This window comes from Pseudoalteromonas sp. S1650, from assembly GCF_005887195.1.
In the GTDB taxonomy this organism is placed as follows: Bacteria; Pseudomonadota; Gammaproteobacteria; order Enterobacterales; family Alteromonadaceae; genus Pseudoalteromonas; species Pseudoalteromonas simplex.
On the sequence record NZ_PNDF01000019.1, the window covers coordinates 57,672 to 115,342 of the forward strand.

Genomic DNA, 57,671 nt, shown 5'->3' on the forward strand with positions numbered 1-57,671 from the left:
TAAAGCGAAGATCCCATACATTTACTTTGGTATCGGGCACGATAAACATCATCATCAAACTACCGATACAACAGAACATATCAACTTTATTTTATTTGAAGCTGCGATGAAGAAAATAGCCCTATTTATTGAAAAGCTTCCAAGTTAGTTATTTGGGTAGCTCAGAGGTTAAAACAAACTGCCTTTTTTGCGCTTTACTAAGCTTTTTTACGCTTATTTCAAGTTTAGTTGCTTCACTACGGTTACCCACTTGCTGTTGATAGATAAGTGTTAAAGGCCCCTTGCCTTTGAGGTTTTTAGCCCCTTTTCCCGCTTGATGCTGCATAAATCGCTTTTCAACATTGGTGGTGATCCCCGTATACCAATGACCCAAACGTGTTTGCACTATGTACAAATGCCACAGACTCTCTGAATTATCATTGTTTTTTATAGGCTGCTGTAAACTTTCTGGGTTTGCTGTGGTCAAATTTGTGCCTCTTGATTGTTAATCGCATTTGTGTAAAAACAATTACTGAAAAGGGTTTTACCTTCAGTGACTAATCGGTATCATGCAGTGTATAAAAAATAAGGATTCAAACAAATAATGCAGTCGTTTAAAACTTTTTCTTTTTGGTTAGTACTTACCCTTACTTTAAGTGCTACAGCAGGGTGTTCAAGCTGGGTTTACCGAATCAACATTCCTCAAGGTAACTTCTTAGAGCAATCAGATGTAGATAAGCTACGTGTTAATATGACGCGCGAGCAAGTACTGTATGTACTAGGCAAGCCAGTCGCTGAAGACTCATTTGATAAAAATACCTGGCACTACCTTTACGTATTCAATCTTGGTCGTAGCAACGAGCAACGTAAATCACTCACTATTAACTTCGAAAACGATAAGCTTGTTTCGTTATCGGGTGACTATGAACAACCTAGCGAATTTAATACGCCGCTTGAACAAGAGTAATAGCAGCGCAAATTATTAAGGGTAGCCTAGGCTACCCTTTTTTATGCCTTATTAAGCGGACGCCCGCCTGTAATTTTATTAGCTCGGCCCTCTTCTTTGGCTTTTTCAGCACGGCGCCTGCGTGCATCCTTTGGATCAGCAATAAGAGGTCGATAAATCTCAATACGATCGCCATCTTTTACTTCTTGATTCAGTTTGCAAGTACGATTCCAAATCCCAAGCGTTAAATTATTTGCGTCTATTTCTGGGCACTTCTCGATAATGCCCGACTTAATCACCGCTTGCTCAGCGGTAGTACCTACAGGCACTTCGACCAGTAAACTGGTTGCTGTTGTTGGTAAGGCGAAAACCACTTCAACAGTGATCATGGGCGAACTCCATATACAGTTTTAGCGCGTTGAGTAAATGCATTAACCATATTCTTAGCGACTTCGTTAAATACTTTTCCGAAAGCCAGCTCAATAAGCTTACTAGCAAATTCAAACTCAAGATGCAGTTGCACTTTACAAGCTTTATCGTCCAGCGGTAAGAAATGCCATTTACCCTGTAGCTTTTTGAATGGGCCATCAACTAGGCGTAGCGCAACCGTTTGCTCATCAATAAAGGTATTTTCGGTAGTGAACCACTTTTTTAAACCTGCTTTCGATATTTCTAGACTAGCTGTCATACCACTGGCTTGTTGTGTAATGATTTTAGCATCAGAGCAATGTGGTAAAAACTCTGGATATGCATCTACATCATTCACTAAATCAAACATTTCTTTGCTGCTGTACATTACCAGCGCACTTTTTTCTATTTGCGGCATATTCACTCCCAACTTTGTCGGCGAATTTTAGCAAGCTTTGACTATTTACCCAAATATTAGTGACGCGAAAATTTCTGCAAAGCCTTAAAAAAGCGATGTAAAAACGCTGTTTTTACGTATAATATGAGCCACTATGGCTAAGAAAAAATCATCTAAATCGACAAGTAATACCATCGCGCTAAACAAAAAAGCGCGTCATGAGTATTTTTTACACGATAAGTTCGAAGCTGGGGTTGAACTACAGGGCTGGGAAGTAAAAAGTATCCGAGCTGGTAAAGTAAACATCTCTGAGACTTATATTCACATTAAAAACGGCGAAGCATTTTTACTTGGCAGTCAAATTCAGCCTCTCAACAGTGCTTCTACTCACGTAATTTGCGATCCTTTAAGGTATCGTAAGTTACTTTTAAATAAGCGTGAAATCGATCGTCTTATCGGTGCTACAGAACGCGAAGGTTTTTCATTAATCGCAACTGCAATGTACTGGAAAAAATGCTGGGTGAAGTTGGAGTTCCACCTTGCTAAAGGTAAAAAGATGCACGACAAACGTGAAGACGGAAAAAATAAAGATTGGGCGCGTGAAAAAGAACGCCTGATGAAACATAAAGCTTAATTTATGAAATGAGCCTAACCTTTTTGTTAGGCTCGTACCCCCTACCAGTCCTGACTCTTACCACTTAAGAACCTTAACACCTTAATAAACCCATACTTTTTTGCTATTTCATTCACCGCTATTTACATGGTATCAATCTTTGTCGTGATTAATTCACAACACTTTCACAATTATACAAGGATTGAAATATATGAAGAACACCCATCGCTTTATACAACGACCTCTCTACGCATTTACAGTTGCCGCATTAGCAGGCACCAGTTTTATGTCTGCTGCTGCAGAGTCAGACGGAGCTGAAAAGGTCGAGCGTATTGAAGTTACAGGTTCTCGCATCAAGCGCTCGGACATTGAGGGGCCATCACCGGTTCAATCAATCAGTCGTGCAGACATCGATAACATGGGCTACGATAACTTACAACAATTATTAGAACGTATGCCTGTTGCAGGTAATGGTACATTTTCTACTCGCGGTAATAACCAAGACTCCACAGCCAATGGTGCCGCAGCTGTTAGCCTTAGAGGTTTAGGCTCTGATGCTACATTAGTACTAATTAACGGACGCCGTGTATCTATCAGTGCTTTTGCAGAAAGCATTACCAATTCATTTGTTGATATCAACTCGATTCCAGTCTCTGCGATTGAACGTATTGATATTTTAAAAGATGGTGCATCTGCTATTTATGGTTCTGATGCAGTTGCAGGTGTAGTTAATATCATCTTAAAGAAAGATATTAATGGCCTAGAAGTGAACCTTGGTTATGGCGGTACTGATGGTCCTAACTACGAAGAAAAAACAGCAAGTTTAGTATGGGGTACTAGTACAGAGAAAAGCAGCGCATCAATTATTATTGATTACTTTAACAACACAGCACTCTCATCTGATGAAATGGGCCGCCTAGGCACAGCCAACCAAGAACCATACGGTGGTATGGATTTTCGCTCATCGCGTGGCTTTCCGGGCTACTTCTATGTAGATGGTGAAAAAACCATTGATCCAGCCTGCCCAGCAGAAAATGCAACCGCAAGTGGCAGCTGCTTATTTGACTACGGCCCGTATGGTTACGTAACCCCAGCATCTGAGCGTGTCGGTGCTATCTCACAATTTGAATATAACTTCGACAATGGTATTTCAGCTTTCTTAGAAGTTGCAGTACAACATAATACGTCGCAAGCAGCAGGTGCACCGACCCCGCTTGATGAAGATGCAGGCCTTACAGTACCTGCAAGCCATCCTAACAACCCGTTTGGCCAAGATATCGAAATTGGTCGCTACAGAACCGTAGATGCCGGCCCTCGCCAATGGGATATTGAATCTGATACGCTTCGCTTTGTTGCCGGTCTAAAAGGTGAAATAAATGACTGGAGCTGGGAAGCAGCTGTTCAAAAAGGTCGCAGTGAATCAATGCAAACAGGTAATAGAAGCCAAGGTTGGGTGCGCACTGATTTCCTACAACAAGAAATCGATGCAGGTAACTATAATCCATTTGGTGGCACCTATAATGACCAGGCAGTGATTGACCGTATCACCACAAGCTTAGTGCGCCGTGGTGAGTCTCATATGACCTCATTTGATGCAAATATTAGTGGTGAAGCATTCAGCTTTGGCGATGATGTAGTAATGATGGCTGCAGGTATTGAATACCGTGAAGAAGATGTGAGCGATATTCCAGACGACCAATTCCAGCGTGGTTTAATTTTTGGTACTGAGTCCGTATCAGCCGCTGCTGAACGCGACCAATACGCAGCTTACATTGAGTTTTCAATTCCGCTGGCTGATAACCTAGAGCTGCAACTAGCTGGTCGATACGATGACTACAGCGATTTTGGCTCAACTACAAACCCTAAAGTAGCTGTTCGCTGGGCACCAACTGATTCAATCACTGTTCGTGGTTCGTGGGCTCAAGGTTTCCGCGCGCCTTCACTAGCACAAATTGGTTTAGGTCCGTCGGAAGAAAGTCAATTCTTTGTAGATACTTACCGCTGTCAGGCAACAGGGCTTGACTGTAACGCTCTAGATTACAATATCCAATTTGCAGGTAACCCAAACCTTGAAGCTGAGGAGTCAGAGTCATGGAATGTTGGCTTTATCTGGGCACCAACCGCTGAATTTGGTTTTGGAATCGATGTATGGAGCATTACTCAAGATAATAAGATAGATGAGCAAGAGTTCGGCCCTATCTATGATGAAAACTGTAATGATCAAAACAGCACTGTCTGCGTGCGTTTAGCACCACAAAATGGTCAAAGCTTAGGTGTAATCCAAAAAGTTTATAGCACCTTTGAAAACGTCTCATCACAAGAAGTATCAGGTGTCGATGTATCGGCTAACTACACACATGCGATGAACGATTACGGCTTCTTAAAATTCAATTTAGAATGGGCTTACCAAAACGAATTTAAGAAAGATGGCCGCGATTACACTGGCGAATATCGTTATCCTGAAAACCGTTGGATTTTCTCAACAAATTGGGAAATGGGTGACTTCAACACGAATGTGAACGTTAGTTACACGGGCGAGTTTGAAGATACGCCAGATATCGACTTTGACGGTAATTTAGACTTTGATAGCAACACATCACGTATGGTTGATTCACAAACGCTGGTTGATTTACAAACAGCGTATAATTTCTCAGAGAAAATCAAACTTTCTGTGGGTGTGAATAACGTGTTTGATGAAGATCCTCCGTTTGCAATCGGTGATGGCGATGGCGACTTATATGGCTATGTATCAAGCGTACATAACCCTCGTGGTCGTTATTTCTATACTAAACTAACGATGCGTTTTAATTAATCTTGTTGTGCTTAAAAACAAAAACCCGCCAATTGGCGGGTTTTTTAATTCTTTAACTAAGGCCTAAATTATAGGTCGCCTTCGTTTTCAGAAAGGAACTTAGCAACACCTTCAGGGCTTGCGTCCATACCTTTTTTGCCTTCAGTCCAACCAGCTGGACATACTTCACCGTGCTCGCTGTGGAACGCTAGCGCGTCAACCATGCGGATCATTTCGTCGATGTTACGGCCTAGAGGAAGGTCGTTAACTACTTGGTGACGTACGTTACCTTCTTCGTCGATAAGGAAAGAACCACGGAAAGCAACACCTGCTTCTGGGTGCTCGACATCGTATGCTTGACAGATTTCGTGTTTAACGTCTGCAACTAGTGCATATTTAACTTGACCAATACCACCGTCAGCAACGGCAGTGTTACGCCATGCATTGTGTGAGAATTGTGAATCGATAGAAACACCAATTACTTCAACGCCACGCTTTTGGAACTCTTCAAAACGCTTGTCGAAAGCGATTAACTCTGAAGGACAAACGAAAGTGAAGTCTAACGGGTAAAAGAAGATAACTGCTTTTTTACCTTTGATAGTTTCTTTTAGGTTGAAGTTTTCAACGATTTCACCGTTACCAAGAACAGCTGCTGCAGTAAAGTCTGGTGCCTGACGGCCAACTAATACACCCATTTTTATCTCCAAATATTTGAGTTTATTTCCAATTGCCTAAGCAATACTCACATAGATATGGTTACTAAAACGCAAAAACCAAGTGTAAGTATTGATAAATTGCAAGATAGTGTAATGAGGTTACAGACAAATGAACAATCGAAAAAAGCGATATGCCTAATCGGAAAAATTGATTTATTAAAATATTACGTAACTCTTGAAGCAAACAATCGCAAAGAGCTGCAAAATCAGCAGCTAAAATCTGATAAAATATGCCGAGCTAAGCAACTAGGTAGAAAAATGAAAGTTTTGATCACAGGTTCAGCAGGTCGGGTTGGCCGTGCAATTTATATCAAGTTAATGAGCAATTATAATGTCGTTGGGATGGATAAAGCGCCCTGCTCTACAGCTGACTTTGTGGGTGATATTCGTGACCAACACTTAATTCAGCGAGCTCTTCAAGACATCGACGTGATAATCCATACAGCCGCTTTACATGCCCCTCATGTTGGCCTGCACTCTGACGACGATTTTTACACTATAAATGTGGAGGCGACAGAACAACTGGCACTGTTAGGTATAGAAGCAGGCGTAAAACAGTTTATTTTTACCAGCACCACAGCACTCTATGGTTCAGCTTCAACGCCATTAGGTCAAGCGGGTTGGGTAAACGAGGATATTATTCCAAAGCCAAAATCCATTTACCATAAAACTAAAATTGCCGCTGAAGCCAAGCTTGAAGCTATTTCAGTAAAGCACAAATTACCAATCACAGTATTACAGATGTCTCGCTGTTTTCCTGAACCTGCAGATACGATGGCGCTATTTCGTAATAGCCGTGGCATCGACGCTCGCGATGTTGCCAATGCTCATTTATGTGCAATCGAAAAAAAACTAAGTGGTTTTAATCGCTTTATTATTTCAGGCGTTACGCCTTATTCAAAAAAAGATTGCCAGCCGCTTTATAAGCAAGCAGATAAAGTCATTATTGAAAAAATCCCAGCATTAGCAGATGCATTCAAGGAGCGAGGCTGGCTATTACCAACGAGTTTAGACCGAGTATACGATTCAACTAGAGCGCAGCAGCAACTTGGCTGGCATCCCAAACATGATTTTAATAGTGTTTTAGCAATGCTTGATGATGAAAGCGCTGAAGTACTCCCTGTGCTTAAAAGTAACTAACAAAAAACCCAGCTTTTAGCTGGGTTTTCAAAATAGAATATTAGTTACGGTCGCTTAGTCCATGATATCTTCTGGCATATCACCACGAATTTGTTGCCAAATTTCACCTGTTTGATGACCATATTTACGCATCATTGAAATCGCACCGTCGTGTTCACGACGCTCTGCCAGTTCTGTTAAATCTTTATAAAATTGACGCGCTAATTCACGAGTTCGAGAATCAGAGAAGTAGTGGCAGCCAATTTTTGAGTAGAAACCTTTAAAGCCATTTAGGATAAGAACGTAAATGCGGTTATTACCCGCAACTGCTAATTCATGGTGAACTTTATAATCGTAATCAGCAAATGCTTGCGCACTGTCTTCTAGCTCTTCACTTTGCGATAAAATTTCAATTACACGCTCAGGAGCAAGCTTAATAGCCGCACGGGTATAAATTGCGCTGATATTTGTGCGTGCAGAAAGTAATTGATCTGTAAGCTCTGGCATTTTGTCTTCATCTAGTCGCGCTAGCGTTTCTAAAATGTTCAGGCCCGAGGTTTCCCAGAAGTTATTTACACGGGTAGGTTTACCGTGCTGAATCGTTAGCCAGCCATCACGGGCTAGACGCTGAAGTACTTCACGTAAGGTTGTACGTGTAACACCTATCAGCTCAGATAATTCACGCTCAGCTGGAAGAATTGAGCCAGGCGGAAAGTCACCATTCCAAATAGATTCAACAATGTATTCTTCAGCAAAACCTGCTGGGCTTTTCGCTTTAAAAATTCTCATTCACTTTCCACTTGAGTTAGCAACTACTTTTACCGCATTTGGTGTTCAACTCACTGATTGTACCAGATGATAAGCAACTAACAAGTAAACTAACTCGGCAGTACATAAAAATCTATAAGATCTAGTTAAATAAATGGCCTTTTGGATTAAAAGTACATCAAATAACAATACTATCGATATAATCAATTTCTATTTATTAACAATAATAACCAGCACTGATATAGGTATGGCCATGCAGCAGCGCGTTTTACCAGCTCTATTTAAAAATTTTTTAGGAACTTCACCAAAGTGGTACAAATACACCATTATTGCGTTTTTACTAATCAACCCGGTGTTATTTCAACTTAATCCTTATCTGGCAGGATGGGTATTAGTGTTAGAGTTTATTTTTACACTCGCCATGGCACTTAAATGTTACCCGCTACAACCGGGTGGTTTACTGGCAATTGAAGCCTTGTTTATCGGCATGACAACAGCAGGGCAAGTTGAACATGAGATCGTACAGAATATCGATGTGATCCTGTTACTTATCTTTATGGTTGCTGGTATCTATTTTATGAAAGACTTACTTTTATATATCTTTACAAAGCTGGTTGTTTCGGTACGAAGTAAAACCGTATTATCCCTGTCGTTTACGATAGCTGCCGCATTTTTATCTGCTTTTTTAGATGCGTTAACGGTGATGGCCGTTGTTATTGCCGTCGCGATGGGCTTTTACAGTATTTACCACAAGGTAGCATCAGGCAAAGACTCCAGCAGTGAGCATGATATTAATGACGATAACCAAGTACGTCCAGTCAATCGGCAAGAGCTTGAAGAGTTTCGTGCTTTTCTTCGTAATTTATTAATGCATGCATCCATAGGTACTGCCTTAGGTGGTGTATGTACTATGGTAGGCGAGCCACAGAACTTGATCATTGCAGAGCGTGCAGGCTGGTTATTTGGCGAATTTTTCTTCCGAATGTTGCCTATTACTTTACCCGTTATGATTGCAGGTATTGCCACTACTTTCTTACTCGAAAAAACCAAAACCTTTGGTTACGGCGCAAAACTCCCTGCCCCCATCCACACAATTTTATCGGATCATGCTAAAAAGCTAGAGAAAAAACGCACTACACGCGACAAAGTAAACCTAGCGATTCAAGCTTTCATTGCTGTTTGGTTGATCATAGGTTTAGCCCTTCACTTAGCCACTGTTGGTTTAATTGGTTTGTCTGTTATTATTTTCGCCACGGCCAGTGCCGGTATTATTGAAGAGCACCAATTAGGTAAAGCATTTGAAGAAGCCCTACCATTCACAGCGTTACTTTGCGTATTCTTCTCAATTGTTGCAGTTATTATCGACCAGCATTTATTTACACCTGTGATCGCATGGGTACTTACTTTCGAAGGTCAGCTGCAACTGGTGATGTTCTTCATTGCCAACGGTATTCTTTCGATGGTCAGCGATAACGTGTTCGTGGGTACTGTGTATATCAATGAAGTGGCTGCTGCGTTACAGGCAGGTCAAATTACCCGTGATCAATTTGACCTATTAGCTGTGGCAATCAACACAGGTACTAATTTACCAAGTGTTGCTACGCCTAATGGACAAGCTGCCTTCTTATTCTTGCTTACATCAACATTAGCCCCTGTGTTAAGACTATCTTATGGGCGCATGGTATACATGGCACTACCTTATACCATAGTGTTGACAATTGTTGGCTTGAGCATGACCTTATTCAGCCTTTCAGATATGACTGACTTGCTGTATCAATGGGGCTTAATCAATCACCATAGCGGTGCGTTACCTGGCTCATTAGGTGGTCATTAAAACGATTATTTAAAACAAAACATTTGCAACTAAAAAGCCCGCTTGATGCGGGCTTTTTTGATAGAGCTCTTTTTTGCTTAATTAGAGCTGTTTAATCAAGCACTTTCGCGTCGTTTGCTTTGTTGAGTAGGCTGCGACTTTGCGTTAAGAAATGCGCTGTCGCGTCCGAGAAGTATTCTTTTGCATCAGCAAATGCGGCAATCAATGATGCTTTATCCCCTGCTTTTAGCTTTTCTAGCGTGTCTGCAAAAGTATCTTGGTAGTTGGCAAGCAGTGCTTCTACATCGTCGAATTGTGCTAACATGATGTCAGAGTAAAGCTCTGGCGATTGGGCAAATAAGCGCCCGACCATCATTAACTCTAACTGATAAATGGGTGATGAGCAGCTGCGAAGCTCTGCAAGTGTATGGCTTTGCTTGGCAAGAAACTGGCCATATACAAAGGTTGTTAAGTGGCGCATAACCTGAATGATCTGCATTGCTTCATCGTGTTTTTTAGCATCCATTTCAACTACTTGGCAGCCCCAAACTTGTAGTTGTGCCATTAACCCTTTAGCCACTTCATGATCTCGCCCTTCACACACGACCACCGTTTGTTTTACCCAATGTGAAATATCTGGGCCAAACATGGGGTGTAAGCCAACTACAGGGCCGCTATGAGCCGCCATAAGTGCTTTTAAAGGTTTTTGCTTAACAGAGGTAATATCAACCAGCAAACAGTCATCATCAAGTGTCGGTAGCGCAGCGACAACTTGCTCAAGTGCATTAATTGGCACACTGACAAGAACCAATTTTGCCCCTTTTAATATCGTCTCACTTTGTGCTTGCTGTGCTTTATCTAAAATACGCACTTCATAACCTGAACGAGTAAATTGTTGAGCAAATAACTGGCCCATGGCACCTTCACCACCCACAATTACAATGGGTGATAATTGGGGTGCAACACAGGCAAGGCTACCTTGTTGGTTTTGATACGCTTCACGCATCATACGACGCAATATATCTTCAACTAACTCAGGGTTAACCCCTTGTGCGACAGCTTCTTGACGACGAGCTGCAAGTAACTCAGCCTCGCGATCTGGGGCATGTAATGGTGCACCGATTTGTTGCTTAATTGCGCCTATTTTTTCTGTAATCCCATTACGCTTTGCCAGTAATGCCACCAATTGCGCATCACATTCATCTATTCCTGCTCTTAAATCAGCTAGATCATTCACTGTTACCACGTTACTACACCTCAAACCCTATAAACGTAAATCTTTATATACAAAAAAGTAAAGCTTTTAATACAAATTATAGTAACAGGATAACAGCCAAAGCACAAAGCCCCAACGTTCTTGTAGCATAGCTTATAAAGGGATAAATAGGAGTAAGTAGAGAAGTTAGAAGGGAGTATTTCTCAGAGAGGTAAATTATTTTTGTGGTATAAAAACCAAAACGGGTTGCAACCTAAGGCTGCAACCCGTTTTATTTTGCGTTGTAAAACAGCGCGTATTAGTTAAGTTTTTCTCTAATACGTGCAGATTTACCAGAACGCTCACGTAGATAGTAAAGTTTCGCACGGCGAACTGCACCGCGACGTTTAACTGAGATACTATCGATAAGAGGGCTGTGCGTTTGGAATACACGCTCAACACCTTCACCGCTCGAGATTTTACGAACTGTGAATGCTGAGTGAAGACCACGATTACGCTTAGCGATTACAACACCTTCAAAGGCCTGTAGACGCTCTTTGTTACCTTCTTTTACACGTACCTGTACAACTACTGTATCACCAGCGCCGAATGCTGGTACGTCTGTTTTAAGCTGCTCTTCTTCAAGCGCTTTAATAATATTTTGGTTTACTTTTGCCATTATATTTCTCACTTTCCTAGGTGTAACTGTCTTCTAGCCACAAGCTTGTTGGTACTCTTGCTGAAATTCAGCTAGGAGTGCCGCTTGCTCCTCAGTCAGAGCTAGGTTATGCAACAAGTCAGGACGACGAAGCCAAGTTCTACCAAGTGATTGCTTTGTGCGCCACTTAGCGATTTCTTGGTGGTTTCCGCTGAGTAATACAGCAGGCACCTGTTTATCATCCAATGTCTCTGGCCGTGTATAGTGAGGACAATCAAGCAAGCCATTCGAAAATGAATCCTGCTCAGCTGACTGGTTATGACCTAACACCCCTGGTACTAATCGTGCTACTGCATCAATTAGCGTCATCGCGGGTAGCTCACCACCACTTAAAATAAAATCACCAATTGACCATTCTTCGTCAACGTATGATTCTATGATTCGCTCATCTATACCTTCATAGCGACCTGCAATTAAAATCAGCTTTTCTGATTGTGCAAGCTCGCTTGCACCTTGCTGATCTAATTTGCGCCCTTGCGGGGACATATAAATTACTTTTGCACCATCACCTGCCGCTTTTTTGGCGTCAAGGATAGCTTGTTTCAATGGTTCAACCATCATTAACATGCCAGGACCGCCCCCGTAAGGACGATCATCCACGGTTCTATGCTTATCAGTGGCATAGTCACGTGGGTTCCAACAGTTAAAGTCGATTAGACCATTTTTAACTGCGCGACCTGTTACCCCTTGGGTGGTAATCGCATCAAACATGTCCGGGAAAAGGCTTATCACCCCTACCCATAGCGAACTCGTTTGTGACATTAAAACCCTGGGTCCCAGTCTACGGTAATTTCTCTTGCATCATGTTTAACTTCTTTAATAACAGAATCTGTTAAGAAAGGAATTAAACGCTCTGCTTGGCCAAATGCATCTTTTTTGTTTGCTTTCACAACCAAAACGTCATTTGACCCTGTCTCCATTAGGTCATCAACAGTGCCTAAGTTATAACCTTTATCAGTTATAACAGACATGCCGATCAGATCTCGCCAATAGAATTCACCTTGCGGTAATTCTGGTAGCTGCGCTGCATCTACTGAGATTTCTGCATTGGTTAAAGCCATTGCTTCGTCTCGGTCGTTTACTTGCGCAACTTTAGCGATAAAGCCTTTGTTGTGGCGACGCCAGTCGACCACTTCTAAGGTCTGCCATTTACCTTGTTGCCCTATCAACCATGGGCTGAAATCGAAGATCCCTTCGGGATCATCAGTAAATGAATGCACCTTAAGCCAGCCCTTTATACCATACGGGGCACCGAGCTTTCCTACTGTAATATACGAGGTGTTCTCTTGACTCATGGTTACTCTTACGCCTATTAAGCCGCTTTACGAGCGTCTTTAACTAACTTAGCTACGCGATCTGAAAGAGATGCGCCTTGACCTACCCAGTGATCAACACGAGATAAATCTAAACGTACTTTTTCTTCCTGACCAGAAGCGATTGGGTTAAAGAAACCTACTTTCTCGATGAAGCGACCGTCACGCGAGAAACGGCTATCCGCAACCACAATTTGATAGAAAGGGCGTTTTTTAGCGCCACCACGTTGCAAACGAATAGTTACCATACCGTCCTCTACATTAGATTGACTGTTTTCATTAATAAGATTTACTCCCCAATACGGGAAGCTGGGGAATTGTACGAGTTTTTTGCAACATTGCAAGTAAGAACTGCTGCAAAATGTAAGTTTAGTTGATTAAACACTGATCTGGGCTTTAAATCTTACATGCAGCTAACAACTACGCATAAATTATCTACAAAAAAAGGAGCTATATGCTCCTTTTTATACATTTAATAGACAGTACTATTAAAATTTAGGGCCACCACCCATCATCCCTGGTGGTAACATGCCTTTCATGCCGCGCATCATTTTCTTCATGCCACCTTTGCCTTTCATCTTCTTCATCATCTTCTGCATTTGCGTAAATTGCTTAAGCAGTTTATTGATTTCTTGCACCTGAGTACCAGAACCTGCTGCAATACGTTTTTTACGCGAGCCTTTGATGATTTCAGGACGGGCACGCTCTTTTGGCGTCATAGAGTTGATGATGGCTTCCATTTGTACGAAAGTTTTATCACCCATCTGGCCTTTTACAGCGTCTGGTAGGTTTTGCATGCCTGGCAGCTTATCAAGCATCGACATCATACCGCCCATATTCTTCATCTGACGAAGTTGCTCAGCAAAGTCATCTAATGTGAAGCCATCACCTTTAAATACTTTTTCGGCAACTTTAGCTGCTTTCTCTTTATCTACTTTCATTTCGACTTCTTCGATTAATGAAAGTACATCACCCATACCTAGGATACGAGAAGCAATACGGTCAGGGTGGAATGGTTCAAGAGCATCAGTGCGTTCACCCACACCCATAAACTTAATTGGCTTACCGGTAATATGACGAATCGATAATGCAGCACCACCACGGGCATCACCATCGGTCTTGGTTAAGATCACACCACTTAGAGGAAGCGCCTCATCAAATGCTTTTGCAGTGTTTGCCGCATCTTGACCTGTCATCGCATCAACAACGAATAAGGTTTCGATTGGGTTAATCGCACTGTGAAGTGCTTTGATCTCGTCCATCATGTCGTTATCGACGTGTAAACGACCTGCGGTATCAACTAATACCACATCAATGAATTTCTTCTTCGCGTGCGAAATCGCATTGTTTGCGATATCAACCGGCTTTTGTGAAATGTCACTTGGGAAGAACTCAACACCCACTTCATCAGCCAGTGTTTCAAGCTGTTTGATTGCTGCCGGACGATAAACGTCGGCACTCACAACTAATACAGACTTCTTTTTACGCTCTTTTAAGAATTTAGCTAGTTTACCAACACTGGTCGTTTTACCAGCACCTTGTAAACCCGCCATCATCACTACCGCTGGCGGCTGTGCATTAAGGCTTAGCTCTTCGTTAGCTTCACCCATGGCTTTTTCAAGTTCTTCACGAACGATCTTAATAAAGACTTGGCCAGGGCTTAAGCTTTTTGTTACCTCAACACCTACGGCGCGTTCTTTAACTTGCTTAACGAATTCACGAACAACAGGTAATGCAACGTCCGCTTCCAAAAATGCCATGCGGACTTCGCGTAATGTATCTTTTATATTGTCTTCAGTTAGGCGTCCGCGGCCACTGATATTTTTTAAGGTTTTACCTAAGCGTTCTTGGAGATTCTCAAACATGTAAAGGTTCCGATAAAACGTGTTGCACCTGCAATGTACATAAATCAAACAAGTTTGGTGACAATACAGGCAATATTAAAATTTAATTCCTAGCAGTATACCGTAAATGGTGGTCGACAATACAGTGTTCAAGTGCGCAGTTTGAGTTTCTTTTTACAAACTCTATGCTTTTGCCTTGCTATAAAATACAATGGCATCAAAGAGACAAGGATTTATCGATATAAATTAAGTGGCCAAAACACGATGATTATTAGTTTAACTATTATTGCTAGTTTGTTTTATGTGTTAGCAACGTCACATGTGCTATCACGCCTTTTTCACAAACAAGGTCCAAGCCAAAAACTCACAGTCATTCTTAGCACTGTGGCTATCCTTGCTCATATGCTATTACTGGTTAATTCAGTTTTTCGTGCTGACGGCCAAGATTTAAGTATCGTCAACGTTGCTTTATTAACCTGTTGGGTCATTGTGGTGTCGGTAACTGCTGTGTCTCTCAAATTCCCTGCGACTTTATTGTTGCCAGTTGTTTATGGTTTTGCAGCCTTACTGACTCTTGCCAGCTTGTTTATACCACATCATGTGATTTTGCAATCAATCGATGTTGAGCTTGGTTTAGTTACTCACATATCCTTATCACTGCTAGCCTATTGTGTTTTGATAATCTCAACACTTTATGCTGTACAGTTCTACTTTATTGATAAGCGCCTCAAACGCAAAGACTTGGCAATTGTACACAGCCACCTCCCTCCTTTAATGGTGGTTGAGCGTCAGCTATATCAATTACTCACGCTGGGTACTATCTTACTGACTTTTGCTCTCCTTTCTGGGTTCATCTTCTTAGAGGGAATGTTTGCCAGTGAGTTTATCCACAAAACAGTCTTATCGTTAATTGCTTGGCTCATTTTCACCGTGGTCACTGTAGGTCATTTACGCCAAGGCTGGCGTGGTAAGCCTGTGGTATTTTCGATCATGATAGCCGCTTTTATCTTGTCACTTGCTTATTTTGGCAGCCGTTTCATCCAAGAAGTGGTTCTAAATAAGTTTTAACTTGACTCAGCAAGCTGTCTCTAGCTTAATATGCACTGATTTATAAAAAAAGGATCCATCCTTGGACGACATATCGACTAGTACCCTGTTTATTATATTGGGATTATTGATACTTATTTCTGCTTATTTTTCTGGTTCTGAAACTGGAATTATGTCAATCAACCGTATTCGCCTGCGTCATCTTGCTAAAGAAGATCACCGTGCAGCGAAGCGCGTCAGCAAACTATTAAGTCGCCCTGACAGACTCATTGGTCTGATCTTAATTGGTAATAACCTTGTCAATATCGCAGCAGCACAGGTTGCAACGATTATTGGTATTCGTTTGTATGGTGATCTCGGTATCGCTATTGCAACCGGCGCGCTAACGCTGGTTGTTTTAATCTTTGCCGAAGTAACGCCAAAAACACTTGCTGCGCTCTACCCAGAGAAGGTTGCTTTTCCAAGTTCAATTGTGCTTAAAGGCCTTTTGAAAATCCTTTTCCCGTTTGTGGTTATCGTAAACTGGATGACTAACGGCATGTTACGCTTGTTTGGTATTACCACAGCACAAATTGAAGAGCACAGCTTAAGTAAAGAAGAATTAAAAACTGTGGTGAACGAATCAGGTGCACTATTACCTGCTCGCCACCAAAGTATGCTGACTTCAATTTTAGATTTAGAGCAAGTCACTGTTGAAGATATCATGATCCCACGCAACGAAATTGTTGCTATCGATATCAATGATGACTGGAAGCTTATCAGCCGCCAACTTACTCATGCACAACACACTCGCGTTTTGTTGTATCGTGATCAAATTGATGATGCTGTTGGCTTTATTCACTCACGTGATGCACTGCGCCTATTAACTAAAGAGCAGTTTGATAAACCATCACTACTGCGTGCAGTACGTGAAATTTACTTTATCCCTGAAGGCACATCACTGAACACGCAACTACTTAAGTTCCAGCAATCAAAAGAGCGTATTGGCTTAGTCGTGGATGAGTATGGTGATATTCAAGGTCTAGTAACACTTGAAGATATTCTTGAAGAAGTTGTGGGTGATTTCACTACAACGCAAACGCGTACACCGAGTGAAGAAGTAACAGAGCAAGATGATGGCTCAGTACTTGTTGATGGCGGTGCTAATATTCGTGATTTAAATAAAGAAATGGGTTGGGAGCTACCGATTGATGGCCCGAAAACGCTAAGTGGTTTAATTGTTGAATACTTAGAGGACATCCCAGACTCAAACCTAAGCTTGCGTATTGCCGGCTACCCTATTGAAGTTATTGAGATAAAAGAAAATATGGTGAAGTTAGTTAAAGTTATTCCAAGTAAACGCACTGACTGACTGCTAATTAAACTTAAACAAAAGGAGTAGCTTACTACTCCTTTTTGTTATTTATAGCTTAATTACCTCTGAAGATTCACATTTTAAAAGCTAACCCGCACAACCAAACACAAATTCCTCTACTATTATTTTCTTTTGCATATATTGATATAAAAGGGAAAATAATGGACGAAATATCAATCGAGAAAATCTATAACCAAGCCATTGAATTACTGATGCTTTACGGGCCGAAGTTTATTCTGGCAATTTTGGTTCTAATCATAGGTTGGTGGCTAATTGGTCGTATTGCCAATATGGCTGAAAAATCAATGAATAAGGTCAAATTCGAAGTTGGCCTTACGCACTTTTTAGTCTCTTTTATCTCAGTCATTCTAAAAATACTATTACTGATCTCTGTTGCTTCGATGATTGGTATAGAGACCACGTCATTTATTGCAATGCTAGGTGCCGCTGGCCTTGCGGTGGGCATGGCACTGCAAGGTAGCCTTGCTAACTTTGCAGGTGGCGTGCTTATTTTATTCTTTAAACCTTTTAAAGTGGGTGATGTAATCGAAGCACAAGGCTATATGGGGAAAGTTGTTGAAATACAAATTTTTGTCACCGTTTTACTCACCTACGACAATGAAAAAATCATTATCCCTAATGGCACGCTATCAAACGGCTGCGTTAAGAATAAGTTCGCAGAACCTCTACACCGTGTTGCAATCGAATTTGGTATTAGTTACGGAGATGATGTTCATAAAGCACGTGATGTGCTTATGAGCGTGCTTGATGATTATGATTTGGTATTAAAAGACATTGAAGATAAGAAACCATCTGTTCATGTTAGCCAGCACGGTGAAAGCCATATCGGCATGTTGGTATGGGCGTGGGTGGAGTCTGATAACTACTGGCCAGTGTATTTTGGCTTGTACGAGCGAGTTAAAATTGCCTTCGACGCTGCTGATATTACTATTCCATTCCCGCAAAGGGATGTTCATATTCACCAGTTTCCTGGTAAATAAAGAAAAAGAAGCCCGCTAATTGATGCGGGCTTTTTATTTATGTATTAACTAAATAAACGCTCAAACCAGTTCTTATCTAAATCTGCTTCACATTTTTTAAGTTGAGCGCCATAGCGGCTTGCTCGATGTTTAACTTTATTTGCAACACTCATTAGCCACTTCTTACTTTTGTAAGTGCCTCGCTTATAGCCGCCCCACCCTTCATGATAATTAAGGTACTGCGCATAGGCATCCCACTTTGATATACCATTTACTTTATGGGTTTTGTAAACGAACCAAGCCATAAAATCGATTGCATCGTCAAAATCATCTCTGTCTGCACCGCTATTACCTGTTTCGCGAATGTAATCAGACCATGTTGGGGTTTTTGCTTGTGAGTAGCCATATGCCGAGCTGGCACGGCCGATTGGAATTACCCACAAGAAGTACTCCATTGGCGGCGCTGCATCATGACGAAATGAACTTTCTTGATACATCATGCTCATCAGTACATGTTTTGGCGAGCCCCATTTTTCTTGTGCATCACGGGCATCGTAATACCAATCGGGTTTTTCTTCAAAAATTTTACAAATATCATGAGGTTGCTCAGGAGGAGCCGTTGCACAACCAGCCAATGATGCGGCCAGCGATAAAATAATTATACTTTTTTTCATTTTTTTATGGATCTCGCTGAACTTTTTCTCGTCAGGTCAGTCTGAACTTATGAATGCAGCAGTATAGCATTGTTTCATCCCTGAAGAATCTTTGACGCAGCCTCCCTAGGCTGCGTTTTTTATGCCTACAACATACTAAGCTTTAGAAAAATAGTCATCTAAAAATGCAGTGAAAGATACACTGTCTGCCGCTTTAACTTCACGCTCTTTAAGCACCGAGTCAGCCGCTTGCTCTGCCAAAAATGCTTGATCATAAAATTGGTAATCTGCATCAAGGTGACTTTGCTTGTACTGCTGTGCAAGTGCTAAAGCGAAATGACCATTATCCTGGTTTTCATTTGCAAGTGCTGCTACATATCTACCAGAAAAGGTTTTACTAGGATCCTCGACCCAGGTTACCATTTCTTTTATAGTTTCAGAGTAATAGCTCACACCGTAAGCTTTATCCATGTACTGTGCTACTGGGTGTAATTTATCAAAAATAGCATGCGCCCACTCAGTTAAGCTAGTAGCCCGCCCCTCTTTTGTTAACATTAACTCTGGATCACGACCATCATTAACGACCGCATCTAAATTTGCAGTACTTAATTTTTGCTCTTGCCAATCCATTTCTGGAGATTCGCTTAATAGGCAATAGGTTAAGAAAACATCTAAGAAGCGAATTTGCTGTAGATCAATTCCAGTTTCACTAAACGGATTAACATCCAATGCACGTACTTCTATATATTCTATACCGCCACGTAACAACGCATCAGTCGGTGTTTCACCCGAAGCTGCATTACGCTTAGGACGAATTGGCGAGTAAAACTCGTTTTCGATTTGCAGTATGTTTTTGTTTAGCTGCTTTGGTTCGGCACTTTTATAATCATCAAGATGACCATACAAATCCGAAGATAAGTGGATTGCTTCTTTTAACCCAGCCACATATTCTTCTAATGAGTTATACATAACACGTAAAGACGATTGTGCACTATTTGTGTAGCCAAGATTTCCCAGACGTAGTGCTGTACCGACTTCTAAATAAAGCGTGCCTTTACCTAATTTTTTAAAGGGTAAATCTGTTTCACGCCCTTGTAGAAACGAATTACACAAAGCCGGTGAAGCACCAAACAAATAACTGATAAGCCAAAGCTCACGCTTAAAATTGCGGATCAGACCTAAATAACCTTGTGATATAAAGTCCGACAAGCTTACTTTACTTTCATTTAGCTGATATAAGCTCTGCCATAAGGTTTCAGGAAATGAAATATTAAAGTGAACACCAGCAATCGCTTGCATCATACTGCCATAACGATTTTTAAGGCCTTCACGATAAAGTGTTTTCATACGCCCTATATTTGAATCACCAAACTGCGCCAATACAATGTCGTCTTGATGCTCAATAAAACATGGCATACTAATCGGCCATAGAAGTTCATCATTCATATGTGACAATGTGAACTTTTGTAAGTCTTTTAGCTGGGCTAGGGTTTGCTCAGCTGATGTGCTCACTGGAGTGATAAATTCTAGCAAAGATTCAGAAAAGTCAGTCGTGATATGCTCATTAGTTAGCGCACTCCCCACGCCTTTTGGATGCCCCAGCTTTGATATGTGACCACTTGGTTTGATCCTTAAAGCTTCTCGCTCGATACCACGTTTAATCCCATTAATTGCGTTAGGAAATTGAGCTGTTAACGCTGCTAGCGTTTTATTTAAATCATGTTTTATCAAAAATGCTTCCTCGAGCCAGGTGGCTTTAATCCTAAGTGTATGGGGGCTAAAAATAATTACTCAAGAGCCAATTATAAGTTTCTGAAAAGTCCTTACACTGAAAGTTAATCTTGCCACTGTGAGTCATATTATACAATTGCTTTAGTGACCGCAGTGACGAGTATAAATTTTATTAGTGCAAACAAAGACCGAAACAAGATAACAATTCTTTCATCCAATACTAAAGAACTAGAGCAACCATATTTTTTCTGCTTCGTTATTGTTCTAGATCAATTCTCTTAAACAATTTTTAAAAGTTTAACAAAGATCAATCTTCAAGCTCTTCCCTTACATTTTTCTGAGTTTATAATCCGCGCACCATAAAAAAGTATATTTCAAGGACTCATATGCGTCGTGGGCAAGAAATCATTAATCAGGAAGTAACATACTCTGACAATCAAGAGCTTGTCTCTACCACTGACTTACGTGGTGTTATCACATACGTAAATAAGGAATTTTGTGCTATTGCTGGTTACAGCGAAGAAGAACTCCTCGGAAAAAACCATAACATAGTACGCCACCCAGATATGCCTAAAGCGGCATTTAAAGAGATGTGGGAAAAACTAAAACAAGGTCACTCTTGGCGTGGCATGGTGAAGAACCGCTGCAAAGATGGTCGCTACTATTGGGTCGATGCGTTCGTAACGCCAATTTACGAACATGGGCAGTTAGTTGGCTATCAATCTGTACGTACCAAACCAACTGAGCAATTAAAGAGCCGTGCAAAAGCGCTCTACACTAAAATTAATGATGGTAAATCAATCGCATCATTGCGTGAGAATATTTCACTAAGACAAATAGTGTCTGCGATTTTATTAGTTGCAGGTATTGTTGGTTTAGCTGTGGCCGCGTCATGGATGATTGCTTTAGCCGCATGTGCGCTTATAGCGCTACTTTTTGCTCTAAATTATGACGAACTGGTTGTTACGCCTAGCCATTTAAAGCAGCAACGTGCAGAGTTTGATTCAGTATCAAGGTATGTCTATTCAGGATCACATCCATTTAGCATTGCTGCCTTTAATCAGCAAATGCTGTTTGCAAAGCTCAGAACGGTGCTCGGTCGTGTTAAAGACTCTACTTACTCGTTTAAAAATATTGCCACCAGCTTAGATAAACAATCGTCACTAACTGAGCAAGGCATTGCTGCACAAAGTCAACGTTTGAGTGATATTGCCACAGCAATGACGCAAATGAGCGCAACGATTGGCGAAATTTCTGCTAATACTCATCATACAGCTGATAAGGTTAAGACAACTTATCAAAGCTGTAACGATATCAAACTGCATATTGAAGATAACAGTAGCATGGTGTCTGATCTAGCTAACCAAGTAGAGCAAGCTGCCACTACTGCTAACTCTCTTGCTAGTGAAGCTGACAAAATAGGCCAAGTAATGATTGAGATTGAAGGCATTGCTGAACAAACAAACTTATTAGCGCTGAATGCAGCAATTGAAGCAGCACGTGCAGGTGAGCATGGCCGTGGTTTTGCAGTTGTAGCAGATGAAGTACGCGCACTTTCTTCACGTACTCAAAATGCAACTTCGCAAATTCACAGCTCAATTAAAGAAATTCAAGATACTTTATTTAGCTGGTCTAAAGTAATGCAATCAACTAAAGCGCAAGCAGATAGTTGTGTTGATACGACTGCTCACACTCAAACTGAGCTAGCGAGCATCTTCGCGCAAATTGATGAAATATCAGGCCTTGCGACTGAGATATCGACGGCTGCTGAGGAACAACAAGTTGTCAGCACCGATATACGCGAAAATGTAGAAAGCATAAAAGGACACAGCGAAGAGAACTTAAAGCTTAGCTACAACGTGGCTAAAGATGCAGCGGGGCTTGTTGAAGGGTCACGCAAAGTTAACGATATGCTGTTAACCTTTAAAGTTTAAAGCTGATTAATACAAAAAAGCCGCATCATAAATGATGCGGCTTTTATTTTTTAGGCAAATTAGCGACTCGAGAAAACAAGTCCATTCTCATCAGCATCAATATGGATGATGGCACCTGGTTGGTAATCCCCACCTAATAATCGCTGTGCTAATGGGTTTTCAATGGTATGTTGAATAGCACGTTTTAAAGGCCTTGCCCCATAGACTGGATCAAAACCACTTTCAGCGATGCGGTCTAAAGCTGCATCTGTAACTTCAAGAATGTAGCCTTTTTCAGTTAATCGCTCACGTAGCTTACTTAACTGAATATCAGCAATTTCTTTAATATGCTCATTAGCAAGTGGGTGGAATACCACAGTTTCGTCGATGCGGTTAATAAACTCAGGGCGGAACTGGCTCACCAATACACCCATCACTTTTTCTTTTAACCCGGCATAATCATTTGAACCTGCTTGCTCTTGGATTATATCTGAGCCCAAGTTAGAGGTCATGATGATCACCGTATTTTTAAAATCAACGGTGCGGCCCTGACCATCTGTTAAGCGGCCATCATCAAGCACTTGCAGTAAGATGTTAAATACATCAGGGTGCGCTTTTTCGACCTCATCCAATAAAATGACTGAATACGGACGACGGCGTACAGCTTCAGTTAAATAGCCGCCCTCTTCATAGCCAACATAACCCGGAGGTGCACCGACTAAACGTGCCACCGAATGTTTCTCCATAAACTCCGACATATCAATGCGCACCATGGCATCTTCAGTGTCAAACATAAAGCTGGCTAGCGCTTTTGTCAGCTCAGTTTTACCCACCCCTGTTGGGCCTAAGAATAGAAATGAACCGATTGGGCGATTTGGATCAGCAAGCCCAGCGCGAGAGCGACGAATTGCATTCGCAACAGCGACAACGGCTTCATCTTGACCAATCACTTTGTGATGTAATTGATCTTCCATTTGCAGTAGTTTTTCACGTTCACCTTGCAGCATTTTCGATACCGGAATGCCTGTCCAGCGCGATAAAATCTCCGCAATTTCGTCTTCACCTACTTGGTTTTTAAGCAAGCTCATTTCTTGCATTTCAGCTTGCGAAGCAAGGTCGAGTTTACGCTCAAGCTCAGGTATACGACCATATTGTAGTTCAGACATGCGCTGTAAATCACTAGCACGACGTGCCACTTCTAAATCAAGGCGCGCTTGCTCAAGCTCAGCTTTAATAACTTGCGTGCCTTGCAATGAGGCCTTCTCGGCATTCCACACTTCGTCTAGCTCGCGGTATTGTGCTTCAAGTTCAGTGATCAGCTCTTGCATTTCGGTGCGGCGCTTTTGACTCGCTTCGTCTTTTTCTTTCGCCAGCGCATTGTCTTCCAGTTTTAACTGAATAATACGACGTTCTAGCTTATCTAAAGACTCAGGTTTTGAGTCAATTTGCAAACGAATTGAAGAACCCGCTTCGTCAATTAAATCTATTGCCTTATCTGGTAATTGGCGATCGCTGATGTAACGGTGCGACAACTGCGCCGCAGCAACAATAGCCGGATCGGTAATATCAACTGAGTGATGCAGCTCATAACGCTCTTTTAAACCACGTAAAATCGCAATGGTGTCTTCAACCGATGGTTCATCAACAAACACTTTTTGGAAACGACGCTCAAGTGCCGCATCTTTTTCGATGTATTGACGATACTCATCAAGGGTTGTGGCACCCACGCAATGTAACTCACCACGGGCAAGTGCAGGCTTTAACATATTACCCGCATCCATTGCACCGTCTGTTTTACCTGCGCCTACCATAGTATGAATTTCATCAATAAAAAGGATGACTTGACCTTCTTCTTTGGCAAGTTCATTCAATACTGATTTTAAACGCTCTTCAAATTCACCACGGTATTTAGCACCCGCAACCAAAGCACCTAAATCAAGCGATAATACTCGCTTGTTTTTTAAGCCTTCAGGTACTTCTCCATTGATAATTCGTTGCGCAAGGCCTTCGGCAATTGCCGTTTTACCTACCCCCGGCTCACCAATTAACACCGGATTATTTTTAGTACGGCGTTGTAATACTTGGATAGTACGACGAATTTCGTCATCACGGCCAATAACGGGGTCAAGCTTACCTTGCTCTGCTCGCTCAGTTAAATCGATAGTGAATTTTTTTAATGCCTGACGAGTTTCTTCAGCATTTGGATCTTCTACTTTTTGGCCGCCACGAATGGCTTCAATTGCAGATTCAATCTTGCTAGAAGTAATATTCAGCGCTTTAAAAATCTCGCCTAAAGGGCCTTTATCATCACACGCGGCAAGGACAAATAACTCACTCGAAATGAATTTATCTTTTCGTTTTTGAGCGTATTTATCACATAAGTTAATTAACGAAATCAGGTTATTTGACAGCTGAACATCGCCACCAATACCTTCAACTTTAAACAGTTTCTCGATTTCTTGAGATAACTTGGTATTTAACTCATCAGCACTCACACCTGCTTGTGCAAGTAATGCACGCACGCTTGAACCATTTTGCTGAAGCAATGAATACATTAAATGCACAGGCTCAATAAATTGATGATCGCGCCCAAGTGCTAATGACTGCGCATCTGAAAGCGCAGATTGAAATTTACTTGTAAATCTATCTAAACGCATAAGGGTTTACCTATTAAAAAATCTAATTGCTTAATTAATGGGTATGCTTAGTGATTTGTTCAAGTAAAAGAAGAAAATTTAATCGTATAAAATGCGTATAAAATGCGTATTAATTGCGCCAGATCAAGCTAGCCATTCGGCCTGTTTGTCCGTCGCGGCGATAAGAGAAAAACTGTGATTTATCAGTGACAGTACAGTACTCACCACCATATATTTTAACCACGCCTAATTGTGCCAGTTGCTGACGTGCCAGTAAGTAGATATCAGCCATGTATTTTTCATGTTTGGCTGTAAAGGCTTGTTGATGCACAGGGTTTTGTAAGCAAAAGCTATCTTTAACGTCTTGCCCGACTTCAAATTGCGAAGGACCAATAGCGGGGCCTAACCAAGCAATAATATCGTTTGCTGGCGCTTGAAAATGCGAAACCGTGTTTGCCAATATAGCTTGCGCTAAACCACGCCAGCCACCATGAACAGCAGCGACTTCTTCGCCTGAACTCGAGCAAAGTAATACCGGCAAACAGTCTGCAGTCATTATAGCAAGCGGCTGCTTTACTAAACGGGTGTAAAGCGCATCAGCAGCGCGTACTTGGCTTAAGTCAGACTTTTCATCAATCACGATTACATCACTGCTATGTGTTTGGTTTAACCACACAGCAGGATTCGGCAGCTGATTTGTAAGTAAGGCGCGATTTGCAAGCACGGCTTGCTCATCATCACCAACATGTAAACCCACATTAAAACTATCAAAGGGTGCAACTGAAACACCGCCCTGTCGGATGGTGCTCAGTGCGCTAACTGTGTTTGGGGCTGTCCATGCTGGTGTGATCATAACGCTTAAAACTCGATATTTGGGTTTGCTTTAGTATCAGCGCGTAATGCTTCTGTCATTGCAGCCATATCATCTGGAATTGGCGCTTGCCAAGTCATTAGCTCACCCGTAATTGGGTGTGCAATTGATAGCTTAACAGCATGTAATGCTTGGCGTTTAAAGTCGCGTAGCATTTGAAACAGCTCAGGTGTAGCACCTTTTGGCGGACGCGGACGACCACCATACAGTTGATCGCCAACTAATGGATGATTTAAATAAGCCATGTGTACACGGATTTGGTGAGTACGGCCTGTTTCTAGACGTAACCGTAAGCGTGTATGTGCACGGAATTTTTCTGCAACACGATAATGCGTAACCGCTGGTTTGCCCATTTCATGCACGGCCATGTGAGTACGCTTTGTCGCATGACGACCAATTGGTTTTTCAACCATGCCACCAGCAGTCATTGTGCCATTACAAATTGCTTCGTATTCACGAGTGAAGTTTTCACGCTTTTGTAAAGCAGACACTAAATGTGTTTGTGCCGGAATAGTTTTCGCCACTACCATTAAACCTGTGGTGTCTTTATCTAGACGATGCACAATACCCGCACGAGGCACATTCATGATGTCTGGGTAATGGTGTAGCAAAGCATTTAATACCGTGCCATCTGGGTTACCCGCACCTGGATGAACGACTAATCCCATTGGTTTATTAATTACCAAAATATCATCGTCTTCATAAACGATGTTTAATTTGATATTTTGTGCCTCATATTCACGAGGGGCTTCGATGGTTGTTTCTACACTCACCATTTCGCCACCGAGTAGTTTTTCGCGCGGTGTGTTTAATATTTCACCGTTTACAGTGATTTTATCATCCAAAATCCACGTTTTTATACGTGATCGAGAATAATCAGGGAACAATTGCGCTAATACTTGGTCTAGACGTTTACCGCCAAGGTCAATTGGAACCTCGGCTTGGAGAGAAATTTGCTCTGACATTAGTAACTTTACCCAATTTACCAGTGCAAGCTGTGCTCGACTGGGTTAGAATCGCTTTAATATAATACGTATAGTTTACTCGGTTTTCCTCACTTGGCCTAGCCGAAGACATCGAAGGTAAGAAATAAAATGATAAATAAAATAGGGAAACGTGCGTTCGCCATAGTTTTTTCAGTATCTGTACTTGGCTTAGGTGCCTGTTCATCAGCACCCGATCAAGAAGATATCCAACGCGTTCCTAATAAATCTGCGCAAGCTTTATATGAAGATGCAAAACAAACATTAGATTCTGGCTTATATGCGCGTGCAATTGAGCTATTAAGTGCGATTGATTCTCGCTACCCTTTTGGTCCTTTATCAAAACAAGTACAAATGGACTTAGTGTATGCGCATTATCAAGCAGGTAATACTGAGCAAGCACTCGCAACAATCGACCGTTTTATTCGCTTAAACCCAAACCACAAAGATTTAGATTACATGTACTACATGCGTGGCTTGGTAAACATCAAAGCCGATGAAAACGCATTCCAAGAATATTTTGGTGTAGACCGTGCTGACAGGGATGCAAACCGCACTCGTGTTGCGTTTACTGATTTATCGACGCTTTTAAAGCGTTTTCCTAACAGTGCTTATGCACCAGAAGCAAAAAAGCGTTTAGTATGGTTACTTAATAAAATGGCGCGCTACGAGTTAAAAGTTGCAGAATACTACTATGAGCGAGAGGCGTACCTTGCTGCAGCAAACCGTGGTAAATACGTAGTTGAACACTACTCACAGAGCAGCTACCTTGATCAAGCACTTGAGATCATGGAAAAAAGCTACAACAAACTTGGCTTACCTGAACTAAGTGAACACGCTAAAGCAACACGTGAAGCTAATAAGCGTTAAAAATAACTAAAAGCAAAAAAGGCGCCTAAGGCGCCTTTTTTAATGTTTGCGATCAAATATACCCAAACCAGCTCAAGGTGCGAGTTTCAGTTGGAATTAAATAGCGTCTTCATCTTCTTCAGCGGTACGAATACGTACAACACGCTCAACGTCAGTTACAAAGATTTTACCGTCACCAATTTTACCTGTTTGCGATGTTTTAACGATCACATCGATAGCACGGTCAACATCTTCGTCGCTTAATACGATATCTAGTTTTACCTTAGGTAAAAAGTCCACCATGTACTCAGCACCGCGATAAAGCTCGGTGTGTCCTTTTTGACGGCCAAAGCCTTTCACTTCGCTTACCGTCATCCCTGTGATGCCCACATCTGATAATGCTTCGCGCACATCATCAAGCTTAAATGGTTTAATAATTGCTTCGATTTTTTTCATTTTCGGGTTACTTATTATTTCTCGATTGCCTCGATTTTAGACAATCCCATTGCTGATGGCAAACAAAGCTATGAATTACGGTGATTAAATCAGCAATCATGATATTATTAAACAAAGTGATTCAAAATAGAGACAACAATGAAATCATTGCAACAGGGTTTTACATTATTGGAGTTAATGGTCACGATTGCTATTGTAGGTATTATTGCAACTATTGCGATCTGGGATAGCTCAGACCTACTAGAAAATGATAGAGCGGAAAGCTATTTGCAAGAGCTTAAACGCAATTTAAGTTTTGCCAGAGCAAAAGCTACTACTAGCGATGCTATTGTGGTTGTTTGTAGTGGAAACACGTCAAGAATTGAAAGAAATAGACGAGTCCCATGCTTAAACGATTGGAGTCAAGGTACTGTATTCGTCTTTTTCGATTCGAATCAAAATGGCGTTTATAACCCAAGAGTTGGCGATATCATTTTAAGAGTTATGGAAGAAATACCTGATAATAGTAAGTTAGCATTTTCAGGGGATCGCTCTTTAATGTTTGATACCAGCGGTATGCTCACTTCAAACGCAGGAAAATTCACTTACTGCCCTTCTAAAGCTAATGATGATAACAATAAACAACTTGAGATTTTAAAATCTGGTACTGCTTTATATCGCGGCAGTACGACAGATGGCTGTAATTAATGTGCTAAAATTGACAACCCCTCTACTGAGCATATAGTTAAAATAACAGTCATTATTGGGAGTCTTCAAGGATGAGGACATTACATTTTATACGCTGTTGTAAAGGCGCTACTCTCATAGAAAGCATGGTTTTAATAGCGATTTTATCCTTGCTGTTGCATTTTGCGTTATTTGAATTCAAGCCAATACTAGCAAAAAACCGACTAGACAACCGAGTCCATGAAATTAAAAGAGCATTGCACTTTGCTCGATTAAAAGCACAATCTAGTGGAAGTCGTGTTACCTTCTGTGCGCTCAACAATAATCGCTGCGAAAAGAAACTTTGGCATAAATCGCTTACCGTATTTGTTGATAGAGGAAACATTGGTATCTTTGAGAATAGCGATACTATTTTGCTTGAGCTTGAAGCAATTAACTCACTGGATATGTTTACTTATCCCCGCAACTCGGTAACCTTTGGACCAAGTGGTATACCTATGGCACTGAATAACGGCACGTTTTTATATTGTCCTGAGTATAAAAAAGAAAGCCTCAAAGGGCTTTCTATAACAATTAGTCCAATCGGCAGGGCCAGAGTAATTGATACTGATAAGTGTTGAGGCTACTTGCCCCAACACGTACTCGAATCAGCAGAGCCTTCAGACTTTTTGAGACCTGTATCTGTGATTATTAACTTTGTGCATTCTGTATCCTTTAGAGGTGGCCCTGATTCAGCAGTAGCCTCAAATTCGAAGGTACCCGCATTATTATCAACACTCGCCTTTAGCTTATAAAAATTGTTTTCTGTTCTCTCAGCGACACCAAGATCTCCTAGAGAAGTCGTGTATTCACGATTATCTACAAAATATTGCTCTTGTTTATTTGCTGCATCAAGCAAAGCAGTGATCCCCTCTGTTCTCGCTGTTCGCTTAACATGTTCAAAATAGTTTGGAATAGCAATGCTCGCGATAATCCCTAAAATTGCCACAGCAATCATAAGCTCTATTAAAGTAAAGCCCTTTTCACTAGTGTTTTGTATTTCATTCATTTTTTATAACCTTACAATCTGCTGAATCCAAACACGATTTCATCATAGGTTTAACACCTACTCAAAGCAACTGACAAGTCACTTATTTATAGCCGTGTTGCAATTAGGCTATTTTGAGCCATCATTAACTTCTCTTTTATAGATAAAGGTTTGTTGAGTTTTAAAGCCAAAACCAATAGGAACAGCGTCACTAACAAGCTTAATTTTACCGTCTTCAACTGTTATACCTGGACCTAAGATTTCTTGAACCTTAAATGGGTTTTCTTGCCCCTTAATACCAGGCCCAATTGTTAGAAATTGACTTAACTCTTCGACTTTTTCTTCAGTATCTTTAATGACATCTGGATTGTCAGGATCAGGTAAGTCATCACAATAGCCATTATTATTATTATCAACACAACTATTCCCCACGCCAAAATACAACTGAGGTGTGTCCGGAACATCATTGGAAGTAGTAAATTTCAGGCTATCGTAAACCTTTGTGCCATAGTGTAAATGAAAGGCATATACGCTTCCTGAGCCACCAGTTAACGAGCACTGGTTAGTTGTCTCGGTTGCAGAAGCAGGGGTATAGCTTGTGAAATAGGCAACCCCCCCTATAACTGTACTCGCAGCAAGTGATTTTTCTCCCACTGACGGAAGGTTATAATACCAGCCTTTATAGGCTCCAAGTTCAACTTCTAGCTTGGTAAATTTATCGACATTATCAAGCGCATTACCAAATGGATCTGAGTCCATATTCATTAAATCAGATTGAGTAATTACCTTGGGTACGTCACTACCTACAAAAGATTGAGTAACTGTATTAATATCTCGAATCATGAAAAGTTGATCCTTAGTTACTGTTGAAGTTGGCTTTGAACGATTACCACTGCCAACTAAAACTGCATCAAAGGGTGTATCTCGTCGAGAAAATATTTTTTTCCCATTAATAGTTGTTTCTGTGACCTTGCTGAACATAGTTCTTGCTATCAGCGGTTTGTAGAAAAAACGCCTATCTTGCGTACTCAAAGAACTGCCCAAACTTGCAAGTTTGAAGTGAGTCCAAGGACTATCAGAGCTATTTGGTTTTTCACTCGGCATATCTATTCGCCAAATATCACCACCTGTGTCAGTTGCATATAAACGGTCAACAAAGCCATCATAATCCGAATCAAGAACACTAACATCAGCCGCAATACTGTGCTTACCTTTAAAACCGTTTTCGGTTGGAGTTAGTGCCCAAATTTTATTTCCTGTTTGCGCATCAACAATATAGATCCCGCGGCCTTCGTTATCATCTGTTCGGATCACGTTATCCTTGTTAGTATCGTAACCCGCACCAAAAATCAATACAGGGCGTTTTTTATAGCCTTCCATATTAATATAGGTAACCGTAGGCTTAGACCAAGTTTGACCTAACTCTTTGAAGTCACCGGAACCACCTTCAATAGGTTGATTCCACAGTAAACTTGGTGAGTCGGGGTTTGTAATATCTAAGCCATAGTAATAATTACCACCACGCCTCAAACCAAAAAATGCCCAAACACGATCACTTCCATTTACCACACCATCATTATTTTTGTCATCGAAAAATACAGATATTGGACCATCAACACCATATACTTTAGTGTTCGCTTGATTCTCTCGTAGCGGCTTAATTATTTTGTACAAGCTACTTGGAATAAATGCCCAACTTTCTTTAAGAACGTCCTTTTTATCTTGGAAAAAGTGTAAAAAGCCTGCATTTGTACCAATTAAAATGCGAATGTCATCATTACCATAATCAATTGTAACGGGTTTAGAATGTAGCGGATCACCGAAAATATCTTGTCGCTGGTCCACTGATGAAGAATCTCCATCCTCGTTATCAACATCTATCCCGCGCGCCCAATCAATTGTTTTTTGTAATTGTGACTTATCAACCCCAAACAACTTCGCGGCTTTTTCATCGCCACCTAAGGCACTCGAAACATTTGCTTTTGTAAAATCTACTAGACTAGACTTACCCGCGTCTGTGTATAACTTTCGCGATGCTAGTTTAGTTAAATGTAGATTTACGCCACCACGTTGCACTGTATTTCCATCAGCTTCTTCATTAGTTGGTAGCCAGAACGTTCTCGCTTTATTAGAAATCAAACCATCTTCATTAAGTGCTGATTTACCTGTTGAATCAACAATTTGATCACCAGACACTTTTAATTTTTTCAAATTTCCACGCCAACGCGCACCCGTTTCAGGGTAAAACATAGCGTAGTAAATCGATTCGCGGCTACGGGTTTGATCAACATTGTTACTCGCGATTGACGGTGAAGTGAAACTATCATTTACTTCACGGATTTGGGTGATTGTATTTTTCAATGCCTCGGATAATTGCTCTGACGTATTCGCATGCAGGTACTGGCCACCGCCTAATCGAGCAGTTTCCGAAAGTAGAGTTTTACCGTTATTACTCATCCCACTACCAAAGCCGATGGTATATACACGCCCTGTTTCATGGATATCCGTTGTGGTTGGCCTTAAGTCGACTTCAACATCATCAGTGCCATGTATGATCTGAGCTAACTTGTGTAGAAGAACCCCTGCAATTTTATCTGAGTTATAAAGATAGGTCCCAAAATGAGAGTAAAAAAGATTGCTAATATTTCCATCTTGTTGATTATCTGAACCTGCAGAAGGGTCACCATCGGTCATATAAATAATATTGACCGAGTTATCACAACGCTTAACTTCTTCGGAGTTATCAAATGGAGAAATATAGGTATAGTCGTATTTTGGATTCCACCGATTACCTGTCTGTTTCCTTTTCTCAATTGACGTATCTCTGAGCGCTTCATTAACTTTTTCACCGTAAAAAACATTTTGTCCTGTAATATAAAGATATGCTTCCCAGAGGGTTTCTGTTAGAGGGGTCCCCCCATTTGCAGGTAAGGCGGCAATTGTTTGTTTTAAGAAGGAACTAGACGAACCTATCCCAGATAATACATAACCACCATCAGTACTATTAAAGCGCATCAAGCCAAAGTCAATATCGTCATTACCTTCAACTAAGCTTGTTATAGCACTTTGTGCAACACCTAACCGACTATCAGAACAAAGGATATAGCCTGAATAATTACTGTAACCACAGCTGTTACCAGTCGATGTTGAGAAGGCCATACTTCCAGAAGTATCGAATACAATTAATACGCGAGGTTTCTCATCGAGATCAACATTATGATTTACATAAAGCTCTATATCTTCTGCTGAACTAGAAAAGCTTACCGCAGCAAAGGCACAAAGAAGTATCCTGTTTACTGTTTTACTAATTTTCATTACTTCTCCCGTCACCTTAACGCTATTAATTTAGCGATTAGCTTTGTTATTGCCGAACTTCTGCTTTGTGATTTTCTGCAGCAGTTGAAAACCTTAACAGTGCGATAAATTACAACACCCCTATGTTTGAGTTGCTGCAATACTTATACAGAACCATAAAAAAGCTAAAAAGCATTTTATAAAATTCAAACACACTATAATTATTATAATAAAAAGATACTACTATTCCACACTTTTCTTATCTAAATTAATAATAAAAAAAATAATTAGATCATAAAAGAGAAATAAGAAGAAAAGACCGGAAAAAATAATCCTGAATGGGTTGGTAAAACAGTGGGAATAAAAATAAAAGTATAAAATAAACAGAAACTTAATAGAGAATAGAAACATTAATTTAATATAGAAAAACACTGACAATGAGTTCAGCCAAGTTAAGCTTATAAAACGGGTGACTGAGAAAATAAATACTCAAAAACTCATAAAGCCAGTGTTCAAAAAAGGATGTTATTTAATCTAATAACTTCTGTCGTTCTCTTCTTTTTTATATATGTAAGTTTGTTGAACTTTAAAACCAAGAGGTTCATCACTCACTAATTTTATTTCTCCATTTTCAATAGTTAAACCGGGTCCATTTACCCCTTTGACTTTAAATGGGCTTTCTTCACCTACGATTTTGGGCCCAACAGTCATAAATTGGCTTATCTTTATTTGCTCAATTTCACCTTCGTAGTCATCACAATAACCATTGCCGTTTGTATCTTTACAGCTGTCAGTTTCGCCAAAAAAGAGTTTTGGGGTGTCTGGTACATCTGTGCCTGTCTTAAACTTCAAGTTATCATATATTTTTGTACCGTAATGAAGATGAAATGCGTATAGGCTTCCGACACCACTTACAACCTCACATTCATTTACCTTATCTTCTAATGAAGGAGGAGTATAACTTGTAAAATAAGCAACCCCACCAATCACAGTACTAGCTGCCAGAGACTTTTCACCTGCAGACTGAAGATTGTAATACCAGCCTTTAAACTGGGCTAACTCAACCTCAAGTTTGACAAATTCATCAACCTTATCAAGTACTTTCCCGAAAGGGTCTGAATTAACATTCATTAAATCAGCTTGTGTAATATGATCAGGTGCATTACCGATGAAAGACTGTGTAACAGTGTTTTCATCTCGAATCATAAATAATTGATCGTTAGTTTCTAAAGATGTCGGTTTTGCTCGGTTACCACTACCAATTAACACTGCATCAAAAGGAGTATCCACACGTGCCGTAATTACTTTACCATTAATCTTTGTTTTTGAGACTTTGCTAAACACACTTCGTGCAATAGTTGAGTTATAAAAGAAACGTCTATCTTGGCTCTTACCCTCACCACCTAGGCTCGCAAATTTAAAGTGGGTCCAAGGTTGCTTTGCATCCTTCGGGTTGTCAGATGGCAAGTCAACACGCCAAACATCTCCTCCAGTGTCAGTAGCGTATAACCTGTCAATAAAGCCATCATAATCTGAATCTAACAGACTGATATCTGAGGCAATACTGTGTTTACCCTTGAATCCATTTTCTGATGGCGTTAAAGCCCACACTTTATTACCCGTTTCAGCATCAACGATATAAATGCCCCGCCCTTTAGTATCGTTACTACGATTCGAGTTATCTTTATTGTGGTCATAACCTGCACCAAAAACTAACAGTGGGCGATCTCTATAACCTTTTATGTCAATATACGTTACTGAAGGCTTAGACCAAGTTTGTGCTAACTCTTTAAAGTCTCCTTGCCCACCAACTATTGGCCCTTTCCACATCAATTTAGGTGAATTTGGCTTTGTAATATCCAAGCCATAATACTCAGTTCCACCTCGTCTTAGACCAAAAAACACCCAAACTCTGTCAGCGCCATTTACAACTCCATCATTATTTCCATCATCAAAGAAAACCGACATAGACCCATCTATACCGTAAACTTTAGCCCCTTCTTTATTATCTCGAAGAGGTTTAATAATTTTATACAAGCTTCGGGGTATAAAGGCCCAGCTTTCCTTGAGTACATCATTTTTATCCTGAAACATATGCAAATAGCCTGCATTGGTTCCAATCAAAATACGTACGTCATCGTTGCCATAATCGATTGTTGTTGGCTTTGAGTGAAGCGGATCTCCAAAGATATTTGGACGGGTATCATCGGTTGAACCATCACTATTTTCATCATCCACATCGCGGCCTCTAGACCAGTCAATAAGATCAAACACTTCATCTGGATCAGACTCAAAATCCTCTGCAGCTTTAAAACGATTTCCGTAATGGATAATGACCCTATAGTCAGTGAATGGAAGCATTCGACCACCAGAGACATTTGTCAAAACCTTCCTGTCTTTATTCGGTATGCTTGATTGTTGAGATAAATATGAATTGACTCCTCCATATTCAACAGCATTGCCGTCAGCTTCACCACTACCGTCTGGCCAAAAGGTGTGAGCATCTTTGTTTATTTGCCCATTTTCATCTAGTGCTAGATTACCTTTAAAATCAACGATAGTATCACCCGATACTTTTAATTTTTTCAGATTGCCGCGCCAGCGTGCGCTGGTACTTGGGTAAAACATTGTGTAGTATAATGAATCTCTACTACGTGTTTGATCTGCGTTATTCGAAGCCACCGAAGGGGACGTAAAAGTTCCAGCTTCAGCCCTAAGACCATTAAATGTTTGCTCTAAAGAATCAGCTAATTCTTTTGGGTTTTCTGCTTTGAAGTAGCTTCCCCCCCCTTCATTCGCGGTCTTTTTTAGTAATGCTTCACCTCTTTCTAAAAGCCCATTACCAAAACCTATTGTATTGATAAATACCTTGTCTTTAATCTTCGCCGTTTTTGGAAATATGTCTATATCCACATCATCTGTGCCATGCATAACTTTAGCAAGGGCTGCTAAGTAGCTGTTTGCATTGTAATCATCAAGGATAGGCGTTGCGGGCTTTCCAAAAAATTGCCGGTGCAACAAATCTATTTCATTATTTCTAGCATCATCAAAGTAAGGGGAACCATCGGTAATAATTAAAACATTCACACTGTTATCACAACGTTCATCTTTTGTGAGTCTAGAGTCAAAAGGAGAAAGATATTTTTTACCAATTTCTGCCGAAGTATCGCGCAACGAAGGATCTATAACGCTTGCAAAATCAACTTTTTGCCCAGTTAGGTACATGTATGTTTCCCACAATGTTTCAGTAATAGGCGTGGAACCACCAGCAAACGTATCGCTTATAATTGATTTTAACTTACTATGCTCTGTGCCAACTTTGGCTCTAAAATACCCACCTTGATTTGGCGCAAATCTCACAAACCCGTAATCAAGGTCAGGGTTATTATTTATTGTTTTTATGATTGTATCTTTTGCTACCTTCATCCGGCTGTCAGGACATGGAAACCAATAACCATCGGTCGGGTGAAAACATTTGTCTCCTGTATTAGCAGATTGCATCATGCTTCCAGATGTATCTAAAATAAATATTACACGACCCTTTTCTGTAAGGTCTTTATCGTAATTAACATACAGCTCTGTATCATCGGCATAGCTTTTGCCATCCAAAAATAGAGAGCAAACAACTGAAAGACAAAGTAATAAATTTAAGCTTTTCATAGCGACCTCCTTATCAACCACCCGTATTCAGGCTCGCCATTTCCTGGGCAACCCCTGTTGTAATCGTCAAAGTATGCTTACTTTTAGTGCCATAGGTAATGGTGGTATCAACTTGAACCATGTTGCAGGAGATACCTGCAGTGAAGTTAAATTTACGCGGACAAGGTAAATCAAGAACACCGTTATTTAAATTTGTCATCGTATTGGTTGCGCCACCAACCTCTCCCATAGCAAATCCACCATCAGGGATTTCTGCTGCTTTCATTAAAAATGCACTGTTGCCACCCGCGGCAGCTTCGTTTGCAATAACTTGCTGAACAGTTCCTATTAATTCATTTTCTGCTGTTTCTCGCTCTTGGGCTGCATTAGTAATTTTAATATCTATGCTACTACTACTCATCAAGGAAACGGCAATACCTGTAACAGCTACCACCATAATCAAAGCAACGATTAACACCACCCCTTGTTGTTTCTTTTGCAAGGTTAAATGCGCCATAAATTTGCTCCAACATTATTTAAACGAATCGTTGTAGTAAACACCGCCCGACGATAATTATCTGTAAATGTTAGCTCTTTTCTGCTCGCATCTTCACCAAGCGTATATTTTTGATTTTTGACTTTTAGATTCGGGTCAGGCAATAGCGATCTAACTAATAAAAACACTTGCACTGTCAAAATACCACGGCGGTTCTCCCAGTCATTGTTCGTCATTTGACCAATACTTCTATAAGTATCTACACGGCTGTTGTTCGTAGTATCTAGACCAAATACAAAATGCATATTTTCCACGCCTTCCATCACGCTTTCAGTTCTCATCGTTTGGCTAGTAGTTAACCTTTTTCGGCGTAAAATGGGAACTTTAACTGATTGATCATTTATCGTGTATGAGTCTTCAAAGATGTAGTAAACATGATGACGGTAACGCCAAATCGTCGCATTACCATTGATAGTTGAGGCCGCGATTGGGCCTTGTCTAAATTCAGCCCGTTCTTGCTCAGCAATGAAGTAATAATAGTCATTGCTCGTCTGATTAGGTTGGATCTGCAGCCCTTCAAGAAACTTCATCTGTAAAACTTCAGTATTTTTCTTTGCATTGTTGATACAACTAAGCGCAGAACCATCTGAGTTTTCTACAGCATAAACCGAGCGAAAATTACTAGTTGCACTGTCAGCAGGGAAGCTCGCATTATTGAGGCCTTCTGAGCAGTCACCTGCAGGGTTCTTTACATTATCCCTATTGGTATTTTCATCTGAGAATGAGTCTTCATAGAATGTCCCCCAAAAGCCAATCTGTTCTATATCACGCTGCATGATATTTAAAGCTAACCGACCTGTTTCCTGCAATTCACCAATTGTCATGGTGTCTCGTGTTGTTACTTTCATACTTAAATAAGTAAACATCACCCCACCAAGCACTATGCCGCCAATGAATAAAGCGACCATCATCTCAACAAGTGTAAATCCAGTTTGCTTTTTCATCTTATGACCTTAAGTATATATAGCTTTCAAGCACGACTAAACGGCGCTTGTCGTTTTGTGTTCCACAATCAATAGCAGCTGTCGCATTATTTGCTTTTTGCTCCTGCCTACCTTGCCAGCTGATCACCACCCTTATATTAAATTCACTCGCATTTCCTGCTGCGACTGGGGTGTTATTTATACACACAGTGGCATTATCTAAAGCACCCGTATTTTCACGAGCTTGAATTGCGCGGATCCATTGTTGTTTATCAAACTCAGCTATATTTTTTGCAGTACAAGCGGAATTAAAACATGTCTGAGCTTTGTCGGCTGCTGATTGACTACTAAACTCTCCATTGTATAAACCGGCAAAACCCGAAGGGTCGTTTGCTCTCATACGTTGGATTATGTCATTACCAAGTGCCACAGCAGCTGCACGCTGCATTGAATCAAAGCTAGCTTGTTTTGCTTTAGCTTGTAAGGCCACGGCACCTAATAAACCAAAACTCAAAATAACAAAGGCAATAAGCACTTCAATAAGCGTAAAACCTTTCTGCTCAGAATGTTTAATCATGGTGAAGTTCATTGATACTTTTACATACCATAAGAATATTACGATACAGATAAATAACAATCTGTATATGGACAAGCGGTCATAATGCGCGATAAACGGTACTGAAACTTTCTTCAGAGCAAAGTAATAAACAATAAAGAAGCTGGGACTTTAGGAGATAAGCTGCTGCATTGAGAGTTTTTTTATTTACCCATCACAGCTTTTACATTTTTAAGCTCTCGACGACTAACAGACAAAGGCTCTTTAAACTGCTTCATCGTGACTGTATGTCCACCAGAAGAGGGACTATTAAGGCTTACAATTTGTTGCTTATTGACAAGTGTATTACGATGAATTCTAAGTAGCTGCAGAGGATAGGTTTGCTCAAGTTGTTTTAAACTTTGCTCAACAAGTGCCTCACCTTCAAAAAACACCACCCGCGTGTATTTTTGCTCTGCAATACAGCAAATAACATCATCTATATTTACTCTTCTTAATACGCCTGCAAGTTGATAACAAATATAGTTATTTTCAGGTGTTAATACTTGAGTTCGGTTTAATTTACTAAGCTGCGCCATTGCTTTTGTTAAAGCTTGCTCGGATACAGGTTTAACTAAATAGCCATCTACTGCGAGCTCAAATGCAGTTAACGCATACTCAGGATGCGCTGTTAAAAACATCACTGCTGGGGGGATCGAAAACTGTTTTAGTTCAGCAGCTACTTCAAGGCCCGACTGCTTGGGCATATTAATATCCAGCATCACTAAATCAGGCTGGAGCTGCTTACAAAGTTCAATCACCTGTTCGCCGTTACTGGCTTCACCTACAACTGTGCAAAGTTCGTTGGTAGCTAATAAACGTTTAATACGCGCCCTTGCTAAAGGCTCGTCATCAGCAATTAAAATTTTTATCATGCGCTTCTCTTCTTAGGTATCACCAGTTTCACCCTAAAGATCTCATCACGAACAGTCGTAGTCAGTTGCGCTTTTTGATGATAGAAAAGTGACAAACGCTGGCGGATGTTTTCAAGTGCCATACCGTTGCCTGCTCGTGAATGGCTCCCTTGCTTCGCTACAGGGTTAGTTATAATGAAAGTATAAGCTTTGTTCGATTGATACATCTCGACAGAAATGTTGCCCTGCTCTGCTGGCTCTACGCCATAAAAAACCGCATTTTCAATAATCGGCTGTATTGTCAGACACGGAATATCTATATCTGGTAACTCATCAGGTAATTTCCAGCTTAATGCTAGGCGTTCGCCATAGCGCCAACGTTCAAGTGCCACATACTGCTGGCATAAAGTGATTTCATCAGCAAGCTTTATGGCTTTACCGCTGCGCATTGCGGCCTGCGACAGCGCCGCCAGCGCCAAAATTGCTTGTTCAGCCGCCTCAGCATCATAATGGGTAAGCTCAGCAGCAGTGTTTAAACTATTAAACAAAAAGTGAGGGCGTATTCTTGCTTGTAATGCATCAAGTTCAGCCTGCGCTAACGCTTTCGTTTGTTGCTCTTTTTGATTATGAATAAGCAGGAATTGGCTGAACAACGCGGTGACCAAAAATATGATCAGTAAATTACTGACAATAAAGTTAGCTCTCGACTCCATAGCGAACACATCTGAAAACACAGACAAAAACAGCCAGCTAAAAACAGACGTTAATGCCAGTAAAGTGGATATCAGAATGAATAACTGTTTAGGGTGCGACAGCTTTGTAAGTAGAGCCCGGCATACATACAGTAACGACAAGCTTGAAAGAAAAATTAGATGTAAAAAGCAGCTAAATATAGCTAGACGTAACCAAACATCACCTAAGCTCATTGGTGAAAAGGCGAGTAAAATAGCAATGACTTGGCTGACGATCAGTGTGGCAAGGACACCACGAGATTGAAAAAGAGCCGCAATCAGCAAGCCGTTTGAATTAGGCTGTTTGCTCATGGGCTCCTCTTTTAACTGTTGACTACTATTTGCTTAGATTAGCGTAGCTCAACAGGAACGGCAAATACTATGTTCTCTTCTTCGCCAGGATTTTCAACAACTTGATTGCCACCCAATTCTTTTAGACGAGCAATAACTTGTTGAACTAAAACTTCTGGTGCAGATGCACCTGCAGTAACACCCACCGCATTTACATTGTTGAACCAATCAGCTTCAAGATTACTTGCATCATCAATCAAATAAGCCGTAGTGCCCATTTTATCGGCAAGCTCACGTAAACGATTAGAGTTAGAGCTATTTTTAGCCCCAACTACAAGCAATACATCCACTTTATCAGCTAAGTCACGCACTGCATCTTGACGGTTTTGCGTAGCATAACAAATGTCATCTTTACGCGGGCCATCAATTGCTGGAAACTTAGTGCGTAATGCATCAATCACATCTGCTGTATCATCTACAGATAACGTTGTTTGGCTACAGTAAAACAGGTTCTCAGGGTTTTTAACCGTTAAGTTTGCAACATCTTCTGGCGTTTCTACTAAGTAAATACCACCTGCTTCGTTATCGTACTGCCCCATTGTACCTTCTACTTCTGGATGACCATGATGGCCAATTAACACACACTCAGTACCTTTACGGCTTGCACGTGTTACTTCCATATGTACTTTTGTTACCAACGGGCAGGTTGCATCAAATACCTTAAGGTCACGACGCTTTGCCTCGCTTCGAACAGCTTGTGATACACCATGCGCACTAAAGATAACAATGCTGTCGTCAGGAACCTGATCTAGCTCTTCAACAAAGACTGCACCGCGATTTTTCAAGCCATCAACAACATATCGGTTGTGAACGACTTCATGACGCACATAGATTGGCTTTTCAAAGATATCGAGTGCGCGCTCCACAATACTGATTGCACGGTCAACGCCTGCGCAAAAACCACGTGGGTTCGCTAATAAAATATCCATTAACCTGTTACCTCTAAAATATCGACTTCAAAGGTTAAGCGTTGCCCTGCAAGTGGGTGGTTAAAGTCAATAGTAACTGACTCACCTTGCACTTCACGAACAAGACCAGGTAACTCTGTACCATCAGGCTGAGTAAAGGCAATAATATTACCTACTTCAGCAGGCGTGTCTGCACCAAACTTGCTGCGGTCAACATAGTAGATGTTATCTGGATTTGGCTGACCAAATGCATCTTCTGGCTCTAATGCAAATGACTTACTTTCACCAGCCGCTAAACCGAGTAAGCACTTTTCAAAGTTTGCTGTCAGGCTGCCATCACCCATTCGCAATTTTGCAGGTTTATTATGTACTTTAGTTGAATCGGCTGCTGAGCCATCTTCTAACTTAATTGAGAAATGAAAGATCACTTCAGAGTTTTCACCAATTACAGCTTGGCTCATGCTTGTTGCTCCTTAGGACTTTCGCCTGTGAAGGCATCAAATAAAAGTAATGCGGCACCGATACAAATCGCACAATCGGCAATATTAAAAACAGGAAAGTGCCAGTTTTCGTAATATACATGCAGGAAGTCAATAACATAGCCATACGCGATTCGGTCGTATAAATTGCCTATTGCACCGGCTAAAACTAACGCATAAGCAGAACATAATACCTTGTTAGACGCAGGTAAACGTTTCAGCCACCACACTAAAAGCACACTGATCGACACTGCAATCAAACTAAAGAACCAGCGCTGCCAGCCACCTGAATCACTCAAAAAGCTAAATGCCGCACCATAGTTGTGTACATAGGTGAAGTTAAAGAATGGCAGAATATCTATCGACTCTTGATAGGCCATGGTATTAACGACAAGTGATTTTGTCGCATAGTCTACTACCAAAAGCAGTAGACTAAGCCATAACCAAACCAAGCCACTTTTTCCGGCTAGTTTGCTCACAAACAACTCCTATGCGAACTGACGCTGTTCACCATCGCCGTCAACATTGCTTACACAACGGCCACAGATTTCAGGGTGTGCAGGATCAGCACCAACATCATCACAGTAATGCCAACAACGCTCACATTTTTCAGCGGTTGTTGCGGCAACTTTAATGTATAAGCCATCAATTTCTGTAGCTTGCGTATCCTCTGGCTGCGTAGTCACAGTTTCAACTGTCACGCCTGAAGTTAATAGTACAAAGCGCAGTTCATCACCTAATGCAGCTAATTTCGCACTTAACTCTTCACCTGCATAGATGCTTACGTTTGCTTGTAGAGTTGCACCAATAACTTCTTCTTTACGCGCCGCTTCTAGCACACGGTTTACTTCATCACGAACGTTTAGGATTGTTAACCAATCATCGTTGCTGAACTTACCTTGTGAAGAAGCTTGTAAGCCATCGTACCACACAGAAGTGAATACAAACTTGTCACGCTCACCTGGTAATGCTTCCCAGATTTCTTGCGCAGTGAAGCTTAAGATCGGTGCCATCCAACGGGTCATTGCTTCAGCAATGTGATAAAGCGCAGTTTGACATGAACGACGCGCATGGCTGTCGCTTTTCGCTGTGTATTGACGATCTTTGATTACGTCTAGGTAGAACGAACCAAGCTCACCAGTACAGAAGTTCATTAGCTTTTGCGTTACAAGTAGCATTTGGTACTTGTCGTAAGCCGCTAAGATTTCATCTTGCAGTTCAGCTGCACGGCCCACAATCCAACGGTCAAGCTCAACCATGTCTTCAATAGCAACTTGATCTGTTTTTGGATCAAAACCACTTAAGTTCGCAAGTAAATAACGGCTCGTATTACGAATACGACGATAACGGTCTGCTGAACGTTTAAAGATTTCATCAGATACAGTCATTTCAGCTGTAAAGTCAGTTGATGCAACCCATAAGCGTAAGATGTCAGCACCTAGTTTGTTCATCACATTTTGTGGTGAAATTACGTTGCCTAATGACTTAGACATCTTACGGCCATTTTCATCAACCGTGAAACCATGTGTTAGCACTTGCTTGTATGGCGCATGACCATTGATAGCAACCGATGTCATCATTGACGACATAAACCAACCACGGTGTTGATCAGAACCTTCTAGGTAAAGATCAGCAGGACCGGTTAAATCTTCACGTGCATCAACCACACACGCGTGAGTCACACCTGAGTCAAACCATACATCCAGCGTATCTTGAACTTTCATGTATTGCTCAGCGTCATCGCCAAGCAAAGTAGCTGGGTCTAAGTCATACCAAGCTTGAATACCTGACTTTTCAACTAATTTCGCCGCTTCTTCGATAAGTTCTTGTGTATTCGGGTGAAGCGCACCAGTGTCTTTATCAACGAATAATGCAATTGGCACACCCCATGTACGTTGACGTGAAATACACCAATCAGGACGGCCTTCAACCATGTTTGCAATGCGGCTCTCGCCCCACTCAGGTAACCACTCAGTCTTTTTGATTTCGTTTAATGAATCTTGACGAAGGTTAGCTTGGTCCATACTGACGAACCACTGTGGCGTAGCACGGAAGATAATAGGTGTTTTATGACGCCAGCAATGTGGGTAGCTGTGCGTAAGCGCATGATGATGCAATAACGCATTGTTTTCAGTTAATACTTCAATAACGCTCGCATTCGCTTTAAATACGTGCTGACCTGCAAACATTGGTGTGTCAGGTAAATAAACACCGTTAGCACCAACAGGGTTAGCTACTTCTAAACCATAAGCAAGACCTGCCGCGAAATCTTCTTGACCGTGACCTGGTGCAGTATGAACAACACCAGTACCAGAATCAGTCGTTACGTGATCAGCCACAATCACAGGCACTGTGAAGTCATAGAACGGGTGAGCAACCTGTAAGTTCTCAAGTGCAGCACCTTTTACATAACCGAGTACGTGGTAATGTTTGAAGCCATAACGGTCCATAGCATCTTTAACTAGCTCAGAACCTAAAATTAGACGTTGCTGTGCACCTTCGTCATCAATTTGAACAAGGGCATACTCAAGCTTTTCGTGAACGGCTACTGCACGGTTAGCTGGTAATGTCCACGGTGTTGTCGTCCAGATAACAGTACTAACTGCACCGGTACCTTCATGGCCTTCAGCAAGTTCAAACGCATTGATTACAGCATCTTGATCAGCAAACTGAAAACGTACATCGATTGCTGGAGACTGTTTATCTTGGTATTCAACTTCTGCTTCAGCAAGTGCTGAACCACAATCTGTACACCAGTGAACAGGCTTAGCACCTTTGTGTAAGTGACCATTTTTAATGATGCGACCAAGCACGCGAATTGCGTTCGCTTCAAAGTCAAAGTTCATTGTTAAGTAAGGCTTGTCCCAGTCACCAAATACACCAAGACGTTTAAAGTCTGTTTTTTGACCCTCGACTTGTTTTTTAGCGTATGCGCGACATTTTTCACGGAACTCAGCAGCAGACACTTTCACGCCTGGCTTGCCTACTTTCTTTTCAACCATTAATTCAATTGGTAAACCGTGACAGTCCCAACCCGGCACGTAAGGTGCGTCGAAGTCAGACAAGGTTTTTGACTTAACAATAATATCTTTAAGAATTTTGTTTACCGAGTGGCCTAAATGGATATCACCGTTTGCATACGGAGGGCCGTCATGCAAAATGAAGGTTTTTTTACCTTTTTTAGCGCTGCGAATTTGACCGTAAAGATCGTCTTCATACCATGTCTTAAGCATCTTTGGTTCACGTTGTGCCAAATTGCCGCGCATTGGAAACGCTGTTTCCGGTAAATTCAAAGTATGTTTGTAGTCGCTCATTAATCCTACTTTCCGTATCGGCTACCTAATTTAAACCAAAACACTGCTTAGCGGCGGTTACATCATCTGCAATCTGCGCCGTCAGTTGTGTTAATGTCTCGAATTTTTTCTCATCGCGAAGCTTTTTAATTAGCTCCACGTGCATAAATTGTCCGTAAATGTCTTGCGCAAAGTCGAAAAGATGAACCTCTAACAATGCGCGTGTCCCATTAAATGTGGGTTTGTTGCCAATATTTGCAACCCCATATAATTCTTTATCACCCACTTTTGCTCTTACCGCAAATACCCCATTTACTGGGCATACTTGGCGTTTTAGCGCTATGTTGGCCGTTCTGAACCCTAATTCACGACCTTTCGCCCAGCCATGAATAACACGCCCAGAAATCGCATAGCCATGACCTAACATGGTTTTTGCATCTTCCAATTGCCCTGCAGCAAGTGCATGGCGAATAAGGGTACTACTCACTCTATCATTGAGTCTGCGAAAACTTGCAGTACTTTTCACATCCATGTTCAGCTCAGCGCCCATGGTTTTTAGTAACGCAAAATCGCCACGACGACGTTTGCCAAAACAAAAGTCATCACCAACAGTTAATGCTTTAACGCCTAGCTTTTCAACCAGTACTTGGCTGACAAACTGTTCTGCTTCCATGTTGGCAAATTGCTGATTGAAGCTAATACAAATCACTCGTTCCACGCCTAATTTAGCAAGCAAACTGAGCTTATCACGTAGTCGAGTTAAACGCGCGGGTGCATTATCTTCGGCAAAAAACTCTTGTGGCTGAGGCTCAAATAACATCACGGTACTTGGCAATTGATGCTTTTCTGCGTCTTGCAGCAAGCCTTTAATCACTTCTGCATGACCTAAGTGCACACCATCAAAATTACCAATGGTCAACACACAGCCATAATGCTGCGCGCGAATATTGTGAATACCTCTAATTAACTCCATGCCACCTTTTTGCCTTTATCAGCGAGCCCAAAACATTGATATCGGGCTTGAAGCGCCGATTATAATCTTTTTTTTAGTTTGATTCAGTAGTTGCAACACTTTTTATCGTATTTAGTCGCACACCTAGAATGAATAAGGCCGCAAAGTAAACAAAAACCGCCAGCACTAATAATCCACTCAACAGCAGCACTTGCTCAGTAAAGTGCCATGCTTTCCAGGCAAATTGCTGGCCCACATACCATACAGATGCGGCCATTAATAAACTTGAAAACAAACACTTAAAGGTGAAACCAAGGCTCATCGCAGAAAACTGATAAACGCCTTCTTTACGTAGTTGATGATACAACAAATAGGCATTACAACTGGCCGACATCGCGGTTGCTAACGCTAACCCCAAATAGCCAATAAATGGAGCTAGCATAATGTTAAACACCATATTTAACACCAGTGTTTTAATACCAATTTTTACGGGGGTTTTAGTATCTTGACGCGAATAAAAGCCCGGTGCTAACACCTTGATTAACATAAAGCTAACCAGTCCAACTGAGTAGGCCATGACACCGTAACTTACCGCTTTTACATGATCAATTTCACCGTCCTGAAATGCACCATGATCAAATAAAACCGTAATAATGAGCGGGCTTATCACCATTAAACCAAACATAGCAGGCAAGCCTAAGAAAATAACAAATCTCACCCCCCAATCCAGGGTTAGCTGAAAATCTTTTGTGCTTTTAGTGCTATGTAGCTTAGACAATGCGGGTAAAATTACCGTCGCGATACCGATACCGAATAAGCCAAGAGGAAACTCAATTAAACGGTCTGAGTAGTAAAGCCACGCGATAGAGCCGGTCATCAACATTGAGGCAATCATGGTGTCGAGCAACAGGTTTATTTGACTGATAGACACGCCAAACAAGGCTGGTAGCATGAGTTTTCGCACTTTTTTAACGTTTTCATCTTGCCAGCCCCATTTTGGGCGGCTCAGCATACGGGCACGGTACAAAAATGGCAACTGAAACAGTAACTGCACTACCCCCCCAACAAATACGCCAATGGCAAGGGCATAAGCCCCAACTGAAAATTTATCGTGTAATAAAACTGCGCAGCTAATAATCGATATATTCAACAGTACAGGTGTAAACGCTGCAACAGCAAAGCGATTATAGACGTTCATGACCGCACCGCTCAGGGCAACCAAACTCACGAAGAATAAATAAGGGAAAGTCAGCTTTAACAGTGCACTGGCCAGTACGAACTTTTCGGCATTTTCGCCTCCTTGCCACCAATCAATAAACCAGCCTGTTCCAAATAAGGCCGCTATAACTGGAGAAGCAATAACTCCGAACAGGGTAACAATTAATAAAATAGTTCCTAACGTACCGGCTGCTTGAGCTACAAACAACCGGACTTTGTCATCGCCTTGTTGTTCTTTTATCTCAGATAAAACCGGCACAAATGCTTGGGCAAAGGCTCCTTCAGCAAATAAGCGTCTTAGGAAATTAGGAATTCGATTGGCAAATAAAAACACATCCGCAGCAGCACTGGCACCTAGGAGATTCGCCACAACCGCATCTCTTACTAACCCTAAAATACGCGAGATCATCGTCATTGCACTAACAATCATCCCAGAACGAAATAATCCTTTTGCCACCTTAAACCCATTATCAAAAAACTTCTAAGATGGGCGATTATGCCTAAAATATCTTTAAAGCACTAGGCTCGAACCCGACCCTTTGTTACAATGGCGATATTAACTGCTAAAGCGGCAAATTGATGTTCGTTATAAGGAGCAGTTTTTCTTGAGATGTCAAAATTTCGTTGACATTCATGATAAAAACAGGCATATTCCACGGCCTTTAAATTAAGCTTATTTTAAGATTGTTAGGAGCAAACCTTGGCTAACATCAAGTCTGCAAAAAAACGCGCTATTACGAGCGAAAAAAATCGTCAACATAACGCAAGCCGTCGTTCAATGATGCGTACTTACTTCAAAAAAGTAGTTGCTGCAATTGAAGCGGGCGACAAAGAAGCTGCACAAGCGGCATTCGCTGTTGCAACACCTATCCTAGACCGTTACGCAACTAAAGGTCTAATCCACAAGAACAAAGCAGCTCGTCATAAGAGCCGTTTAGCAGCTAAAATCAAAGCGCTATAATTTGTTTTTGATGAATACGAAAAAACCGGCTTTTGCCGGTTTTTTTTTGTTTGTAATTTAACAAGGCACTTTTCTAAATGCCCCAATAGTTAATTAGCTAGACAATTTCTAGTTCTGGGTAAAACTTTTTCAGCATTGCCGCAATTTTCTTAGGTGTAAACGGTTTTACTACAAATCCTTTAGCGCCCTTTTCAATTGCTTCTTTAACGTTTTCTACTGTTGAATGAGCCGAAACCATCACGACATTCGCTTCGGGCGAAATTTCATTTATTTGCGTGATAATCTCTTTACCATCTCCATCGGGTAATTCAATATCTAGAAAAATTATATTGAACTCTTTCTCTTTACATGCGCTTAAACACTGTGCGGCTGTAGAAGCTTCACGTACATTATCGATACCAAGGTGCATTAATGTTTGATTTAGAAAACTGCGGACCGTACCTACGTCGTCCACAATTAGAATTGAAAGCTGCGTATCCATACTATTCCTCTTAAACTATGAAGATAAACACTCATTGCACTGTAGAGTGTAACGCATTTAAGCTATGAGTGATTTGAATTTGACTATTATATCAAAAACTTCGTTATAATCTCATTATAGAGACCTATATTTAAAAGGCCAGATAAGCTTTATGTCTAATAAAATAAAAAAACAATCTTTACTTGGTAAAGCTCCTGCACGAAAGAAACCAACACAAGCAAAGCGCCAAAGACCAGTAAACCAACAACAAGCGCGCGCACAAGCTGCTCAGCACAGTGCTCCTGAAGTAGAACTTAAGAAAAGCAAAACACGGTGGTATGCACTCGCAGCAGTTGTATTAATTCTGCTAATTACGCCAAAACCCGTGTTAATCACTTACGAAAAGCTAGGTATGGTCTCACAAAGTATATTTTGGCCCGGGGTTTTTGGTTATGGTGCAAACTTATTTGATTCTACTCTTAGCCCCCGTGCAGACCTAAGCCGCAACATTATTTACCTGTGCCAAGATAAGCGTAAACCAGACACCTGTCAGAAGTACCGAGTTACAGAACAAAATGGATTTTTTGCAGCGATGAAAAAACTGATAATGGATTAAAAAATCTAATCCGAAAATTTAAAATTACTTGGTTGAAAGCTGTGTAAAAGATCACCATAATGGCGCTCCTTTTTCAACACAGACACGATCAGATACGACCATGCTAAACGAGCTAGATTGGCTTTTAAACTTAACGTTACTTGCACTAGGACTAGGTGCATTTTTTATTAACCAGCTAACATTACTGCGTTTTGCAGCGATTAGCGCGTGTAGTTTATTATTTTTATCGTTTAGTTTAGATCTGATGTCATCAAGCGTAATATCAAACATGAGCTTGGTGTTGATCAACACATTTTATTTATTCAAGGTCTACACATTTGGCCAGTTGAATATTAATCAAGGTTAATCTTCCCCTAAGATAAATTGATAGAATAGGCTATATCATCTATCAGCATTTATGCCCAAGCAGTCCCCTGCTTGGGCTTTTTTTTACTTACAAAATGGTTGAACTGAGATACCATAAACGGCGTATATATACCCAAGCCACCTCAAGATGCAGAATTCAGCGTTTCACAGGTGCTTAATATCAAGGCGTTACTTTGCAAGAATGGTGGTCCCTTTTAAGAAGTAACAACGATGAGAGTAAGTGCCTGTGAAACGCCCAGAGGGTTGGTTTAAAAGCGATTTATACTGCGTTATTGATTTTAACAATAGAACCACTATTATTTGCAATCAATGCCTTGCCTAAATCGCTTTTAATTCCAACTGAAACTCGCACCTTGAGGTGGTTTGGGTATAATTAATTTGGAGGTACCTTATGTCATTAAACGACTTCGACTTATTTCTCTCATCTATGGAAGACGTAAAACCTCTTAAGCATGACACTGTTCAATTTGATTCCACCAAGCAAGGCCCTTCTTTAGCGCAACAAGAAAAACGTAAAGCAGCTGAGTGTGATTTAGCAATTGATGAAAACTATTTGCGCAGCGAGTTCGTCGAGCTGTTAGATCCTCATGCCATATTGGCATTTAAAAAAGATGGCGTACAAGGCCAAGTATATAAAAACTTACGTTTAGCTAAATATCAACTCGATGCCACGCTTGATTTGCATGGTCAGCCTCTTCAACGTGCACGTAGTACGTTATTTAATTTTATCGATGACTGTCATAAACGAAATATTCGTGTCGTACTTATTCGCCATGGGATTGGTATCAAAAATAAATCACAGCCAGGTATTTTAAAGAGCTATACCAATAAGTGGCTGCAAGAAATTCCAGCGGTTTTAGCCTTTCACAGTGCTCTTAAGCATCATGGTGGTAGTGGTGCAACGTATGTGATGATTAAAAAATCTGACGAGAAGAAACACGAGAACAGAGAAATCCACTCAAAAAGAAGTTAGTTGAATAAGCGATTAAAGTGCAGCATCTAAACGTGCTGCACTCGATGAGCATGCTGTGTGGTTATGATTGACTAACTTCAATGTCCTGAACTGGTTGCTCCGATGCATTAGCTTGGTTAAACCATGCTGACACACCTAAAACGATAACTGACACGACGACCAGACTAAATTTAGCTCCACTTTGATTAGATTTCATAACGCCTCTTTTATTATTGTTTTTTTATTGAGCAACTCCAGAATAGCAAAATTACAGATGTTAACAAGACGTTTATTAAACAAATTTACAATGTGTCAATAACCTTTTGTTCTATCAACCTGATTTATTAGCTCTTTACCTTCAGTTAATCTTTTAGCATTACCTGCAATTTGCAACGAGACAGACTCTAAATCTGAAATTGCAGCACAGTGAGGCGTTAAGGTCACCTTTTGATGAGACCAGTAAGGGTGCGCCTGAGGTAAAGGCTCTTCGCTGAATACATCAAGGGTGGCGCCACGTAATTGCTCACTATTAAGTGCCTCGAGTAAATCTTCATCGACAACATGTTTGCCTCTGGCAACATTAATTAGCACCGCATGGCTTTGTAGTTTACCCAGCAGTGATTTATTGATAATGCCCTGAGTGTGTTGGTTAAGTGGTAGTAAGCACACGAGATAATCAATTTGACCAAGCATGTCATCTAACCCCTGCTGTGAGTAATAGGTGCTTACTTCAACGTCGTGTTTTTCACTATTAGACCAAGCACTCACTTGAAAACCATTTGCGAGTAAACGCTTTGCACAGGCTTTGCCTAGTTCACCGTAACCTAAGATACCCACATGTTGATGTGAATACGCTCGCTTTGGCTTCCAAGTACCCGCTGATTGTTTTAAATAATATTCTTTGAGTCTCAGCTTGTGCGCCAATACATGACCCAATACATACTCTGCCATATCATTAGCAAGGTTATCATCAACAATTCTAACAACAGGAACATGCGCTGCTATCTTTGTTAAGTCGATGCTATCAACGCCTGCACCAAATGAAGAAACTGCTTTTAAATTTACCAGCTTAGGCCATAAATCAGCGGGCGCATTCCAGGCCAGTACAAACTCTACGGCTTCGTAGTCTGTGCACTCAGACCAAAGCTGTACGTCAATCTCTGGTAATAACGCTTGTAATCGGGCAATTAATTGGCTGCAATCTCGGCCTGTTACAGCTACAAGTAAAATCATTGTCTTCTCCATTTTAGCCTCGAACACGAAGCGCTCTTTAAAAAGTCACACAACTGCAACCTAACTGTCACAGCGAACTCTTACCCTAACCTCATCGCTAAATGCGTTTATGTTTGAGGTTTGTATGATCAGTGTTGATAAAGTAATAGAAGCAAATTTACCACAATTAGAAAATTCGCCAAAAGTAAAAGGTTTAGTAAAGAAAGGCCTAGGTTATTTATTACATGAGCAAGAGTTTGTTGCCTTTGGTGATGCATACCCACACTTACAAGGGCTTGAATTTGTAGAGCAAGTGCTTGATGAGCTTGACTTTGACACGCGCTACAAGCCAAAACAAATGGAACATATACCAAGTGAAGGTAATGTCGTTATTGTCGCTAACCACCCTATCGGCTCTCTTGATGCATTAGCGCTGATAAAAGTCTTATCAAGTGTACGCCCCGACTTAAAAGTCGTTGCAAACCGCATGCTGATGTCAATCACTCCGATGCACTCGTTACTCCTTCCCGTTGATAACCTCTCTGGTACGAGTAAAAAGAAAGAACTCGCTAATATCCAGCAACACTTAAAATCAGACGGTGCATTATTAATCTTTCCTGCAGGTGAGGTATCGCGCTTAAGTCCAACGGGCATTAAAGACTGTAAGTGGAACAGCGGTTTTTTACGTATGGCAAAAAAAGCCAACGCACCTATTTTGCCTATTTACATCAAAGCGAAAAACAGCCCGTTATTCTACGGCACCTCAATGATCTACAAACCCTTAGCCAGTTTGTTATTAGTCAAAGAGATGTTCAAACAACGACAAAAATCATTAGAGTTTGAAATTGGCGCGTCCATCCCACCTGAGTCATATTTAATCGAAAATTTAAAAGATAAAGAAATAGCTCAGTTGATAAGAAAACAACTGTATCGACTTATCACAAAAAAACCTCTGCCGTTAAAAACGCAAACCCCCATTGCCAGTCCTGAAGCAACGAAAGACCTTAAAAAAGCCATTGAAGAGTGTGAGCTATTAGGTGAAACCTCTGATGGTATGAAAATTTATTTATATCAATACTGTGGTAGCTCACCGATTTTCCGTGAACTAGGACGACTTCGTGAAATTGCGTTTCGGGCAGTCGGTGAAGGCAGTGGTAAACGCCGTGATATAGATAAATACGACATGGATTATCAACACCTCGTTCTGTGGGATGCTAAGCAACTTGAACTAGTCGGCGCATACCGACTTGCCTGCGCACAAGACATTATAGAAAAACATGGCCGCAAAGGTTTATATACTGACAGCCTATTTAGCTACAGCGATGATATGGCGCCGTATTTTGAAAAGGGCATTGAGCTCGGTCGCAGCTTTGTGCAACCCAAATACTGGGGTAGAAAGAGCCTAGACTATTTGTGGTTTGGCATTGGCGCATTTGTGAACCGGTACCCGCAATACCGCTATTTGTTTGGCGCAGTTAGCGTATCTAACGCGCTCCCCGAGCAAGCTAAATCGCTATTGGTTCACTATTACCAGCATTATTATGGTGCTAAAAAAGTGTTAGCTATCCCCAATAATGAATATCGCCATACCGAATCACAAAAAGAACAATGTGCTCAGTTATTTGCTGGGGATGATATTAAAGAAGATTTTGTTGAACTTAAGCATGTGCTTGCCAATATTGGTGCGCAAGTCCCAACCTTATTCAAACAATACACAGAGCTTTGCGAGCCAGGAGGCGTACAGTTTTTAAGTTTTAGCATCGACCCTGAGTTCAATAATTGCATTGATGGATTAGTGCTTGTCGACTTAGATAAAGTAAAAGCGAGTAAAGCCAAACGATACTTAGGGCAGCCACGCGAATAGTCGTTAAAAATAGCTTAAAAAAGTCGGCATATTCGCCGACTTTTTCTTTTTAATTAAAGATATTTCTAAGCGCAGCTAAGTATATTTGCTCAATAGTTTTTAAATCTGCGATAGGAACATGCTCATTAACTTGATGAATGGTATGGTTTCGCACACCACATTCAATCACTTGCGTGTGCTCATTGGCAAAAAATCGCCCATCTGATGTGCCACCACTGGTACTAAGCATAGGGAAGCTGCCTGTTACTTCATGCACGGCTTGTTCAAGCTGCTGCAACAAGCAATTGCTCGCCTGATGCAAGGTATAAAATGATTCGCACGGACGCTCCCAAACAAGCGTTAGCCGCAATGCTAAATCTGCCAATGCAAACTGAATTTCTTCTTTAACGTCTTTACTTTTGTAGCCATGACTATAACGTACGTTAAACGTGATCTCACATTGAGCAGGCACAAGATTATCGACCACATTGGCTATATTAATGCCGGTCACTTGCAGTGTTGTTGCCGAGCTTGTTTCATCTTTGTGCCAGCTAATTGCCGTTAAGCGCTTTACGACCTCTGCACTTAAATGTGCAGCGTTTATGGTGTTTTCAGGGTAGGCAACATGCCCTGCTTTACCTTGAATAGATAATCGAGCAGACAACGCGCCTCGCCTGCCATTTTTAATGGTATCACCCACATGCTGATGACTCGTCGGCTCGCCAACTAGGCAACCATCAAGCACAACACCTTGTTTGGCTAGACGCTCAGCAATTAACAAGGATCCGTATTCAGCTTCGCCCTCTTCATCTGAGGTTATTAACCAGTAAAATGTGCCGCCTTTATTGCTATTTTGCGCTAAAAAACGTTTTGTTGCGCAAAGCATCGCAGCAACACCGCCTTTCATATCTGCTGCGCCACGGCCATAGACACTGCCATCGACTATCTCGCCACTAAAAGGATCAACTCGCCAATCACCTTCTGCAGCAGGGACCACATCAATATGGCCAGAAAAAGCAACGATAGGGCCTTCACCAAAGGTGATTTTAGCAATTAAATTAGTAACATGATTAAAGCTAAATACCTCACAATCAAAGCCGAGCTGGCTTAAGTTACCTTCAAGCCAATCAATTGCACCAGCTTGAGCGGGCGTTACCGATTTAAATCGGAGCAAGGTTTGTAATGTTTCAACCACCTCAGATTGCACCGACTGGTGCGTTACTAACTCTGCATTTGATATCAAACTCATAATAACCCTAATCAGTTAGAAAGCTTAGGTTATTACAACGAGAGATTATGACCGCAGTGTGAAACTTAAATTAATGATTTCCTTCTTCAATAAGGGTTTCTTGAGTTACCTTGGCAATGTCTTTGTCTTCTTTGGTTAATTGTGTTCGTTGCCAACGACCAGCTGCGAACCAAAGATAAGTAATGATTGCCACAAGTACATTGGTGATAGCAAAGGAATACCATATGCCCTGTGGTCCCAGTGAAGTATGCTTAGACAAAATATACGCGGCAGGAAATTGAATAACACATTGTGAAAGCAGTGACACAACCATCGCATTTAGCATGTTGCCTGAAGCCCTAAATGCAGCGACTACACAAAGCTGCACGCCTATTCCGCCCCAAGTTAAGCACATAACCCGAATGAACTCTGCACCACCCGCTATCACAGACTCATCATCAGGAATGAAAAAGGCCACCAAGTATTCAGCAAACAGATAAGCAACAACACCCACTATTGTCAGGCCCAGCAGTCCCCAAAGTGAGGCTAATCGAGTTATTTGTGCTGCACGCTGTGGATTTCCCGCCCCCATGTTTTGACCAACCAAAGTCGAAACAGCCATTGAAAGACCCATTGCCGGGATCATCACCATTTGTAAAATATTAGATCCAACACCATAAGAGGCAATCGTGTGCGTACCAAAGCTAGCTACCAAAAACGACATAATAATTAAACCAAAGGCTCGCGCAGAGAGTTCAACCGAGCCAGGCGCTCCTAAAAAGAAGGCTTGCTTCATATACTGCCAGTCTGGTTTAAAACTAGAGAGTTTAAGTTGAATGCCGTGACGCCCTCGCAAAAACACCCATACCCCGATTGCAGCCGCTAAGCTTTGCGTGATAAGTGTGGCTAGTGCAGCGCCCATTACGCCAAAACCCGAAAAGTCACCAAAACCAAAAATCAGTAAGGGGTCAAGCACAAAATTGAGTAACACAGTACCGCTTACAATATAGAGCGGCACCTTGGTTTGCCCGATACCACGCATTAAGGCTTGAAACATGGCATAAATAAATACAAACACAACGCCGATAAAAGATACATGCATAAATTTAAGGGCATCACCAAACACTTGATCTTCAACACCTAATAAAGTCAAAAAATATGGTGAAAGCATATAGCCTATTAAGCCAAGTATGGTTGCGGTAATTGTCACCATTAACATAGTTTGGGCAGCAACGTGATTAACCTTATCTTGCTGACCCGCTCCCATGTATTGAGCGGATAAAATAGCGCCCGCCATTGCCAACCCAGAGCCAATAGCAATCACTAAAAAAGTGACTGGCATACTGACAGAAACGGCAGCTACTTGCTCTGCCCCTAAGCGGCCTACCCAAAATGCATCGGTCAGTTGATAAGCCGACTGCAAAATATTGATTAAGATGATCGGGATACCTAATTTAAGTAGCGCTTTTGAAATCGAGCCATGAAGAAATAAGTGCTGAGGATCAGCCATGCAAAACACCTAATAAGCAAATAACACCGTTAGTTTACCAGCCGCAACTGAATATAGAGTCAATAAGAGTCAATCTTTTTTTGATCTTCCCATTTAAAAACTTAATCTAAATCAAAAAATGGCTTCACCTAGTTCAAACATTTTTGAAACTTTGATCTAGAACAGGTTTTGTCCGCTGCAACTTAGTAATAATAGCCTCAACCAAATAAGACAAGTAGTTCGCGGAGAACAACATGAAAACTAAATTAAGCATTGCATTACTTACTTCACTATTAGCACTCTCTCCTGTTGCAAACGCAAACTTAAGCGTGAATGTAGGTGCAATTAATGTAAACCCTGATAACGACAGCTCAAAAATCAATGAAGCGCCAACGTTAGGACTTCGTGGCGATGACAATACCCAATTAGGTATTACGATTGATTACTCTTTTAATGACAACTGGGTTCTTGAATTAGTTGCAGCGACACCATTTAGCCATGATGTTCAAGGAACTGGTGGCTTAGCGGGCAATAAAATTGCCGATATTAAACAATTACCACCATCACTAATCGCCCAGTACCACTTCTTAGACTCAACTTATAAGTTCCGTCCTTTTGTGGGTGTAGGTATTAACTATACAACCTTCTTTGATGAGAAACCTTCTGCGGCTTTAAAAGCAACATTAGGTACTGACGATGTAGAAGTGAAACTAGATGATTCATTTGGCTTTGCAGCTCAAGCTGGTTTTAACTACATGATGAGTGAAAACTGGGGCCTACATGGCATGGTTTCACTAATCGACATCGATACAGACGCAACAGTTTATGCTGACGGCGCAAAGGCATTAACTTCAACGGTAGAAATTGACCCAGTTGTTGCTATGTTCGGTGTTAAATACAAATTCTAACTTTCATTTTGTGAAAGCCCATACGCACAAAAAGGCCATTTAATGGCCTTTTTTTTC

The 57,671-nt window shown here is 41.1% G+C and carries 55 protein-coding genes (1 of these 55 only partly in view); 19 read left to right on the forward strand and 36 right to left on the reverse strand.

Going from position 1 to position 57,671, the window contains the following annotated elements:
• On the forward strand, positions 1 to 148 hold the 3' portion of the coding sequence (locus CWB80_RS05710) for a M20/M25/M40 family metallo-hydrolase (protein WP_249362528.1). Its footprint begins 719 nt before the window's first position; the window shows 148 of its 867 coding nt (coding positions 720-867); its start codon lies beyond the left edge, outside the window; its stop codon occupies positions 146 to 148.
• On the opposite strand, the gene CWB80_RS05715 is transcribed toward CWB80_RS05710, so the two are convergent.
• The gene (locus CWB80_RS05715) at positions 149 to 466 is read right to left on the reverse strand and encodes a GIY-YIG nuclease family protein (RefSeq protein ID WP_054551723.1); all 318 of its coding nucleotides are present in this window, start codon (positions 464 to 466) and stop codon (positions 149 to 151) included.
• Between the two features lie 117 nt (positions 467 to 583).
• On the opposite strand from CWB80_RS05715, the gene CWB80_RS05720 reads away from it, so the two are divergent.
• On the forward strand, positions 584 to 946 hold the full coding sequence (locus tag CWB80_RS05720; protein WP_054551724.1) for an outer membrane protein assembly factor BamE: 363 nt from the start codon (positions 584 to 586) through the stop codon (positions 944 to 946).
• 41 nt (positions 947 to 987) lie between these two features.
• Here the strand turns inward: CWB80_RS05720 and CWB80_RS05725 are convergent, their stop codons facing one another.
• Together CWB80_RS05725 and CWB80_RS05730 are read right to left on the reverse strand one after the other, a co-directional pair.
• On the reverse strand, positions 988 to 1,314 hold the full coding sequence (locus CWB80_RS05725) for an RnfH family protein (RefSeq protein ID WP_138601550.1): 327 nt from the start codon (positions 1,312 to 1,314) through the stop codon (positions 988 to 990).
• Complete coding sequence (locus CWB80_RS05730; protein ID WP_054551726.1) at positions 1,311 to 1,751, reverse strand: type II toxin-antitoxin system RatA family toxin; 441 nt, start codon at positions 1,749 to 1,751, stop codon at positions 1,311 to 1,313. The genes CWB80_RS05725 and CWB80_RS05730 overlap by 4 nt, the downstream gene beginning before the upstream one ends.
• 133 nt (positions 1,752 to 1,884) lie before the next feature.
• On the opposite strand from CWB80_RS05730, the gene smpB reads away from it, so the two are divergent.
• Complete coding sequence (smpB, locus tag CWB80_RS05735; protein WP_054551727.1) at positions 1,885 to 2,364, forward strand: SsrA-binding protein SmpB; 480 nt, start codon at positions 1,885 to 1,887, stop codon at positions 2,362 to 2,364.
• A gap of 265 nt (positions 2,365 to 2,629) precedes the next feature.
• Positions 2,630 to 5,155: a TonB-dependent receptor gene (locus CWB80_RS05740; protein WP_249362533.1), complete on the forward strand. Its 2,526-nt coding sequence runs from the start codon at positions 2,630 to 2,632 to the stop codon at positions 5,153 to 5,155.
• A 68-nt stretch (positions 5,156 to 5,223) separates the two neighbouring features.
• Here CWB80_RS05740 and CWB80_RS05745 read toward each other — a convergent pair whose 3' ends face one another.
• The gene (locus CWB80_RS05745) at positions 5,224 to 5,829 is read right to left on the reverse strand and encodes a peroxiredoxin C (protein WP_054551729.1); all 606 of its coding nucleotides are present in this window, start codon (positions 5,827 to 5,829) and stop codon (positions 5,224 to 5,226) included.
• 279 nt (positions 5,830 to 6,108) lie between these two features.
• On the opposite strand from CWB80_RS05745, the gene CWB80_RS05750 reads away from it, so the two are divergent.
• A complete protein-coding gene (locus CWB80_RS05750; protein ID WP_138601616.1) occupies positions 6,109 to 6,990 on the forward strand; it encodes an NAD-dependent epimerase/dehydratase family protein in 882 nt (293 codons plus the stop codon).
• A 54-nt stretch (positions 6,991 to 7,044) separates the two neighbouring features.
• Here CWB80_RS05750 and fadR read toward each other — a convergent pair whose 3' ends face one another.
• The gene (fadR, locus tag CWB80_RS05755; RefSeq protein ID WP_054561887.1) at positions 7,045 to 7,758 is read right to left on the reverse strand and encodes a fatty acid metabolism transcriptional regulator FadR; all 714 of its coding nucleotides are present in this window, start codon (positions 7,756 to 7,758) and stop codon (positions 7,045 to 7,047) included.
• A gap of 232 nt (positions 7,759 to 7,990) precedes the next feature.
• On the opposite strand from fadR, the gene nhaB reads away from it, so the two are divergent.
• Positions 7,991 to 9,571, forward strand: coding sequence for a sodium/proton antiporter NhaB (nhaB, locus tag CWB80_RS05760; RefSeq protein ID WP_054551954.1), 1,581 nt, complete (start codon positions 7,991 to 7,993; stop codon positions 9,569 to 9,571).
• A 91-nt stretch (positions 9,572 to 9,662) separates the two neighbouring features.
• Here the strand turns inward: nhaB and tyrA are convergent, their stop codons facing one another.
• The 6 genes from tyrA to ffh form a co-directional block, all read right to left on the reverse strand.
• Positions 9,663 to 10,796 carry a bifunctional chorismate mutase/prephenate dehydrogenase gene (gene tyrA, locus CWB80_RS05765; protein ID WP_138601546.1) on the reverse strand — a complete coding sequence of 378 codons (1,134 nt, stop codon included), beginning with the start codon at positions 10,794 to 10,796 and terminating at the stop codon, positions 9,663 to 9,665.
• 268 nt (positions 10,797 to 11,064) lie between these two features.
• Positions 11,065 to 11,424 carry a 50S ribosomal protein L19 gene (rplS, locus tag CWB80_RS05770; RefSeq protein ID WP_054551733.1) on the reverse strand — a complete coding sequence of 120 codons (360 nt, stop codon included), beginning with the start codon at positions 11,422 to 11,424 and terminating at the stop codon, positions 11,065 to 11,067.
• A gap of 33 nt (positions 11,425 to 11,457) precedes the next feature.
• Positions 11,458 to 12,225: a tRNA (guanosine(37)-N1)-methyltransferase TrmD gene (gene trmD / locus CWB80_RS05775; protein WP_054551734.1), complete on the reverse strand. Its 768-nt coding sequence runs from the start codon at positions 12,223 to 12,225 to the stop codon at positions 11,458 to 11,460.
• Positions 12,225 to 12,758 carry a ribosome maturation factor RimM gene (rimM, locus tag CWB80_RS05780; RefSeq protein WP_054551735.1) on the reverse strand — a complete coding sequence of 178 codons (534 nt, stop codon included), beginning with the start codon at positions 12,756 to 12,758 and terminating at the stop codon, positions 12,225 to 12,227. Before rimM ends, trmD begins: the two co-directional genes overlap by 1 nt.
• A gap of 17 nt (positions 12,759 to 12,775) precedes the next feature.
• A complete protein-coding gene (gene rpsP, locus CWB80_RS05785) occupies positions 12,776 to 13,024 on the reverse strand; it encodes a 30S ribosomal protein S16 (protein ID WP_054551736.1) in 249 nt (82 codons plus the stop codon).
• A 240-nt stretch (positions 13,025 to 13,264) separates the two neighbouring features.
• Positions 13,265 to 14,641 carry a signal recognition particle protein gene (ffh, locus tag CWB80_RS05790; protein WP_054551737.1) on the reverse strand — a complete coding sequence of 459 codons (1,377 nt, stop codon included), beginning with the start codon at positions 14,639 to 14,641 and terminating at the stop codon, positions 13,265 to 13,267.
• Between the two features lie 243 nt (positions 14,642 to 14,884).
• Between ffh and CWB80_RS05795 the strand changes: the two genes are divergently transcribed.
• From CWB80_RS05795 to CWB80_RS05805, 3 genes are all read left to right on the forward strand, one after another.
• A complete protein-coding gene (locus CWB80_RS05795) occupies positions 14,885 to 15,688 on the forward strand; it encodes a cytochrome C assembly family protein (RefSeq protein ID WP_054551738.1) in 804 nt (267 codons plus the stop codon).
• Between the two features lie 61 nt (positions 15,689 to 15,749).
• Complete coding sequence (locus tag CWB80_RS05800; RefSeq protein ID WP_138601544.1) at positions 15,750 to 17,018, forward strand: HlyC/CorC family transporter; 1,269 nt, start codon at positions 15,750 to 15,752, stop codon at positions 17,016 to 17,018.
• A gap of 164 nt (positions 17,019 to 17,182) precedes the next feature.
• Positions 17,183 to 18,022: a mechanosensitive ion channel family protein gene (locus CWB80_RS05805; protein WP_138601540.1), complete on the forward strand. Its 840-nt coding sequence runs from the start codon at positions 17,183 to 17,185 to the stop codon at positions 18,020 to 18,022.
• A gap of 44 nt (positions 18,023 to 18,066) precedes the next feature.
• On the opposite strand, the gene CWB80_RS05810 is transcribed toward CWB80_RS05805, so the two are convergent.
• Together CWB80_RS05810 and gshA are read right to left on the reverse strand one after the other, a co-directional pair.
• Positions 18,067 to 18,675 (reverse strand): transglycosylase SLT domain-containing protein, encoded by a 609-nt coding sequence (locus CWB80_RS05810; protein WP_054551741.1) that lies wholly within the window; start codon positions 18,673 to 18,675, stop codon positions 18,067 to 18,069.
• Between the two features lie 135 nt (positions 18,676 to 18,810).
• Complete coding sequence (gshA, locus tag CWB80_RS05815; protein ID WP_054551742.1) at positions 18,811 to 20,385, reverse strand: glutamate--cysteine ligase; 1,575 nt, start codon at positions 20,383 to 20,385, stop codon at positions 18,811 to 18,813.
• A gap of 386 nt (positions 20,386 to 20,771) precedes the next feature.
• Here gshA and CWB80_RS05820 point away from each other — a divergent pair, with 386 nt between their 5' ends.
• The gene (locus tag CWB80_RS05820; protein WP_138601536.1) at positions 20,772 to 22,319 is read left to right on the forward strand and encodes a methyl-accepting chemotaxis protein; all 1,548 of its coding nucleotides are present in this window, start codon (positions 20,772 to 20,774) and stop codon (positions 22,317 to 22,319) included.
• 59 nt (positions 22,320 to 22,378) lie between these two features.
• Here CWB80_RS05820 and clpB read toward each other — a convergent pair whose 3' ends face one another.
• From clpB to rluD, 3 genes are all read right to left on the reverse strand, one after another.
• Entirely contained in the window at positions 22,379 to 24,955 is a 2,577-nt protein-coding gene (gene clpB / locus CWB80_RS05825; protein WP_138601533.1) for an ATP-dependent chaperone ClpB, read from the reverse strand.
• A gap of 109 nt (positions 24,956 to 25,064) precedes the next feature.
• Positions 25,065 to 25,787 (reverse strand): peptidoglycan editing factor PgeF, encoded by a 723-nt coding sequence (pgeF, locus tag CWB80_RS05830; RefSeq protein ID WP_138601530.1) that lies wholly within the window; start codon positions 25,785 to 25,787, stop codon positions 25,065 to 25,067.
• Between the two features lie 5 nt (positions 25,788 to 25,792).
• Entirely contained in the window at positions 25,793 to 26,770 is a 978-nt protein-coding gene (gene rluD / locus CWB80_RS05835; RefSeq protein ID WP_138601527.1) for a 23S rRNA pseudouridine(1911/1915/1917) synthase RluD, read from the reverse strand.
• Positions 26,771 to 26,899: 129 nt separating this feature from the next.
• On the opposite strand from rluD, the gene CWB80_RS05840 reads away from it, so the two are divergent.
• A complete protein-coding gene (locus CWB80_RS05840; RefSeq protein WP_054551747.1) occupies positions 26,900 to 27,658 on the forward strand; it encodes an outer membrane protein assembly factor BamD in 759 nt (252 codons plus the stop codon).
• 96 nt (positions 27,659 to 27,754) lie between these two features.
• Here CWB80_RS05840 and CWB80_RS05845 read toward each other — a convergent pair whose 3' ends face one another.
• Positions 27,755 to 28,093, reverse strand: coding sequence for a P-II family nitrogen regulator (locus CWB80_RS05845; protein ID WP_054551748.1), 339 nt, complete (start codon positions 28,091 to 28,093; stop codon positions 27,755 to 27,757).
• A 138-nt stretch (positions 28,094 to 28,231) separates the two neighbouring features.
• On the opposite strand from CWB80_RS05845, the gene CWB80_RS05850 reads away from it, so the two are divergent.
• The gene (locus CWB80_RS05850; protein WP_138601524.1) at positions 28,232 to 28,780 is read left to right on the forward strand and encodes a GspH/FimT family pseudopilin; all 549 of its coding nucleotides are present in this window, start codon (positions 28,232 to 28,234) and stop codon (positions 28,778 to 28,780) included.
• A 125-nt stretch (positions 28,781 to 28,905) separates the two neighbouring features.
• The gene (locus CWB80_RS05855; RefSeq protein ID WP_171041493.1) at positions 28,906 to 29,379 is read left to right on the forward strand and encodes a GspH/FimT family pseudopilin; all 474 of its coding nucleotides are present in this window, start codon (positions 28,906 to 28,908) and stop codon (positions 29,377 to 29,379) included.
• A 2-nt stretch (positions 29,380 to 29,381) separates the two neighbouring features.
• Here the strand turns inward: CWB80_RS05855 and CWB80_RS05860 are convergent, their stop codons facing one another.
• The 14 genes from CWB80_RS05860 to murJ form a co-directional block, all read right to left on the reverse strand.
• On the reverse strand, positions 29,382 to 29,807 hold the full coding sequence (locus CWB80_RS05860; RefSeq protein ID WP_138601518.1) for a type IV pilin protein: 426 nt from the start codon (positions 29,805 to 29,807) through the stop codon (positions 29,382 to 29,384).
• A gap of 108 nt (positions 29,808 to 29,915) precedes the next feature.
• Positions 29,916 to 33,101, reverse strand: coding sequence for a pilus assembly protein (locus tag CWB80_RS05865; protein WP_138601515.1), 3,186 nt, complete (start codon positions 33,099 to 33,101; stop codon positions 29,916 to 29,918).
• A gap of 513 nt (positions 33,102 to 33,614) precedes the next feature.
• On the reverse strand, positions 33,615 to 36,740 hold the full coding sequence (locus tag CWB80_RS05870; protein ID WP_138601512.1) for a PilC/PilY family type IV pilus protein: 3,126 nt from the start codon (positions 36,738 to 36,740) through the stop codon (positions 33,615 to 33,617).
• Between the two features lie 13 nt (positions 36,741 to 36,753).
• The gene (locus CWB80_RS05875; RefSeq protein WP_054551754.1) at positions 36,754 to 37,236 is read right to left on the reverse strand and encodes a pilus assembly PilX family protein; all 483 of its coding nucleotides are present in this window, start codon (positions 37,234 to 37,236) and stop codon (positions 36,754 to 36,756) included.
• Positions 37,224 to 38,219: a PilW family protein gene (locus CWB80_RS05880; protein WP_138601509.1), complete on the reverse strand. Its 996-nt coding sequence runs from the start codon at positions 38,217 to 38,219 to the stop codon at positions 37,224 to 37,226. Before CWB80_RS05880 ends, CWB80_RS05875 begins: the two co-directional genes overlap by 13 nt.
• Position 38,220: 1 nt before the next feature.
• The gene (gene pilV, locus CWB80_RS05885) at positions 38,221 to 38,775 is read right to left on the reverse strand and encodes a type IV pilus modification protein PilV (RefSeq protein WP_138601506.1); all 555 of its coding nucleotides are present in this window, start codon (positions 38,773 to 38,775) and stop codon (positions 38,221 to 38,223) included.
• A 182-nt stretch (positions 38,776 to 38,957) separates the two neighbouring features.
• Positions 38,958 to 39,668 carry a LytR/AlgR family response regulator transcription factor gene (locus CWB80_RS05890; RefSeq protein WP_349304105.1) on the reverse strand — a complete coding sequence of 237 codons (711 nt, stop codon included), beginning with the start codon at positions 39,666 to 39,668 and terminating at the stop codon, positions 38,958 to 38,960.
• Positions 39,665 to 40,690 carry a sensor histidine kinase gene (locus tag CWB80_RS05895; protein WP_138601504.1) on the reverse strand — a complete coding sequence of 342 codons (1,026 nt, stop codon included), beginning with the start codon at positions 40,688 to 40,690 and terminating at the stop codon, positions 39,665 to 39,667. Before CWB80_RS05895 ends, CWB80_RS05890 begins: the two co-directional genes overlap by 4 nt.
• 38 nt (positions 40,691 to 40,728) lie before the next feature.
• Positions 40,729 to 41,658 carry a 4-hydroxy-3-methylbut-2-enyl diphosphate reductase gene (gene ispH / locus CWB80_RS05900; RefSeq protein ID WP_138601501.1) on the reverse strand — a complete coding sequence of 310 codons (930 nt, stop codon included), beginning with the start codon at positions 41,656 to 41,658 and terminating at the stop codon, positions 40,729 to 40,731.
• The gene (gene fkpB, locus CWB80_RS05905) at positions 41,658 to 42,098 is read right to left on the reverse strand and encodes an FKBP-type peptidyl-prolyl cis-trans isomerase (protein ID WP_054551758.1); all 441 of its coding nucleotides are present in this window, start codon (positions 42,096 to 42,098) and stop codon (positions 41,658 to 41,660) included. The genes ispH and fkpB overlap by 1 nt, the downstream gene beginning before the upstream one ends.
• Entirely contained in the window at positions 42,095 to 42,595 is a 501-nt protein-coding gene (gene lspA, locus CWB80_RS05910) for a signal peptidase II (RefSeq protein WP_054551759.1), read from the reverse strand. The genes fkpB and lspA overlap by 4 nt, the downstream gene beginning before the upstream one ends.
• A gap of 9 nt (positions 42,596 to 42,604) precedes the next feature.
• Positions 42,605 to 45,430 carry an isoleucine--tRNA ligase gene (gene ileS, locus CWB80_RS05915; RefSeq protein ID WP_138601498.1) on the reverse strand — a complete coding sequence of 942 codons (2,826 nt, stop codon included), beginning with the start codon at positions 45,428 to 45,430 and terminating at the stop codon, positions 42,605 to 42,607.
• Positions 45,431 to 45,455: 25 nt separating this feature from the next.
• Positions 45,456 to 46,382 (reverse strand): bifunctional riboflavin kinase/FAD synthetase, encoded by a 927-nt coding sequence (ribF, locus tag CWB80_RS05920; protein ID WP_138601495.1) that lies wholly within the window; start codon positions 46,380 to 46,382, stop codon positions 45,456 to 45,458.
• Between the two features lie 73 nt (positions 46,383 to 46,455).
• Positions 46,456 to 48,036, reverse strand: coding sequence for a murein biosynthesis integral membrane protein MurJ (gene murJ, locus CWB80_RS05925; protein ID WP_268795023.1), 1,581 nt, complete (start codon positions 48,034 to 48,036; stop codon positions 46,456 to 46,458).
• 243 nt (positions 48,037 to 48,279) lie between these two features.
• On the opposite strand from murJ, the gene rpsT reads away from it, so the two are divergent.
• Positions 48,280 to 48,540, forward strand: a complete 261-nt coding sequence (gene rpsT, locus CWB80_RS05930; protein WP_036967030.1) for a 30S ribosomal protein S20 — start codon at positions 48,280 to 48,282, stop codon at positions 48,538 to 48,540.
• 97 nt (positions 48,541 to 48,637) lie between these two features.
• Here rpsT and CWB80_RS05935 read toward each other — a convergent pair whose 3' ends face one another.
• Positions 48,638 to 49,021: a response regulator gene (locus CWB80_RS05935; protein WP_054551762.1), complete on the reverse strand. Its 384-nt coding sequence runs from the start codon at positions 49,019 to 49,021 to the stop codon at positions 48,638 to 48,640.
• A 151-nt stretch (positions 49,022 to 49,172) separates the two neighbouring features.
• Between CWB80_RS05935 and CWB80_RS05940 the strand changes: the two genes are divergently transcribed.
• The 3 genes from CWB80_RS05940 to smrA all read left to right on the forward strand — a co-directional run bounded on the left by CWB80_RS05940 (position 49,173) and on the right by smrA (position 50,955).
• Positions 49,173 to 49,616 carry a hypothetical protein gene (locus tag CWB80_RS05940; RefSeq protein WP_054551763.1) on the forward strand — a complete coding sequence of 148 codons (444 nt, stop codon included), beginning with the start codon at positions 49,173 to 49,175 and terminating at the stop codon, positions 49,614 to 49,616.
• Between the two features lie 100 nt (positions 49,617 to 49,716).
• The gene (locus tag CWB80_RS05945) at positions 49,717 to 49,962 is read left to right on the forward strand and encodes a hypothetical protein (protein ID WP_054551958.1); all 246 of its coding nucleotides are present in this window, start codon (positions 49,717 to 49,719) and stop codon (positions 49,960 to 49,962) included.
• Between the two features lie 411 nt (positions 49,963 to 50,373).
• Positions 50,374 to 50,955 (forward strand): DNA endonuclease SmrA, encoded by a 582-nt coding sequence (smrA, locus tag CWB80_RS05950; protein WP_054551764.1) that lies wholly within the window; start codon positions 50,374 to 50,376, stop codon positions 50,953 to 50,955.
• A 61-nt stretch (positions 50,956 to 51,016) separates the two neighbouring features.
• Here smrA and CWB80_RS23085 read toward each other — a convergent pair whose 3' ends face one another.
• Together CWB80_RS23085 and CWB80_RS05955 are read right to left on the reverse strand one after the other, a co-directional pair.
• On the reverse strand, positions 51,017 to 51,151 hold the full coding sequence (locus CWB80_RS23085; protein WP_262387613.1) for a hypothetical protein: 135 nt from the start codon (positions 51,149 to 51,151) through the stop codon (positions 51,017 to 51,019).
• A 95-nt stretch (positions 51,152 to 51,246) separates the two neighbouring features.
• Entirely contained in the window at positions 51,247 to 52,167 is a 921-nt protein-coding gene (locus CWB80_RS05955; protein ID WP_054551765.1) for a 2-hydroxyacid dehydrogenase, read from the reverse strand.
• Between the two features lie 124 nt (positions 52,168 to 52,291).
• Between CWB80_RS05955 and olsF the strand changes: the two genes are divergently transcribed.
• Positions 52,292 to 54,010 (forward strand): bifunctional ornithine lipid synthase OlsF, encoded by a 1,719-nt coding sequence (olsF, locus tag CWB80_RS05960; RefSeq protein ID WP_054551766.1) that lies wholly within the window; start codon positions 52,292 to 52,294, stop codon positions 54,008 to 54,010.
• Positions 54,011 to 54,059: 49 nt separating this feature from the next.
• On the opposite strand, the gene dapE is transcribed toward olsF, so the two are convergent.
• Positions 54,060 to 55,238, reverse strand: a complete 1,179-nt coding sequence (gene dapE, locus CWB80_RS05965; RefSeq protein WP_054551767.1) for a succinyl-diaminopimelate desuccinylase — start codon at positions 55,236 to 55,238, stop codon at positions 54,060 to 54,062.
• Between the two features lie 70 nt (positions 55,239 to 55,308).
• The gene (locus tag CWB80_RS05970) at positions 55,309 to 56,727 is read right to left on the reverse strand and encodes an MATE family efflux transporter (RefSeq protein ID WP_054551768.1); all 1,419 of its coding nucleotides are present in this window, start codon (positions 56,725 to 56,727) and stop codon (positions 55,309 to 55,311) included.
• 233 nt (positions 56,728 to 56,960) lie between these two features.
• Between CWB80_RS05970 and CWB80_RS05975 the strand changes: the two genes are divergently transcribed.
• Positions 56,961 to 57,614, forward strand: a complete 654-nt coding sequence (locus CWB80_RS05975; protein ID WP_054551769.1) for an OmpW/AlkL family protein — start codon at positions 56,961 to 56,963, stop codon at positions 57,612 to 57,614.
• Positions 57,615 to 57,671: the final 57 nt, after the last annotated feature.

Coding starts and splice junctions, on each gene's coding strand:
- CWB80_RS05840 (WP_054551747.1), top strand. CDS start 26,900: ATGATAAATAAAATAGGGAAACGTGCGTTCGCCATAGTTTTTTCAGTA.
- CWB80_RS05860 (WP_138601518.1), bottom strand. CDS start 29,807: ATGAATGAAATACAAAACACTAGTGAAAAGGGCTTTACTTTAATAGAG.
- dapE (WP_054551767.1), bottom strand. CDS start 55,238: ATGAGTTTGATATCAAATGCAGAGTTAGTAACGCACCAGTCGGTGCAA.
- CWB80_RS05725 (WP_138601550.1), bottom strand. CDS start 1,314: ATGATCACTGTTGAAGTGGTTTTCGCCTTACCAACAACAGCAACCAGT.
- CWB80_RS05820 (WP_138601536.1), top strand. CDS start 20,772: ATGCGTCGTGGGCAAGAAATCATTAATCAGGAAGTAACATACTCTGAC.
- CWB80_RS05935 (WP_054551762.1), bottom strand. CDS start 49,021: ATGGATACGCAGCTTTCAATTCTAATTGTGGACGACGTAGGTACGGTC.
- fkpB (WP_054551758.1), bottom strand. CDS start 42,098: ATGAGCCAAGCTGTAATTGGTGAAAACTCTGAAGTGATCTTTCATTTC.
- CWB80_RS05880 (WP_138601509.1), bottom strand. CDS start 38,219: ATGAAAAAGCAAACTGGATTTACACTTGTTGAGATGATGGTCGCTTTA.
- rimM (WP_054551735.1), bottom strand. CDS start 12,758: ATGAGTCAAGAGAACACCTCGTATATTACAGTAGGAAAGCTCGGTGCC.
- CWB80_RS05745 (WP_054551729.1), bottom strand. CDS start 5,829: ATGGGTGTATTAGTTGGCCGTCAGGCACCAGACTTTACTGCAGCAGCT.
- rluD (WP_138601527.1), bottom strand. CDS start 26,770: ATGTCAGAGCAAATTTCTCTCCAAGCCGAGGTTCCAATTGACCTTGGC.
- smpB (WP_054551727.1), top strand. CDS start 1,885: ATGGCTAAGAAAAAATCATCTAAATCGACAAGTAATACCATCGCGCTA.
- CWB80_RS05975 (WP_054551769.1), top strand. CDS start 56,961: ATGAAAACTAAATTAAGCATTGCATTACTTACTTCACTATTAGCACTC.
- CWB80_RS05805 (WP_138601540.1), top strand. CDS start 17,183: ATGGACGAAATATCAATCGAGAAAATCTATAACCAAGCCATTGAATTA.
- CWB80_RS05730 (WP_054551726.1), bottom strand. CDS start 1,751: ATGCCGCAAATAGAAAAAAGTGCGCTGGTAATGTACAGCAGCAAAGAA.
- CWB80_RS05940 (WP_054551763.1), top strand. CDS start 49,173: ATGTCTAATAAAATAAAAAAACAATCTTTACTTGGTAAAGCTCCTGCA.
- clpB (WP_138601533.1), bottom strand. CDS start 24,955: ATGCGTTTAGATAGATTTACAAGTAAATTTCAATCTGCGCTTTCAGAT.
- CWB80_RS05845 (WP_054551748.1), bottom strand. CDS start 28,093: ATGAAAAAAATCGAAGCAATTATTAAACCATTTAAGCTTGATGATGTG.
- CWB80_RS05970 (WP_054551768.1), bottom strand. CDS start 56,727: ATGGCTGATCCTCAGCACTTATTTCTTCATGGCTCGATTTCAAAAGCG.
- ribF (WP_138601495.1), bottom strand. CDS start 46,382: ATGGAGTTAATTAGAGGTATTCACAATATTCGCGCGCAGCATTATGGC.
- CWB80_RS05740 (WP_249362533.1), top strand. CDS start 2,630: ATGTCTGCTGCTGCAGAGTCAGACGGAGCTGAAAAGGTCGAGCGTATT.
- CWB80_RS05750 (WP_138601616.1), top strand. CDS start 6,109: ATGAAAGTTTTGATCACAGGTTCAGCAGGTCGGGTTGGCCGTGCAATT.
- CWB80_RS05890 (WP_349304105.1), bottom strand. CDS start 39,668: ATGATAAAAATTTTAATTGCTGATGACGAGCCTTTAGCAAGGGCGCGT.
- nhaB (WP_054551954.1), top strand. CDS start 7,991: ATGCAGCAGCGCGTTTTACCAGCTCTATTTAAAAATTTTTTAGGAACT.
- CWB80_RS23085 (WP_262387613.1), bottom strand. CDS start 51,151: ATGAAATCTAATCAAAGTGGAGCTAAATTTAGTCTGGTCGTCGTGTCA.
- rpsP (WP_054551736.1), bottom strand. CDS start 13,024: ATGGTAACTATTCGTTTGCAACGTGGTGGCGCTAAAAAACGCCCTTTC.
- CWB80_RS05810 (WP_054551741.1), bottom strand. CDS start 18,675: ATGAAAAAAAGTATAATTATTTTATCGCTGGCCGCATCATTGGCTGGT.
- ileS (WP_138601498.1), bottom strand. CDS start 45,430: ATGAGCGACTACAAACATACTTTGAATTTACCGGAAACAGCGTTTCCA.
- ispH (WP_138601501.1), bottom strand. CDS start 41,658: ATGGATATTTTATTAGCGAACCCACGTGGTTTTTGCGCAGGCGTTGAC.
- CWB80_RS05945 (WP_054551958.1), top strand. CDS start 49,717: ATGCTAAACGAGCTAGATTGGCTTTTAAACTTAACGTTACTTGCACTA.
- CWB80_RS05720 (WP_054551724.1), top strand. CDS start 584: ATGCAGTCGTTTAAAACTTTTTCTTTTTGGTTAGTACTTACCCTTACT.
- CWB80_RS05865 (WP_138601515.1), bottom strand. CDS start 33,101: ATGAAAATTAGTAAAACAGTAAACAGGATACTTCTTTGTGCCTTTGCT.
- CWB80_RS05850 (WP_138601524.1), top strand. CDS start 28,232: ATGAAATCATTGCAACAGGGTTTTACATTATTGGAGTTAATGGTCACG.
- CWB80_RS05895 (WP_138601504.1), bottom strand. CDS start 40,690: ATGAGCAAACAGCCTAATTCAAACGGCTTGCTGATTGCGGCTCTTTTT.
- pilV (WP_138601506.1), bottom strand. CDS start 38,775: ATGATTAAACATTCTGAGCAGAAAGGTTTTACGCTTATTGAAGTGCTT.
- olsF (WP_054551766.1), top strand. CDS start 52,292: ATGATCAGTGTTGATAAAGTAATAGAAGCAAATTTACCACAATTAGAA.
- ffh (WP_054551737.1), bottom strand. CDS start 14,641: ATGTTTGAGAATCTCCAAGAACGCTTAGGTAAAACCTTAAAAAATATC.
- fadR (WP_054561887.1), bottom strand. CDS start 7,758: ATGAGAATTTTTAAAGCGAAAAGCCCAGCAGGTTTTGCTGAAGAATAC.
- smrA (WP_054551764.1), top strand. CDS start 50,374: ATGTCATTAAACGACTTCGACTTATTTCTCTCATCTATGGAAGACGTA.
- trmD (WP_054551734.1), bottom strand. CDS start 12,225: ATGTCACAAACGAGTTCGCTATGGGTAGGGGTGATAAGCCTTTTCCCG.
- CWB80_RS05870 (WP_138601512.1), bottom strand. CDS start 36,740: ATGAAAAGCTTAAATTTATTACTTTGTCTTTCAGTTGTTTGCTCTCTA.
- CWB80_RS05855 (WP_171041493.1), top strand. CDS start 28,906: ATGGTTTTAATAGCGATTTTATCCTTGCTGTTGCATTTTGCGTTATTT.
- rplS (WP_054551733.1), bottom strand. CDS start 11,424: ATGGCAAAAGTAAACCAAAATATTATTAAAGCGCTTGAAGAAGAGCAG.
- CWB80_RS05955 (WP_054551765.1), bottom strand. CDS start 52,167: ATGATTTTACTTGTAGCTGTAACAGGCCGAGATTGCAGCCAATTAATT.
- pgeF (WP_138601530.1), bottom strand. CDS start 25,787: ATGATCACACCAGCATGGACAGCCCCAAACACAGTTAGCGCACTGAGC.
- CWB80_RS05875 (WP_054551754.1), bottom strand. CDS start 37,236: ATGGCGCATTTAACCTTGCAAAAGAAACAACAAGGGGTGGTGTTAATC.
- CWB80_RS05795 (WP_054551738.1), top strand. CDS start 14,885: ATGATTATTAGTTTAACTATTATTGCTAGTTTGTTTTATGTGTTAGCA.